A 49,610-nucleotide genomic window follows, 5' to 3' on the forward strand; every position below is an offset into this window, starting at 1 on the left:
CGTCAGGCTCTGGTCAACGACCTGGGTCTTGAGCCCTCGCCCGAACTGCGCCGCCTGCAGCAGGCCATCCTCAAGACATCCACCTCCAATCTTCAGGTATCGGCTCTCCGGAATCCGGCTCCTTACGTGTCGACTGCCGCGAACGCGCGGCTGGTCCCCGCTGCTGCCTGAGTCGGCTCGACTCCTTCCTCTCTCTCCTCTCGCTCACGTCTCTCACGAAGAACACACGGAGGACTCTTCATGCCCGAGCGCAAGGCGGTCCCGCACGGCCTGTTGATGTGCCACCCCCCGTACTTGCTTCAGTGGGAGCACCTGCGCTTTCACGAGCTGATGTGGCCGGAGCACATCAACGAGGGCGAGGGCGACCACCTGCGCGCGGGCCGCCGGATGCCGGCCGGCACCGGCTTCCGGACCGAGGCGGCCCACCGGCCTCGTCGAGCAGCTCAAGGAGCGGGGTTTCAAGCCGATCGGCGTGAGCCTGGCGAGCTGCTCAAGGCGGGCGGCAGCGTCAAGTGCTGCACCCTCACGCTGGGCGTCACGGCATAGGCATGACCTCCCTCTCATCCGGGTCCGGCACGATCACCGTGCCGACCCCGTCGTCGGTGAACATCTCCAGGAGGACCGAGTGCGGGACCCTTCCGTCGATCACCCGGGCCGCGCCCACGCCTCCGCGCACCGCGTCCAGGCAACCGGTCATCTTGGGCACCATGCCGTCGCTCAGCTCCGGCAGGAGCTTCTCCAGTTCGCCGGCCGTGAGCCGGGGTATGACCTCCTGACTGTGTGGCCAGCCCGCGTACAGGCCCGCGACGTCCGTCATCATGACGAGCGTCTCGGCGCGCAGCGCCGTCGCGAGCGCCGCTGCCGCGGTGTCGGCGTTGACGTTGTAGACCAGGCCGTCCTCGGCGCTGCGGGCCAGCGGCGAGATCACCGGGATCCGGCCGTCCGCGAGGAGGCTGTTGACGGCGCCGGTGCTGACGCCGGTTATCTCGCCGACCCTGCCGATGTCCACCGGCTCCCCGTCGATCCAGGGCACGAACTGCTTTGCCGTAAGGGTGTTGGCGTCCTCTCCTGTCATGCCGACGGCGAGCGGGCCGTGGCGGTTGATGAGTCCGACCAGATCGCGCTGCACCTGGCCGGCGAGGACCATGCGCACCACGTCCATCGACTCCCGCGACGTGACGCGGAGCCCGCCCCTGAACTCGCGCTCCAGGCCCCGCCGCTTGAGCTCGGCATCGATCTGCGGGCCGCCTCCGTGCACCACCACGGGCCGCAGCCCGGCCTGGCGCAGGAAGACGATGTCCTGGGCGAAGGCCGCCGTCAGGTCGTCGTTGACCATGGCGTGCCCGCCCAGCTTGATGACGACTGTCCGGCCCTGGTGGCGGGCCAGCCACGGCAGGGCGTCTCCGATGGCCTCGGCCTTGGCGAGGGCCGGGAGCACGTTGTCGGGCACGGGGTGCGCGTTGTCTGTCATGAGAACCTCGCACGACGGTGGACCAAGCCGCCGACCGGGCAGTTGGCGCTCATAATTGCTACTCCTTCTGTGGATGGAACCCTGGCACCGGGCAAGGACCCGATAACCAGTGGACCTGCGCTTGAGTTCCGGATGAGAACACTTGCTGTGCTGCGGGATGCCGGGAAAATGAATACCTGTCGACCCGCGCCGCGCTTGCGCCGCGATTGGATGACGATTCACTCTCCGCCCGGAAGTGAATCGTGGACGGCTTGAATTGGAGTGGAATGATGAGCGGCAACCCGTTCGACGACGCTGAGGGCCGTTTCTATGTCGTGGTGAACGAAGAGCAGCAGCATTCGCTGTGGCCCTCGTTCTCCGAGGTTCCCGCCGGCTGGGGCATCGTGTTCGGCGAGGAGAGCCGCGACAAGTGCCTGGAGTACGTGGAGGAGCACTGGACCGACCTGCGCCCGAAGAGCCTCCGGGATGCGATGGACGCCGACGCCGCGTAAGCGGTCTAGGGAGCGAGGGCTCCCACGGAGGAGGCACGGCCGAGCTCGAGCTCGGTGCGCCGCAGCACGATCGAGTCGGCTATCTCGCCGCCGCGTATCGCGATGTTCGACAGCAGAGCCGATGTCAGGCCGTGGCTGTGCTCGGTGCCGCCCTGCAGATAGACGGCGCAGCCCAGGTCCGACGCGGAGACGAGACGGTAGTCGCGCTCCACCTGGTGTTTGCCCGCCGCGTCGCGCTGGAAGTGCCGGTCGAAGTCACCGAGCAGGCGGGCCGGGTCCACGCCGTCGTAGCCGGTGGCGAACACCAGGGCGTCGACGGACAGTTCCTCCTTCCGGTCGTCGAGCAGCGAGCGCAGGACCACCTGTGTTCCGTCTCCGGCCTGTTTGACCTGGTCGACCCGCGAGAGGTTGCGGAAGTGCAGCCGCTGGACGCCGCGCACCTGCTCGTCGTACGAGCGCTGGTGCAAGGACCGGATGACGTCGGAGTCGACCACTCCGTAGTTGGTGTTGCGGTGGTAGCGCCAGAACGCGTCGCGAGCCCGGTCGGTGCCGAAGTAGTAGTCGTCGACCGCGTCGGGGTCGAACACCTGGTTGGCGAAGGGTGTGTCGTCGGCGACGGAGTAGCCGTACGACGGGATGACCGCGGAGACCTGCGCGTTGGGGAGTGTGTCGTAGAAGAAGCGGGTGATCTCTGCCGCGCTCTGTCCCGCGCCGACCACCATCACGTTCTTGAGGTCCTGCGGGTCACGTGCGTTGAACTTGGCCAGGAACTCCGAGCTGTGCCAGACGCGTTCGTCGGACGTCACGCCCTCCGGAAGCCGCGGCACCAGGCCCGTCGAGATGACGACGTTGCGTGTCGTGACCACGCTGGTGACGCCGTCCCCGTCGCGCACCTCGATCTCCAGGAGGCCGGGCACCTCGGCCCCGTCTTCGGTGACGGGCCTGATCGAGGTGACCTCGGTGCCGTAGCTGACCCGGTCGCTGAGGCCGGCGGCCGCCCACTCCAGGTACTGGTGGAACTCCTGCCGGGTCGGGAAGAAGTCCTGGTTGTTGACGAACTGCACGAGGCGGTTCGAGGCGTGCAGGTAGGAGATGAAGCTGAACCGGGACATCGGGTCCCGGTAGGTGGCCAGGTCCTTGAGGAACGAGATCTGCATGGTCGTCGACGGCAGCAGCATGTTCCGGTGCCAGCCGAACGTGGGCTGCCGCTCGAAGAAGTGGGACTTGACCGGATTCTGCGGAGTGCTCGCCCCGTGCTCCTCCAGGGCGATCGCGAGGGACAGGTTGGATGGGCCGAACCCGATGCCGACCACGTCGTAGATCTCTTCGCTGCTACCCGTAATACCCATTGAAGTTTCTCCCGCTTGCGTCTGGAAAACCCGGCTGTTGGACCGGGAACCGTTCTGCAGTGTTGCTCCGGAGTCTGTCCAAGACCGCTCAAAGGCAACTTGAATACGGCCTGAAGGCCGTTCGAGAGCTTCTCGAGGTCCTGTCCAGGGAAGCGGAAGTATGGTCGGCGCGGATTTTCCGACTACCGAAAGGTGATTCAGGATGTTCGTTCCGAGCTTCTACCGAGAATCGGACAGTTCGTGGATGGTGGACCTGATCCGGGGCAATCCGCTGGCGCTCGCGGTGGCCAATGGATGCCCCAGGAACGGGCCGTTCGCCACCCATCTGCCGGTCATCTTCGACCCCGAGACGTCCGCCGACTGGACCGGCGAGCTGCCGGGCGCCACGCTCCTGGGGCACATGAACCGGGCGAACCCGCACTGGGCCGCGCTGGAGTCGGGCGGCGTGCTGCTCCTTACGTTCACCGGCCCGCACTCCTATGTGTCGCCCACGGTGTACGAGGTGACTCCGGCCGCACCGACCTGGAACTTCACCTCGGTGCACGTCCGCGGCGTGGTGGAGAAGATCGACGAGATGGAGGAGACGCTGGAGGTGGTGCAGGCCACGGTGCGTGCCTTCGAGGGCAAGTTCGGCGACGGCTGGGACATGACCGAGTCCCTCGGCTACTTCCGCAAGATCGCGCCCGCCGTGGGGGCCTTCCGGTTCACGGTGACCGGGGCCGAGGGCATGTTCAAGCTCAGCCAGGAGCAGCCGAGCGAGGTGCGCGAGCGGGTGCGCCAATCCTTCGGGGAGAGCGCGTGCACGTACAAGCGCGAGACAGCGGGCTTGATGAGCCGGCTGCCGTGACGTGCCGGAGTTCTCGGCTCCGGAGGGACCGGAAAGAGGCGGGCACACGATTCAGACCGCCGTGAGCACCTCGTCGGAGACCGCGGACAGGGCCGTGCGGAAGCCGTCGAGGAAGGTGTCCACCTCGCGGTCGGACACGGTCAGCGGCGGGGCGAGCCGGATGACGTCCGGTGCCACCGCGTTCACCAGGAGGCCGCTGCCCCGGGCCGCCTGCTGCACGCGCGCGGCGATCTTCCCGTCGAGCACGACGGCCAACAGGAGCCCCGCGCCGCGGACTTCGCGCACCAGCGGATGGCCGAGCGCCACCAGGCCGCCGCGCAGCCGCTCGCCCGCCTGGGTCACGTGGGCCAGGATGCCGCCCTGCTCGATGGTGTCAAGGACGGCGAGGGCGCCCGCGCACACCACCGGGTTTCCGCTGAAGGTGGAGCCGTGGGTACCGGGGGTGAGCAGGTCCGCGGCGGCGCCGAAGGCGAGCGTCGCGCCGATGGGCAGGCCGCCGCCGAGGCCCTTGGCCAGGGTGACCACATCGGCCTCGACGCCTTCGGCCTGGGCCGCGAACCAGCGGCCCGTGCGCCCGATGCCGGTCTGGATCTCGTCGAGGACAAGGAGGGTGCCGGTCGCCGCGGTGATCTCGCGGGCGGCCCTGAGGTAGCCGGGCGGGGGAACGATCACGCCGCTCTCGCCCTGCACCGGTTCGAGGATCAGCAGCGCGGTGTGCGGGGTGACGGCGGCACGCAGGGCCGCCACATCTCCGTACGGTACGTGGCTGACGTCGCCCGGCAGCGGGTGGAAGGGGCGCTGCTTGGCGGGCTGGCCGGTGAGGGTGAGAGCCCCCATGGTGCGGCCGTGGAAGCCGCCGGTGGCGGCCACCATGTGGGTCCGGCCGGTGAGCCTGCCGATCTTGAAGGCCGCCTCGTTGGCCTCGGCCCCCGAGTTGGAGAAGTAGACCCGGCCCGCGCGGCCGGTGAGCTGGAGGAGGCGCTCGGCCAGACGCACGGTCGGTTCGGCGATGAACAGGTTCGACACATGGCCGAGCGAGCCGATCTGCTCGGTGACGGCCCGGACGATCGCGGGATGGGCGTGGCCGAGCGCGTTGACGGCGATGCCGCCGACGAAGTCGAGGTACTCGGCGCCCTCCGCGTCCCAGACCCGGGTGCCCCGGCCGCGGACCAGGGGCAGCCCGGGGGTGCCGAAGTTGTCCATCATGACGCCCTGCCAGCGGTGGGTCAGCGCCGTGTTGCCCGCCCCGATGATGTCCGCGCCGTCGTCGCTCATCGTGTCTCCTTCGTGGGTAACCCCGCACGCCGGCGCGGGGCGGTGGTCAAGAGGCGTACGCGCTGTTCTCGTGGACGTACTCGGCGGTGAGGTCGTTGGCCCAGATGACGGCGGTGTCCGTGCCCGCGGCGAGGTCCGCGGTGATGCGGATCTCGCGCCCGGTCATGTCCACGAGCGAGCGGTCCTCGCCCACCGAGCCGTTCTTGCATACCCACACGTCGTTGATGGCGACGTTGAGCTCGTCGGGGTGGAAGGCGGCGCCCGTGGTACCGATGGCGGACAGGACGCGCCCCCAGTTGGGGTCCTCGCCGTGCAGGGCGCACTTGAGGAGGTTGTTGCGGGCGATGGAGCGGCCGACCTCGACGGCGTCGTCCTCGCTCGCGGCGCCCGTGACCTCGATGCGGATCTCCTTGCTCGCGCCCTCGGCGTCCGCGATGAGCTGCCGGGCCAGATCGGCGCAGACCTCGCGCACGGCCTCGGCGAACTCCGCGTGGCCGGGCTCGACCCCGGCCGCGCCGGAGGCGAGCAGGAGCACGGTGTCATTGGTGGACATGCAGCCGTCGGAGTCGACGCGGTCGAAGGTGAGACGGGTGGCCTCGCGCAGCGCCGTGTCGAGGACACCGGAGTCGAGCGCGGCGTCCGTGGTGAGCACGACGAGCATCGTGGCCAGGCCCGGCGCGAGCATGCCGGCGCCCTTGGCCATGCCGCCCACCGTCCAGCCGTCCCGCGTGACGGCGGCCGTCTTGTGCACGGTGTCGGTGGTCTTGATGGCGACGGCCGCCCGCTCGCCGCCGCTCTCGGACAGCTGGGCCGCGGCCTCGGTGACACCCGGGAGGAGCCTGTCCATCGGCAGGGTCACGCCGATCAGGCCGGTCGAGGCGACGGCGACCTCGCCGGAGCTGCGGCCCAGCACTTCGGCGGCCTTCTCGGCGGTGGCGTGGGTGTCCTGGAAGCCGCGGGGGCCCGTGCAGGCGTTGGCGCCACCGGAGTTGAGGACCACGGCCGAGACCACGCCGCCCCTGATGACCTGCTCGGACCAGAGCACGGGCGCGGCCTTGACCCGGTTGGAGGTGAAGACGCCGACCGCGGCCCGACGCGGTCCGGTGTTGACGACGAGCGCCAGGTCCGGGTTGCCGTTCTGCTTGATCCCGGCGGCGATGCCTGCCGCCGTGAAGCCTCGCGCTGCGGTGACGCTCACGGTGCGACTCCGATCGTGGAAAGCCCGAGCTCCTCGGGGAGGCCGAGGGCGATGTTCATGCTCTGGAGGGCGCCGCCCGCGGTGCCCTTGGTGAGGTTGTCGATGGCGCTGATCGCGATGATCCGGCCGACCTCCGGGTCGAGGGCGACCTGGACCTGCGCGGCGTTCGACCCGTACACGGCCGCGGTGCTCGGCCACTGCCCCTCGGGCAGCAGCCGGACGAACGGCTCGTCGCCGAGTACCTTCTCGTACGCGGCCCGTACGTCGTGCGCGCCGACGCCGGGCCGTGCCGCGGCGGAGCAGGTGGCGAGGATGCCGCGCGGCATGGGGGCCAGGGTCGGGGTGAAGGAGACGGCGACCCGGCGGCCCGCCACCGAGCCGAGGTGCTGGCTCATCTCGGGGGTGTGCCGGTGGCCGCCGCCCACGCCGTAGGGCCGCATCGAGCCCATGACCTCGCTGCCAAGCAGATGCGCCTTGGGTGCCTTGCCCGCGCCGGACGTGCCGGACGCCGCGACGACGACCGCCTCGGCCTCGGCGAGCCCCGCCGCGTACGCCGGGAAGAGGGCGAGCAGGACCGCGGTCGGGTAGCAGCCGGGCACCGCAACGCGCCGGGTGCCCGCCAACGCGGCGCGGGCGCCGGGCAGTTCGGGCAGGCCGTAGGGCCAGGTGCCCGCGTGCGCGGAGCCGTAGAACGACTCCCAGTCGGCCGCGTCCGCCAGGCGGAAGTCCGCGCCGCAGTCGACGACGAGTGTCTGCTCGCCCAACTCCGCGGCGACGGCGGCCGACTGGCCGTGCGGCAGCGCGAGGAAGACGACGTCGTGCCCCCGCAGGGCGTCGGCGGTGGTGGCCAGCACCTCACGGCCGGCCAGCGGAGTCAGGTGCGGCTGCAGGGTGCCGAGCCGCTGGCCTGCGCTGGAGTGCCCGGTCAGGGCACCGATCTCTACTTCGGGGTGGGCCAGAAGCAGGCGCAGCAGCTCGCCCCCCGCATATCCGCTCGCACCCGCCACGGCTGCTAGCACTGTCATGAACCCTCCCGTTTGGCAGACATGTCGCCTCAGCGTGAGTCGGCGGACGCCTCGCAGTACTCGGCGTCCAGGATGGGCAGGAGGGTCTCCCCTCCCCATGTGCTGTTGAAGTTGAACGTCAGCTGGTGGCTGCCGTCGTCGTTGAAGGCGGACACGGAGATCGACCCCGTCGCGAGGCCGTCGTGGTACCAGATGGTGGTGCCGCAGCTCAGCGTGAGCTGCTCGATGCCGAGGCCGTAGGTCGCGCCCGGGTAGTCGGTGTTGACGGTGGTCTTCATCTCCTTCAGCTGCTGCGGCGGCAGCAGCTTCCCGCCCATCAGGGCCGCGTAGAGCCGGTTCAGGTCGGCCGCGCTGGAGATGATGTCGCCGCTGCCCCAGGCCTGGGATCCGTTCACCGCGGTGACGTCGTCGATGCGGTCGGGCTGTGCGCTGAAGAGCTTGGCGTAGGCGCGGCCGCTCGGCTGGGGCACGGTGGAGGAGGTGCCGGGGTTGGACGTCGACTTGAGCCCCAGGGGCTCGATGATGCGTCCCCGCACCTCGGCCTCGTACTTCTTGCCGCCGACCTTCTCGACGACCAGCGCGGCCAGGACGTCGTTGGTGTGCGAGAACCAGTGCTTGGCGCCCGGCTTGAACGACGGCGCGTGGGAGAAGGCCACCTTCAGACGCTGCTGGGGCGTCAGGGTGTCGTAGCGGTGCTCGAGGAAGCCGTCGCCCGCGGTGTACGTCTCGACGAACTTCGGGTCGACGGTGTAGTCGTACAGGCCGCTGGTGTGGTTGAGCAGCTGCCGCACGGTGATCGCGGCGCCGTCGTTGCCCTCGCCCGTCACCACTCCGGGCAGATGCCGCTCCACGGTGTCGTCGAGGCTGAGCTTCTTCTCCGCCTCCATCTGGAGGAGGAGAGTCGCCACGAAGGTGTTGGTGAGGTTGCCCGCGCGGAACCGGTCGCTCAGGCCGCGCGGCGCGCCCGTCTTCAGGTTGCCTTTGCCCGTTGCCGACTTCCAGACTCCGGCGGAGTCACGTGCTTCGGCGGTGATGCCGGGGACGCCGGCCTTGACCGCCGCCTCTATCGCGCGCTGCGTCGCCTGGTGGTCGCCCGCCGCGGCGGCCGTGTCCTGGGCTGCCCCGGCGGGGCCCGTGAAGAGGGCGCCCGTGATCGCGACCGCTGCCAGCACGACCGCGCCGGCCGCTGGTCTCTTCCGTGTCGTCATCGTCATTACCGCTCCTGGGAGTCGTCCGTACTTGGTTCGGTTGCTCAGGGGGTGCGCCGTCAGGGGGAGTGCGCCGCGCCTGCCGCGTCGAGCGCCCTGGCCGCGTCCCGTTCGATGTGCCGCAGCAGCGGGCCGGGATCGTCCTGGAAGTAGAAGTGACCGCCGTCGAAGGCCCGCAGGCCCAGGAAGTGCTCGGAGTGTGCTTCCCAGCCCGCCATCAGCGGCGGTCCGGCGGAGTGGTCCTCGCGGCCCGCGAACGCGGAGAGCGCCACGGGCAGGGGAGCGGCGTCCGCGGCGGGCCGCCAGTTCGCCACCAGGCGCAGGTCACCCCGGATGACCGGATAGAAGCGGGCCCAGAGCCCGGCGTCGTCGATGAGCCCCTCAGGCATGCCGCCCAGACGCCGCAGCCGAGCTCGCAGCTCGTCGTCGGACAGCTCGCGGGGCCCGCCTCCCGCACCCGCCGCTTGCGGTGCGGGCCGTGCGGAGAGACCCACCCACACCGGCAGCGGCAGGCCCCGGTCGATGGCCCGCCGGGTGATCTCGTACGCCAGGACGGCGCCCATGCTGTGCCCGAACAGGGCGTAAGGGACGGTCAGTTCGGGCTCGATGCCGCGCAGCAGGAAGTCGGCGAGGCGGCCCGCGTCCGTGATCAGCGGTTCGTCGACGAGGAAACCATGGCCCGGCGCGTCGAGCAGCCGCACGTCCCAGGTGCCCGGCAGCCCGGCCGGCCAGTGACGGTACAGCAGGTGCGAGCCCCCCGCGTGGTGCAGCACGAACAAGCGCAGGGCAGGTCGTCTGCTGTCCATCGCTCCCCCTCGGATCGGACCACGCATCCCCGGACGATAGAACGGCGCCCGGCTCGGGGAGCGCGCGCACAAGAAGGCCTCCGGCGCGGGTGTGGCGGCTCTTGAGCGTTCCTCAGGCCGCGGGGGCGCGGGCGCAGGTGAGGGCGCCGGATGCCGGTCCGCTCCAGCGAGACTCGACGAGGACTCGACGGAACCTGGATAGCGTCGGCGCAGAGTTGGCTACCGGCAACACAAGGAGCCAAGCCCGTACGACGACCGCGGCCCGGCCCAGAAGGCCCAGGGCCCCGCACCACCGCTCGAACCGGAGCGGACAGCGAACGGGCCGATCGGCTGCCGCCGCGTTCCCATCCAGAACGCGGGCGGCCGATCTCCATCTCGTATGGCGAGACCCCACTACTGCTCGTACGTGGAAAAACAGCGGTCCGGTGCAAGGCCGGGCCGCTCTTGAGCGTGCCTTGAGCCCTCTGCGACACCGTGTTCCGACCGGCAGATCTGCGCCCAGCCCCCCAGCACAGCCAAGCCCGGCGAAGGGACGAACCGGTGAACGACCAGTCGCAAGAGCGCGCCCACGCGCACCCCCACGGCCCCATCGGTCTCATGGAGCGGGCCGGCACCCCGCCGGAGCCCCGCACGCTGACCGCCGGCGAGTATCTGCTGCGTCCTCCGAGCGTGGACGAGTACCGCGAGGTCCTCGCGCTCGGGGTCGACCCGGACGTCCGGCTGTGGAACCCCCGCTGCCAGATCACCGACGAGGCCTCGGCGCTCAGGGACTGCCTCGCCGGAGCGGACTGGTCCGACGGCAGCCACACCACCTTCTCGATCATCCACCGGGGCAGCGGGCGCTACGCGGGCAACATCGCGCTGCACAGCATCGACCGCGCCGACTCGCTGGCCTACGTGGGCTATCGCATCGCTCCGTGGACACGAGGGCAGGGCGTGGCGACGACCGCCGTGCGCGCTCTCATCGGCTGGGGCTTCGGTGATCTGGGGCTCAGCCGCCTCGTCCTGACCCACGGCCTGGAGAACATCGCCTCCTGCCGGGTGGCCCAGAAGTCCGGCTTCGCCTTCGAAGGCACCCGGCGCATGGCCAAGCGGTTCGGAGACGCCCGGCTGCACGACGAGCACCTGCACGCACTCGGGGCCGGGGCGAGCGGTCTCGGGGCCGCGATCAAGCCGGGCGACCCCCGGGTCTAGTCGAGCAATACAGAACCGCTCGAACTCCGCTCTGCGGCGCTTGTTGCGCCGACGGCCGGTTCCTTACGGTGACCTGGCAACGCCGCGGTCGCCAACGATGCCGGGTCTCCGCTCGACCGGATTCCCGGGTGTCCCACTGACCGGCCGACGCTGATCAGCGAGCCCGGCGATCTCCAATCCTGAGTCAACCCATGACGGTCCATGACGCCTAAGGACGGTGCCCGTTGAGCACGAACCCTTTCGATGACGAGAACGGCAGCTTCTACGTCGTGATCAACGACGAGGAGCAGCACTCCCTGTGGCCGGTGTTCTCCGAGGTTCCCGCCGGCTGGCGCGTGGTCTTCGGCGAGGCGTCCAGGGCCGAGTGCCTGGAGTACGTCGAGCAGAACTGGACCGACCTGCGCCCCAAGAGCCTGCGTGAGGCCATGGCCGCGGACTGAACCGCCGCCCGGAGGCAGTCGAGTGATCGGTAGTACGCCCAGGAAGACACGCTGAGTGGGGAGTTGAAGGTTGTGACGGGCGCTGTGAGAACCGCGAGCAGGTACAAGACGAAGCCGGTGGACACCAGCGATGACCTGGCGCAGCGTGACGTGGTGCTGTCCTTCCTGGGCGCGCAGGCCAAGGTGCAGAAGACGGGGATGACCTTCCCGCAGAACATGCCCGAGCAGTCCTGGGAGCGCATCGGGAGCAACCTGCGCGAGCTGGTGAACTCCTCCGCGTGGTGGCTCGCCGACTGGCTGATCTACGGGGAGGCCACCTACGGGTGGCGGCGGTACAAGGAGGCCATAGAGCGCACGGGGCTCGACTACCAGACCCTGCGCAACTACGCGTGGGTGGCACGGCGGTTCGAGCAGCAGCGCAGGCGCGACGGCCTCAGCTTCGCCCACCACGCCGAAGTGACCCGTCTTTCGCCGCCGGAGCAGGACTACTGGCTGCGCAAGGCCGAGCAGCAGAAGTGGTCGCGCAACGAACTGCGCAGGGCGGTTCGCGCCAGCCTCGCCGTGCAGAGCGACGCGGACGAGGCCACCCCCGGCAGCGGCGACGAGCAGCAGGAAGTGCCGCGCATCGACACATCGGCGGCGGCCGAACGGCGCCAGCAGAAGGTCACCACGCTCACCATCGAGCTGTCTGCCGGACAACTGGACTACTACTCCAAAGCCGCCGCCGCACACGGTCTGTCCGTCGACAAGTGGGTGTCACAGGTGCTCGAAGCCGCCGATCGGCAGACCGCCTAGCCACCTCTCACATCGGAGTCAGTTGATGATCCTTCAGGGAAAGCGCGTCGCCCTGCCGCCGGCACCCGTCGTCCACAAGCAGTTCGAGGCGAACGTGGCGGCCGCTCCCGACGCCGTCGCGGTCTTCTGGGCGGGCCGACAGGTCACCTACGCGGAGCTTGACGCCAGGGCGAATCGTTTCGCCCAGTTCCTCGCCGCGCGCGGGCACGGCCGGGGCGCCAAGGTCGGCGTCTGTCTCGACTACTCGATCGACCTGCTCGTCGCCATCCTCGGCACGCTCAAGGCAGGCGCGGCCTACGTGCCCTTCGACCCGGCCTACCCGGCTGAGCGGCTCCAGTTGCTGCTCGGCCAGGTCCCCGACCTCGCCCTGATCGTGGCCTCGCCGGCCACCGCGGGGATGGTCGAGACGGCGAGCGTCGACGTCATCGACCTGGAGCAGCTCTCCGACGAGCTGGCGGCCCTCCCGGCGAGCGCCCCCGAGGTCTCCATCACCGGGGACGACGTGTGCTACGCGGTCTTCACCTCCGGTTCGACCGGCACGCCGAAGCTGACCGCGGTGCGCCACGAGGGCTGGTTCAACCTGATGAACTGGCTCAAGCTCGAATACGGCCTGCACAGCGGGTCGGACAACCTGGTCGTCAGCGCCTTCGGCTTCGACCTCTCCCAGCGCGCCCTGATGACCCCGCTGTTCTGCGGCGCCACACAGCACCTGATGGCCAGCCGCAACTTCGACGCGATGATGGCCTACCGCATGCTGAAGGAGCACGACATCCGCGTCGTGCACTGCGCCTCGAGCACGCTCTACCTCCTGATCGACTGGGAGACCGCACGCGGCGGTGACGCGCTCACCAAGCTCGACTACGTGCTGTTCGGCGGCGAAGCGCTCAAGGTGGAGCGGCTCACCAACTGGGCCCGCCGCGCGGGCAACACGTGCACCCTCCTGCACCAGTACGGGGTGGCCGAGTGCACGGACGTCGCGACCTCCTACGACCTGGCGGGCTACCGCCCCGGCGAGCACGAGGTCGCACCGGTCGGCAGGCCCGCGTACAACACCGACATCCACCTCCTCGACGAGGAGCTGCGTGAGGTCGGCGCGGGGGAGTCCGGCGAGATCTGCATCTCCGGGGCCAGCGTCGGCGCCGGATACCTCAACGGCAGCGGTCCCGAGAACGCGAAGTTCACCACGCTCGTCGTCGATGGCGAGCCGCGCCGCCTGTACCGCACGGGCGACCGCGGTCACGTGAGCGAGGCCGGTGAACTCATCGTCGCCGGGCGGATGGACGCGCAGGTGAAGGTGCGCGGCATGCGTATCGACCCCACCGACATCGAGCGCGCGCTCGGCAGGCTGGCCGGGGTCCGGGAGGCCGCCGTGGTGGTCACCTACACCGACGCGGGCGAGGCTGAACTGTCCGCGTTCATCGTGCCGTCGGGAGCGGACCTCACCGAGGACGACCTGCGCATCCGCCTGCTCCGGACCCTGCCGCGGAACATGGTGCCGGCCAGGTTCATGAACATTCTGCGTATTCCGCTGAGCCCGCACGGGAAAGTGGACCGCGCAGCCCTTGTCGAGACATGCCGGAAGCAGTTGGCCGCAAGCGCGGCGGCATAGTCGACGGACCTTGCTGACAATCGAGAGGACTGTGATGATTGCCGACAGCGTGCGCGCCATTTGGTGCCGGGAATTGCAGCGCGATGACATATCGGTCGACGATGATTTCTTCACCCTCGGCGGCCAGTCCCTGATCATGGTCAAGATTCAGGGTGCTTTCATCGAGGAGTTGGATGTCGAGGTCCCGATGGACCAGATGTTCCTCAATCCGACCGTGGGGTCGATCTCCGAGTACATCGAATCCCTGGGTGTGGCTACCACCCGCTAGCAGCAGGTGTTTCGGGTGCTGTGGGTGTCCCGCCGGCGGGACACCCACGGGCCCCATGTGTATTTATCCCGCGAGTTCGCGCGGCTAGCATCTTTTTTATGCCCGGCTGCGGCCGTTGGAATCCAAAAAACCACTCGGTAAGAGAGAGGTGCCATGTACGACGTAATCGTCATAGGTGCTCGTTGTGCGGGTTCGCCGACGGCCATGCTTTTCGCGCAGCAGGGTTATCGCGTCCTGCTCCTGGAGAAGGCGCGCTTTCCGCAGGACACGCTGTCCTCGCACTACATCCACATGCAGGGCGTGGCGCTGCTCAACCGCTGGGGACTGCTCGACAAGGTCCGTGACTCGGGGGCCACGCCGATCACCGTCGAGAGCTACGAGGGGCCCGGCGTCCGCATCGAGGGCTTCTCCCTGCCGATGGACGGCCTGACGACCACATACGCGCCGCGGCGCTTCGTGCTCGACCCGATCCTCGCGGAAGGTGCCGTGGCGGCCGGCGTCGACTTCCAGGAGGGCTGCGCGGTCAACGACCTGATCGTCGAGGACGACCGCGTCGTCGGGGTGCGCTACACGACGCCCGGCGGTGCCGAGGCGACGGAACGGGCCCAGCTGATCGTCGGCGCGGACGGCATGCGCTCGCTGGTGGCCCGCAAGGTCGGTGCGCCGAAGGTCATCGAGCACGCGCGCTCGACCTGCGTCTACTACAGCTACTGGTCGGGGGTCCCGTCCATCTTCGAGCTGTACGAGCGTCCCGGCAGCTGGGTGGCCGCCGTGCCGACCAACGACGACCTCAAGCTGATCATGACCTACTTCCCGCAGGACGACTACAACGAGGTCCGCAAGGGCGTGGAGCCCGCCTACCTCGACGCCGTCCGCACCACCGCCCCCGACCTCTACGAGCGGATGCAGGGCGGGAAGCGCGAGGAGCAGATGTACGGCACGGGCCACCAGGAGAACTTCTTCCGCAAGGCGTACGGACCCGGCTGGGTCCTGGTCGGCGACGCGGTCAACCACAAGGACTCCATCACCGCCCGCGGCATCACCGAGGCGTTCGTCCAGGCCCAGTCCCTCACCGACCGCATCGGGGAGCAACTGCACGACGACGCCGCGCTCAAGACGGCGCTGCGGCGCTACGAGAACGAGCTGGGCGACGAGGCCCTCAGCCAGTACCAGGGCGCGCTCAACGTGGCCGAGCTCAAGCCCGAGGGGCGCACGGACATGCTGCGGAAACTGGTCGGCCACCAGGAGCACATCGACCGGTACTTCTCGACGCTGTCCGGGGCGTGCTCCATCGACGACTTTTACAACGAAGAACTCCTGACCCTGCTCGATTAGAGCCGAGTGACGACCTGCTCCCTGGTAACGCCGATTTGGAGACACAATGATCCCGTTGTCGTTCGCGCAGCGTCGGCTGTGGTTCGTGGACCGGTTCGAAGGCCCTTCGCCGACCTACAACGGCGCCTTCGCCATGCGACTGACCGGTGAATTGGACGTGGACGCGCTGGAGTCGGCGTTCCGCGACGTCATCGACAGGCACGAGGTCCTGCGTACGGTGATCGTCGAGGGCGACGACGGCGTTCCGCACCAGCAGGTGCTCGCACCAGGGGACAAGCCGTTCCATCTGTCGGTCGTCGAGGTCGCGCAGGACAAGCGGGCGACGGCGATCGACGAGGCGGCCAAGGAGACCTTCGACCTGGCCGCCGACGCACCCATCCGCGCCACGCTGGTATGCACCGGGCCGCTCGAGCACACCCTGGTCCTGGTCGTGCACCACATCGCCCTGGACGGCGAGTCCCTCGGACCGCTGCTGCGCGACCTCACCACCGCCTACGCCGGCCGCATCCGGGGCAGCGCCCCGGCGTGGGAGCCGCTGCCGGTGCAGTACGCGGACTACACGCTGTGGCAGCAGGACGTGCTCGGCGACGAGACCGACCCCGAGAGCCTGGCCGCCCGCCAACTGGCCTACTGGCGCGAGGCACTGGCCGACATGGCCCAGCCGCTCGCCCTGCCGGCCGACCGCGCGCGCCCCCGCACGATGAGCTCCGCCGGCGACCTGGTCGAGTTCCCGGTATCCGCCGATCTCCTCACGGCCGTCGAGAAGCTGGCAGCCGAGCAGGACATCACGGTGTCGATGGTCATGCACTCGGCGCTCGCCGTGCTCCTGCACCACCTCGGCTGCGGCGACGACATACCCATCGGCGCGCCCATCGCGGGCCGCACCGACGAAGAGCTGCGCGACCTCGTCGGCTTCTTCGTCAACACCTGGGTGCTGCGCGTCGACCTCTCCGGCAACCCGACCTTCGACCAGCTGCTCCAGCGGGTGCGGGACCGGGCGCTCGCCGCGTACGACAACCAGGACATGCCCTTCGAGCGGCTCGTGGAGCTGCTCAACCCCGACCGCTCCACCGCCTACCACCCGTTCTTCCAGGTGATGCTCGCCTGGCAGGAGCCCCTGGGAGACCTGGAGTTCGCCGGTCTCGGCGTCGAGTCCGAGCCGCTGGAGACCGGGACGGCCAAGTTCGACCTGTTCTTCAACATGGTTCCGGACGGCTCGGGCGGGGCGGGAGTCCGCCTGGAGTACTCCACCGCCCTGTTCGACAGGGACACGGTCGAGGCCCTCGCGGAGCGATTCGTGCGCGTGCTGAGCCGGCTCGCCGCCGACTCGGGACGCACCATCGGCGCCGTCGACGTACTCGACGACGCGGAGCGGGACCTGCTGCTCACCCGGTTCAACGACAGCGCCGCCGAGCTCTCCGAGCTGACGGTTCCGGAGCTGTTCGAGGCCCAGGTGGCCAGGACGCCGGACGCCACCGCGCTCGAGTGCGACGGCCGGACGCTGACCTACCGCGAGCTCGACGAGCGCGCGGACGCCGTCGCCCGTGAGCTGGTACGGCGCGGAGCCTCGCCGGAAGACCTCGCGGTCCTCGCGCTGCCGCGCACGGAGGACCTGGTCGTCGGCCTGCTCGGCATCCTCAAGTCCGGTGCCGCCTACCTGCCGATGGACCCGCAGTACCTTGGCGGCCGGGTGGAAAGCGTCCTTGCCGAGGCGCGCCCGCGTTTCGTGGTCACCGACACCGCGACGTGGCGGCAGCTGCCGCCGAACGACATGGCGAGCATCAACCTCGACCACCGCGCCGAGTGGGGCGGCACAGAGGCGGAGCAGGGCGACACGCGCCGTACGGTGCGGCCCGGCCCCGACAACCTCGCGTACGTGATGTACACCTCCGGCTCCACGGGCAAGCCCAAGGGCGCGGCGATCACCCACCGCAACGTCGTCAACGGCGTGCGGGAACTGGTCCGCGTCCTGGACGCGCCGACCGGCTGGCGCATGCTGGCCGGCACCTCGGTCAACTTCGACGTCTCGGTCTTCGAGCTCCTCACCACCCTGACCACCGGCGGCATCGCCGAAGTGGTGCCCAACGCCCTCGCACTCGCCGAGCGAGACAGCTGGGACGGCCAGGTCATCAGCGCGGTCCCCTCGGTGCTCGGCGAACTGGTGGGCCACCTGGACAAGACGAGCGACGTGCGCACGGTCGTCTTCGCCGGCGACGTGCTCCCCGCCCGCCTGGTGCGCCAGGTCCGCGAGGCCCTGCCCGACGTGCAGATCGTCAACTCCTACGGCCAGAGCGAGAGCTTCTACGCCACCACCTTCTCCCTCGCCCCCTCCGACGAGTGGGCGGACAACGAGGTCGCGCCCATCGGCACCCCGCTGGGCAACATGCGCGCCTACGTCCTGGGCCCCGGCCTCGCCCCGGTCCCGCAGGGTGTCATCGGCGAGCTCTACGTGGTCGGCACCTGCCTGGGCCGCGGCTACCACGACCGCCCCGTCCTGACCGCCGAGCGCTACGTGGCCAGCCCCTTCGGCCCCGCGGGCGAGCGCATGTACCGCACCGGAGACCTCGCCCGCTGGAACGCCGACGGCCAGTTGGAGTGCATCGGCCGCGGCGACGGTCAGGTCAAGGTGCGCGGCTTCCGCATCGAGACGGCCGAGGTCGAGGCGGCGATCACCCAGCACCCCGGCATCAGCGAGGCCGTGGTCATCAGCCGGGAAGTGCCCTCCGGCGGGCGGCGGCTCGTCGCGTACGTGGTGCACACCGGCGAAGGAGCCGTCGGTGACGACGGCGCCGGCGGCATCGGCGACGTGGACGTGCAGTCCGGCGCCTCCTCCGCCGAACTGCGCAAGTTCGTCGCGGCCAGGCTGCCCGACTACATGGTGCCCTCCGCCTTCGTGGCCCTCGGCAGGCTGCCGCTCGGCCCGACCGGCAAGCTGGACCGCTCGGCGCTGCCCGAGCCGGAGTTCCTGGGCGAGGCCTACCGCGAGCCGCGCACCGAGGCCGAGAAGATCATCACCGCGGCCTACGCGGACGTGCTCGGCGTGGACCGCATCGGCGTCGACGACGACTTCTTCGCGGTCGGCGGCGACAGCCTGCGCTCCATCCAGGTCGTCGCCCGCACCCGCGCCAAGAACCTCGACCTCACCACGCGCGAGATCTTCGAGTGCCGCACGGCGGCCCGCCTCGCCGAGGTGGCATCGGCCCGCCGCGAACGCGTGCCCGTCCTCGCCGAGCTCGCGGGCGGCGGCGTCGGGCCGATGCCGCTCCAGCCGGTCGCCCGGCACGTCTTCGAACACGGCGGCGGCACCGACCGGTTCGCCATGTCGATCGTCCTCGAGCTGCCCGAGGGCATCGACGCGGACGGCCTCGCCGCCACCCTGGACGCCGTGCTCGACCGCCACGACCTGCTCCGCGCCCGTCTGGTGCGCGGCGAAGAACTCTCCCTCGACGTACGCCCGCAGGGCGCCGTACGGGCCGCGGACCTGATCCGCAAGGTGTCCTGCGACGGCCGGTGGGACGATCCGTCCGCCCTCCAGGCGGCCAAGGCGGAACTGGACGAGGCGGTCGGACGGCTCGACCCGGCGGCCGGCACCATGGCCGACTTCGTCTGGTTCGCCGCCGAAGCGGGCGCGGGCAGGCTGCTGGTGGTCCTGCACCACCTCGTGGTGGACGGCGTCACCTGGCGCATCCTCATGTCGGACTTCGCCGAGGCCTGGCAGCAGATCCGCTCCGGCAAGGCACCCGAGCTGCCCGCGGTCGGCACATCGGCCCGCCGCTGGGCATCCGCCCTGGAGGACGAGGCGCTCTCCCCGGAGCGCGAAGCGGAGCTGACGTTCTGGCGCGACATGCTCGAAGCGGCCAACCCCCCGCTGGGCACCCGCGCGTTCGACCCCGCCGTCGACGTGATGTCCACCCTGGACACCGTGCGGGTACAGCTGCCCGCCGACGTCACCGAAGCGGTCCTCACCAAGCTTCCCGCTGCGTTCAAGGGCACGGGCACCGACGTGCTGCTCGCCGCCCTCGCCCTCGCGGTGAACCGCTGGCGCGGCGCGGACCGCTCGATCCTGGTCCGCCTGGAGGGCCACGGCCGCGAGGAGGAGGTCGTCCCCGGCGCCGACCTCTCCCGCACCGTCGGCTGGTTCACCAGCATGTACCCGGCGCGGATCGACGTGCGCGCCGCGGGCGGCCTGGCCGACGTGCTCTCCGGCGGCCCCGCGGCCGGCAAGGCGGTCAAGCTGGTCAAGGAACAGCTGCGCGCCATCCCCGACAAGGGCCTGGGCTTCGGCCTGCTGCGCTACCTCAACCCGGAGGCCGCCGAGCAGCTCGCCGAACTCCCGGTACCGCAGATCGGGTTCAACTACCTGGGCCGGATCTCCGGCGCCGACGTGCCCGAGCACCTGCGCGCCCATGGCTGGGGTCCCGCCGCCGACTGGTCCACCGAACTCATCCCGGCGCCCGACCCGGACCTGCCCGCGCTGTCCGCCCTCGAGGTCAACTCGGTGGCCACGGACACCGCCGACGGCACCCGGCTGCAGACCGTCTTCATGTTCCCCACCGGGGTGCTCTCCCGCGAGGAGACCTCCGAACTGGCCGACCTGTGGGTCGAGGTGCTGCACGGCATGGCCGCGTACGCCGCGAGCCCCGGCATCGGCGGGTTCACGCCGTCCGACGCCCCGCTGGTCACGGTCCGCCAGGACGAGATCGAGACCTGGGAGGAGCGTTACGGCCGCCTCGTCGAGGTGTGGCCGCAGGCACCGGGCCAGTCCGGCATCCAGTTCCAGGCCGCACTGGCCGAGGACTCCTTCGACGTCTACCACATGCAGTTCGTGCTGCATCTGTCCGGACACGTCGACCCGGCGCGCATGCGGGCGGCAGGACAGGCGCTCCTGGACCGGTATCCCAACCTGCGCTCGGCGTTCCTCACCGCCGCCGGCGGCGATCCCGTACAGGTCGTCGCGGAGCACGTCGCCATCCCCTGGCGGCACATCGATCTGACCGGGCAGGACGAGGCCGGACACGAGGCGGCGCTCGACAAGGCCCTCGCCGACGACCGGGCCGACCGGCTCGACCCCACCCGGCCGCCGCTGATCCGCCTCGCGCTGCTCACCTGCGGTCCCGAGCAGGCCAAGCTCATCATCACGGCGCATCACACCCTGTTCGACGGCTGGTCGTCACCGGTCGTCATCAAGGACCTGATCCAGCTGTACGCCGAGGCCGACGACCTGCCGCCCGTCCGCAGCTACGGCGACTACCTCTCCTGGCTCTCCGCTCAGGACCGCAAGGCCACCGCCGCCCGCTGGGCCGCCGAGCTCGACGGCTTCGACCAGCCGACCCTCGTGGCGCCGGACAAGCCCGTGGTGCAGGAGGAGGAAGCCACCTCCCTCGGCCGGGTCGAGGTGCCCCTGTCGATCGACAAGGGACGTGAACTCGCCCGCCGCGCCGCGGAGCTCGGGGTCACCCTCAACACGCTCCTCCAGGGCGCCTGGGCGATCCTCCTCTCCAAGCTGACCGGACAGCAGGACGTGGTCTTCGGCGCCGCCGTCAACGGCCGCCCCGCGGACCTGCCCGGTTCGGACGAGATGGTCGGCCTGTTCATCAACACCCTGCCGACCAGGGCACTTTGCCGACCGGAGCAGAGCGCGGGCGACGTCATCACCGACTTGCAGACCCGGCAGATCTCCCTGCTCGACCACCACTATTACGGCCTCGCCGACATCCAGCGCGGCGTCGGCCTGCCGGCCCTGTTCGACTCGATCGTCGTCTTCGAGAACTACCCCATCGACCGCGAGGGCATCGTCGAGGCCAACACCTCGGCGGGCTTCACGATCGACGCCATCCGCCCCTTCGCGGGCTCGCACTACCCCCTCACCCTCAACTCCTCCGACCCCTACCTGCGGCTCTCCCTCGACTACCAGCGCGACCTCTACAGCCGCGCCTCGGCCGAGGCCATCGCCGCGCGCCTGGTCCGGGTCCTGGAGCAGGTCCTCGCCGACCCGGCCGCGCCGGTGGGCGCCATGCAGGTCCTCGCCGAGGACGAGCACGACTGGCTGGTGCGGCAGATCAACGACACCGCGCACCCGGTGGCCGCGGACACCCTGCCCGGCGCGTTCGAGGCACAGGCCGGGCGCACCCCCGACCGGATCGCCCTGATCGGCGATCAGGAGGAGCTCACGTACCGCGAGTTCAACCGGCGCGCCAACCAGCTGGCGCACTGGCTGGTCGAGCAGGGCGCGGGCCCCGAGCAGCTGGTCGCGGTGCGCATCCCGCGCTCCGTCGACCTCCTCGTGGCGATCTACGCGGTGGGCAAGGCCGGCGCGGCCTACCTGCCGGTGGACACCGAGCTGCCCGAGGACCGCGTACGGCACGTGCTGGACAGCGCGAAGCCCCTGCTCGTCCTCGAAGGGACGCTTCCGGACGTCTCCGCATACCCGGAGACGAACCCCGAGCGCACGCTGACGCCGGACAACGCCGCGTACGCCATCTACACCTCGGGCTCCACCGGCGGACCCAAGGGCGTGCAGGTGGCGCACCGTTCGATCATGAACCGCCTGAAGTGGGGCCTCGCGCACTTCGACGTCGGCGCCGACGACCGGATACTCCTGAGCACGTCGGCGAGCTTCGACGTGTCGGTCCCGGAGCTGTTCGCGGCGCTGCACGTCGGGGCGGCCATCGTGATCGCACGCCCGGACGGGCGCCGCGATCCGGCCTACCTCGCCGAACTCATCCGGCGCGAGGGCGTGACCGGCGCGGACTTCGTGCCGTCGCTCCTGGAGGTGTTCCTCGCCGAGCCCTCCGTCAAGGAGTGCACGAGCCTGCGCTGGATCGAGGTCGCGGGCGAGGCGTTCCCGCCCGCACTGGCCAACAAGGCCGTCGAACTCCTGCCGGGCTGCGGGGTGCACAACCTCTACGGGCCCACCGAGGCATCGGTCGAGGTCACCGCCTGGCAGCACGTGCCCGGCGCGGACCGGGTGCCGATCGGCGCCCCCGTCTGGAACACGCAGGTGTACGTCCTGGACGCGGCCCTGCGCCCGGTCGCACCCGGCGTCGCCGGCGAGCTGTACCTGGCCGGCGCCGGACTCGCCAGGGGCTACCTCGGGCAGACGGGCCTGACCGCGAACCGCTTCGTCGCCTGCCCCTACGGCGCACCCGGCACCCGGATGTACCGCACCGGCGACCTGGTGCGGTGGAACAAGGACGGCCAGGTCGAGTACATCGGCCGCACCGACTTCCAGGTCAAGGTCCGCGGCTTCCGCATCGAACTCGGCGAGATCGAATCGGCGCTGACCGCGCACCCGGACGTCGACAGCGCGGTGGTCGTGGTCCGCGAGGAGCGCGCCGGAGACCAGCGCCTGGTCGGCTACGTGGTCGCGGGCAACGGCAAGCAGCCGGCCGCCCTCGACCTCTCCGCCCTGACGGAACTGGCCAAGGAGCGGCTGCCGGAGTACATGGTCCCCTCGGCGATCGTGCCGCTGGCCGAGCTGCCCCTGTCACCGAGCGGAAAGCTCGACCGCAGGGCCCTGCCGGCACCCGACCACACCGAGGCCGCGACAGGCCGCGGGCCGCGCAATCACACCGAGGAAGTCCTCTGCCGGCTCTTCGCCGAGCTGCTCGGTGTGGAGGAGGTCGGCATCGACGTCGACTTCTTCGACCACGGTGGGCATTCGCTGCTCGCCACCCGGCTCACCGGCCGGATCCGCAGCGAGCTCAACGTCGACGTGAAAGTCACGACGGTGTTCCGCAGTCCGACCGTCGCCGACCTGGCGGCCCGGATCAAGAAGTCGGGCAAGTCCAAGCGCCCCCAGCTGCGACAGATGAACGTGCAGGAGTAGCGACGATGATTCCGTTGTCCTTTGCCCAGCGCCGGTTGTGGTTCCTCCATCGCCTGGAAGGCCCGTCCGCGACCTACAACATCCCGTTCGTGCTTCGCCTGGAGGGGCCGCTGGACACCGCGGCCCTCTCCGCGGCGGTGACCGATGTCGTCACCCGGCACGAGAGTCTGCGCACCTTGATCGTGGAGGACGCGGACGGCACGCCGGCGCAGCGGATCCTGTCCCCGCAGGAAGCCGCACTGCCGCTGCGGGTGGTCGACCGGGCCGCGGACGACCTGGACGCCGCGATGCACGAGGCCGCGCGCGAAGGCTTCCACCTGGACACGGACCTCCCCCTGCGGGCGACCGTCTACCGGGTCGCCCCGCAGGAGCACGTGCTGATGTTCGTGTTCCACCACATCGCCGCGGACGGCGCGTCGATGGGCCCCTTCCTGCGGGACCTGTCCTCCGCGTACGCGGCCCGCCACCAGGGGGGCGCGCCGGAGTGGTCCCCGCTGCCGGTGCAGTACAAGGACTACACGCTGTGGCAGCAGCAGCTGCTCGGCGACGAGGACGACCCGGACAGCATCGCCGCGGGGCAACTGGACTACTGGCGCGAGGAACTGGCCGGGGTGCCGCAGCCGGTGCAGCTGCCGATCGACCGGCCGCGCCCGACGACGGCGAGCCACCGCGGCGGCCACGTCTCCTTCGAGCTGGAGCCCGAGCTGGTCGCGGGCCTGGGCAAGCTGGCCGCGAACAGCGGTGCCACGGCGCCGATGGTCGCCCAGGCCGCCCTCGCGGTGCTGCAGCAGAAGCTGGGTGCCGGCGACGACGTCACGATCGGCAGCCCCATCGAGGGCCGCATGGACGAGGCGCTCGGCGACCTGATCGGCACCTTCATCAACACCTGGGTGCTGCGCACCGACCTGTCGCACAACCCGACCTTCGGCGAACTTCTGGAGCAGGTGCGGGACAAGTCCCTCGCCGCGTACGACAACCAGGAAGTGCCCTTCGAGTGGCTGGTGGAGCTGCTCGACCTGGAGCGCTCCACCGCCTACCAGCCGCTGTTCCAGACGATGTTGGCCTGGCAGTTCGTGTGGCCGCAGATCGAGCTGCCGGGCCTGAAGGTCTCCCTCGTGGAGGCGGGCACCGACACCGCGAAGTTCGACCTGTACTTCAACATCGTCCCGGACGCCTCCGGGCGCGCCCACGGACGGCTCGAGTACGCGGCGGAACTGTTCGATCACGACACGGCCGCCGACATCGTCGACCGGTTCGTCCGCATCCTGGAGCAGGCGGTCGCCGATCCCGGCGCGCGCCTGGCGGACCTGGACGTACTGGGCCGGGACGAGCAGAAGTGGCTCCTGGGCACGGTGAACGACACGGTCGAGCCGACCCTGGAGCAGGGCCTCGTGGAGCTCGTGGCCCGGCAGGCGCGGACGACACCGAACGCGCCCGCCGTCATCGCCGATGAGACGTCGTACACCTACGCGGAGCTGGACACGCGGGCCAACCGGCTCGCGCACTGGCTGATCGACCGCGGGGTGCGGCCGGAGTCCCTGGTGGCCGTCCGGCTGCCCCGGTCCGCGGACCTCGTCGTGGCGCTCCTCGCGGTGTTCAAGGCCGGTGCGGCCTACATACCCATCGACCCCGACCACCCCGGTTCCCGCATCGACTACATCCTCGACGACTCCCGCCCGGCGCTCGTCCTCGACGCCGGGACACTGGCCGGCGCGGACACCACCGGGTACCCGGATTCGGCGCCGGATCCGCGGGTCTCGCCGGAGAACACCGCGTACGTCATCTACACCTCGGGCTCGACGGGCAACCCGAAGGGCGTGGCGATCTCCCGCGGCGCCCTGGCCAACTTCCTTGCCACGATGGGCCGGCGGGTTCCCCTCTCACCCGCCGACCGGTGGCTGGCGGTGACCACCGTGTCCTTCGACATCGCGGCACTGGAGCTGTACCTGCCGCTGATCACCGGAGCGGCGGTGGTGCTCGCGGGCAAGGACACCGTCTCCGACCCGTCCGCCGTCATGGCGACGGTGCGCAGCCACGAGGTCAGCGTCGTACAGGCGACCCCCGCGTTCTGGCAGATGCTGGTGATGCACGAGCCGAACGCCGCCCGGGGCCTGCGGGTCCTGGTCGGCGGTGAGGCCCTGCCGGCCCGGCTCGCCGAGACGCTGGCCGCCGATGCCGCCGACGTACTCAACGTGTACGGCCCCACCGAGACGACGATCTGGTCGACCATGGCACGCGTCGAGACCGGGGCCGGGGTGGCGATCGGCTCGCCGATCGGCAACACGCAGGTGTACGTGCTCGACGCGGCCCTCGGGCCGGTTCCGCGCGGTGTCCAGGGCGAGTTGTACATCGCGGGCGACGGTCTTGCCCGCGGCTACTTCGGGCGTCCCGCACTGACCTCGGAGCGGTTCGTGGCCTGCCCGTTCGGGCCCTCCGGAGCGCGTATGTACCGCACCGGCGACCTCGTGCGGTGGAGCAAGGACGGGCGCCTCGAATACGTCGGGCGGACCGACTTCCAGGTCAAGGTCCGCGGCTTCCGGATCGAGCTGGGCGAGATCGAGCACGTCCTCGCAGGACACCCCGGGGTCGCGCAGGCCGTCGTCGTGGTCCGCGAGGACAAGGAGGGCGACAAGCGCCTCGTCGGCTATGTCGTGCTCGAATCGGAGACCTCGGAGACCTCGGAGACCTCGGAGACCTCGGAGACCTCGGAGACCTCGGAGACCGACACTGACGCGGTCAGCGCCCTGCTCGCCGAGCTGCCCGAGTACGTGCGCGGGCGTCTCCCGGAGTACATGGTGCCCTCGGCGCTGGTGCCGCTCGCGGAGATCCCGCTGACCCCGAACGGGAAACTGAACCGGCGGGCCCTGCCCGTACCGGACTACACGCAGGCCTCGACCGGCAGGGAGCCGCGCAACCAGCGCGAGGAGACCCTCTGCGCGCTGTTCGCCGAAGTGCTCGGTCTGGCACAGGTCGGCATCGACGACGACTTCTTCGCCAGCGGCGGCGACAGCATCCGCTCGATCCAGGTCTCGGCCCGCGCCAAGGCCCGCGGCACGGCGGTCACTGTCCGGGAGATCTTCGAGCACCGCACGGTCGCCCGTCTCGCGGAACTGATCGAAGGCAGACAAGAAGAACAGGGCGTGACCCTGGCCGAGCTGCCCGGCGGCGGCGTCGGCCGGGTCCCGCTGCCCCCGATGGCGGCCCACGTCCTCGCCCTGGGCGGCGGCATCGGCCGGTTCTCGATGTCCCAGCTGCTCGTCCTGCCCGAGGGCATCGACCGGACGGGACTGCTCGGCACGCTGCAGGCCGTGCTCGACCGGCACGACGTGCTGCGCTCCCGGCTCGACCGGGCGGACCAGAGCCTGCGGATCGCGGTGCCCGGCAGTGTCGACGCCGGGCCGCTGCTGCGGGAAGTCCCCCACGACAGTGCAGATGTGCACGCCGAGCTGGACGCGGCAGCCGGCCGCCTCGACCCGGACGCCGGTGTCATGGCGCAGTTCGTGCGGTTCACCTCCGCCGCGGGCGAGGGCGTCGACCGGCTGCTGATCGTGCTGCACCACCTCGTCGTCGACGGAGTGTCGTGGCGCATCCTCGTACCGGACCTGGCAGCCGCCTGGCAGCGTGTCAAGGCAGGGCGCGCCCCGCAGCCGGCAGGCACCGGAACCTCGCTGCGCCGCTGGGCACATGCCCTGGCCGACGAGGCGCTCACCGCGGAGCGTTCGGCGGAACTGCCCGCCTGGCAGCAGATCCTGGGCGGGGACGAGCCCGTCCTCGGAGCGCGGGAGCTGGACCGGACGCGCGATGTCGCGGCCACCGTGGACACGGTGAAGGTCCAGGTCCCCGCAGCAGTCACGCAGACCCTCCTGAACACCGTGCCCGACGTCTTCCGCGGCGGTGCCGACGACGGACTTCTCGCCGCGCTCGCCCTCGCCCTCGCGCACTGGCGCGCGACGCACGGCGTGTCCGCATCCCCGACGCTGGTACGCAGGGAGAGCCACGGCCGCGAAGAGCACGTGGCGCCCGGCGCGGACCTGGCGGGCACGGTCGGCTGGTTCACCTCCACGTTCCCGGTCCGCCTGGACCTGGCGGGCATCGACGTGGCCGACGCGCTAGCGGGCGGCCCCGCCGCGGGCCGCGCGATCAAGGCCGTCAAGGAGCAGCTGCGGGCGGTGCCGGACAACGGCATCGGCTACGGCCTGCTGCGCCACCTCAACCCCGACACCGCCGCCGTGCTGAGCACGGCCCGGGAACCGCAGATCGGGTTCAACTACCTCGGCCGGACCTCCGGGACGGACATCCCCGAGGAACTGCGCGGCCAGGGGTGGACACCCGACACCACGGGCCGGGACCTGATCGCGGCACCGGACGCCGACATGCCGGTCCTCTCGGCCCTGGAGATCAACGCGGTGGCCACCGCCACCCCCGGCGGCGACGAGCTGACCGCCTGGTTCGGCTTTCCCACCGGCGTGCTCTCCCGCGAGGAGGTGACCGAACTGGCCGGGCTGTGGGTCAAGGCGCTGACCGCCCTTGCCGCGCACGCCGCGACCCCCGAGGCCGGCGGTCTGACCCCCAGCGACGCGCCCCTGGTCGCGGTGGGCCAAGAGGAGATCGACGCCTGGGAGGAGCGGTTCGGCAAGCTGGCCGGGATCTGGCCGACGACACCGGTGCAGTCCGGGATGCTGTTCCACACCAAGCTCGCCCAGACGCCGTTCGACCCGTACCACATGCAGTTGGTGTTCCATCTCTCCGGGACGGCCGACCCCGAGCGGATGCGCCGGGCCGGCCAGGCGCTGCTCGTGCGCCACCCCAACCTCCGTGCCGCGTTCGCCGACCGGGCCGACGGCGACGACGTACAGGTGGTGACGGCCGAAGGTCTCACCCTGCCCTGGCGGCACATCGACCTGACCACGGTCGGCGAGGCGGAGCGGACCGAGACGTTCGAGCGGTTCCTCACCGAGGACCAGAACGCCCACTTCGACCTGGGCGCCCCGCCGCTGATGCGCCTCGCACTTGTGGACACCGAGCCCGGCCGGGCCGAACTCGTGATGACTCTCCATCACGTGCTGCTCGACGGCTGGTCCATCCCCCTGCTGATGCGCGACCTGCTGCTTCTCTACGCCTCCCACGGAGACCAGGCCGCTCTGCCCGGCACGCGCGGCTACGGCGACTTCCTGGCCTGGCGTGCAGGACAGGACGCGGCGGAGTCCGCACGCGTGTGGGCCGCCGAGCTCGAAGGGGTCGAGGAACCGACCCTGCTCGCTCCCGCCACCGAGCGCGCGGACGAGGAGGGCGTCGACCAGGTCGACATCCCGCTCCCGGTCGACGAGGCCGACCAACTGGTGCGGCGCGCCGCCGAGTTGGGCGTCACCGTCAACACCCTGGTCCAGGGTGCCTGGGGGATGCTGCTCAGCCAGCTCACCGGGCGCAGGGACGTCGTGTTCGGCGCCACCGTGTCCGGGCGGCCGCCCACGATGACGGACGTCGATTCGATGGTCGGCCTTTTCATCAACACCCTTCCCGTACGCGTCGAGCACGCGCCCGGCGACACCCTGGGCGAAGTCCTCGGCCGGCTGCAGGACCGGCAGGCCACCCTGCTCGAGCACCACTACTTCGGACTCACGGAGATCCAGCAGACCGTCGGTCTGCAGGCCCTCTTCGACACGCTGGTCGTCTTCGAGTCCTACCCGATCGACCGGGAAGGCCTCGACGCCGCCGCCGACGCCGCGGACGGCATCGCCTTCACCGGCCTGCGTCCCTCCACGGCCACCAACTACCCGCTGGCCCTGATGGCGGCGGTCGACCCGCACCTCCAGCTCACCTTCCAGTACGCGCCCGGCATCTTCGACCGGAACACCGTGGAGGTGTTCGCGGCCCGCTTCCTGCGCGTCCTGCGGCAGTTGGCGGCCGCCCCCGAGCTGCCGGCCGCCCGCGTCGACATCCTGGAGCCGGCCGAGCACGACCTCCTGCTCACCCAGTTCAACGACACGGCCGCCCCCACACCGGAGATCACCGTCAACGGCCTCGTCGAGGCGCAGGTGGCGCGGACCCCGGACGAGGTCGCCGTGATCGCCGACGGCACGTCCCTGACGTACCGCGAGGTGAACGCGCGGGCCGACCGTCTGGCGCGCGACCTCGCCGGACGTGGCGTGGGCCGCGAGTCGGTGGTGGCGCTCTCGCTGCCGCGCTCCGCGGACCTGGTGGTCGCGCTGCTCGCGGTCCTCAAGGCGGGCGGCGCCTATCTGCCGGTCGACCCCAAGTACCCCAGCCACCGCCTGGAGGCCATCTTCGGGGAGGCAAGGCCGCACCTGGTCCTGACGGACTCCGAGACGGTCGAGGTGCTGCCGCGGCACGACGCCCCGGATCTCTTCCTCGACACGCTCGACCTGTCCGGGGGCGACGAGCCGGGACTCGAACTCCCGGTGCATCACGAACAGTTGGCGTACGTGATGTACACCTCCGGGTCCACGGGCAAGCCCAAGGGCGTCGCCATCACCCACGCGAACGTCGTCAACGGCCTGCTGCGGCTCGCCTCCCGGGTGGGCATGGAACCGGGCAAGCGGCTCCTGGCCGGCACATCGGTCAACTTCGACGTGTCGGTGTTCGAGATCTTCACCGCCCTCTCCACCGGCGGCATCGTCGAACTCGTCCGTGACGTGCTGGTCCTCGGCGAGCGGGAGAGCTGGAGCGGCAGCGTCATCTCCACCGTGCCCTCCGCCTTCGCCGAGATCGTCGACGACATCTCCAAGCGCGCCAAGGTCGAGACGGTCGTCTTCGCGGGCGAGGCCCTGCATTCGTCGCTCGTCGACAAGGTGCAGAAGGCCTTCCCCGGCGTACGGGTCGTCAACGCCTACGGGCAGAGCGAGTCCTTCTACGCCACCACCCACACCGTCACCGCCCACACCCGGGACCAGGCGGGCAACGCGCCCGTCGGCACTCCGCTCGGCAACATGCGCACCTATGTGCTCGGCCCCGGCCTCGTCCCCGTGCCGCAGGGCACGATCGGGGAGCTGTACGTCGGCGGAAACCTGGGCCGCGGCTACCAGGGCCGCCCCGAACTGACCGCCGAGCGCTTCGTCGCCGACCCGTTCGGGCCGTCCGGCACGCGGATGTACCGCACCGGCGACCTGGCCCGCTGGAACGCCGACGGCTGCCTGGAGTACGTGGGACGCGGGGACGCGCAGGTCAAGGTGCGCGGCTTCCGGATCGAGCCCGGCGAGGTCGAGGCCGCCATCACCGCGCACCCCGAGGTCGCCCAGGCCGTCGTCATGGCCCGGCAGGGAGCGGGCGCGGGCAAGCACCTCATCGCCTACGTGGTGCCCTCGGGCGAGACCACCTCCGAGGAGGTCCGCAGACACACCGGCGAGCGGTTGCCCGAGTTCATGCTGCCGTCCGCCTTCGTGCTCATCGACCGGCTGCCGCTGATGCCCAACGGCAAGCTGGACCGGGCCGCGCTGCCCGAGCCGGAGTTCCAGGGCGCCCCCTACCGCGCGCCGCGCACCGCCCGCGAGGAGGCGCTGGTCAAGCTGTTCGCCGAGGTGCTCGGCCTGGACCGGGTCGGCATCGACGACAGCTTCTTCGAGCTCGGCGGACATTCCCTGCTCGCCACCCGGCTGATCAGCCGGGTCCGCGCCGAGATGGCGATAGAGATCCCCATCCGCAAGATCTTCGACCTGCCGACGGTGGCCGAGCTGGCGCCCTGGTCGCAGGAACCGGCTGCTCCAAGTCGCCCCCGTTTGCGCAAGATGTTCGTAGAGGAGTGAAGCAATGATTCCGCTGTCATTCGCACAACGCCGTTACTGGTTTCTGCACCAACTGGAGGGTGGGGAGACCTGGAACATGTCGGCGGCGCTGCGGCTGACCGGTCCGCTGGACCAGCCGGCCCTCGCCGCGGCGATCCGCGACGTGATCGAGCGGCACGAGATCCTGCGCACCACGTACGTGACGAACGACGAGGGTGAGCCTCACCAGCAGATCCTGCCGGTGGAGCAGGCGCGGACCGAGCTGCCGGTGGTCGAGGTAGCGCCCGACGGCGTGTCCGCGGCGATAGACGAGGTCGTCGCGCATGGCTTCGACCTGGCGGCCGAGAACCCCTTCCGGGCGACCCTGATCCGTACCTCCGAGCAGGAGCACGTCCTGGTCGTGGTCGTGCACCACATCGCCACGGACGGCAGCTCGAGCGCGCCCCTGGCCAGGGACCTGGCCGCGGCCTACTCCGCCCGCCGGCAGGGCGGTGCGCCCCAGTGGGAGCCGCTGCCCGTGCAGTACAAGGACTTCACGCTCTGGCAGCGCGAGGTGCTCGGCGACGTCGCCGACCGCGACAGCCTCGCGGCGGCCCAGCTCAACTACTGGCGCGAGGAACTGGCGGGCGTGCCGCAGCCGCTGAGCCTGCCGCTCGACCGGCCGCGGTCCGCGGAGGTGACCACGTCCGGCGACAATGTGGGCTTCGTCGTGAAGCCGGAGGTGGGGGCCGGTCTGGAGAAGCTGGCCGCCGAGCGCGGGATGTCCATGGCGATGGTCGTCCAGGCCGCGCTCGCGGTGCTGCTCTCCAAGCTCGGCGGCGGGGACGACGTGCCGGTCGGCAGCCCGATCGCGGGACGGACCGACGAGGCCCTCAACGACCTCATCGGCTGCTTCGTCAACAACCTGGTGCTGCGCGTCGACCTCTCCGGCGACCCGTCGTTCGCCGATGTGCTCACCCAGGTCCGCAACAAGGCGCTTGCGTCCTACGAGCACCAGGAGGTGCCGTTCGACGTACTGGTCGAGGAGCTCAACCCCGACCGTTCCGCGGCCTACCGTCCGCTGTTCCAGGTGATGTGCGGCTGGCAGAACTTCGAGAAGCCGGTCCTCGAATTCCCCGGCCTCGAGGTCGAGTTCCAGCAGGCCCTCACGACCAAGACGATGGTCGACCTGTTCTTCAGCATGACCATGGACGACTCCGGTTCGCTGTACGGAGACATCCAGTACGGCACCCAGCTCTTCGACCGGGACACGGTCGAGGCCATGGCCGACCGCTTCGCACGCGTCCTGGAGCAGCTCGCCGCCGACCCGTCCTTGTGCGTCGGGGACGTCGACGTGCTCAGCGCCGAGGAGCGCGAGCGGCTCCTGGCGGAGGTGAACGACACCGCCGAGGAAACCCTCCAACAGGGCCTCGTGGAGGCGGTGCGCAAGCAGGTGCAGGCCACGCCGGACGCGCTCGCCATCGTCAGCGACGAGGAGTCGCTCACCTACCGGGAGCTCGACGCACGCTCCAACCGGCTGGCGCACTGGCTGGTCGACAACGGCGTACGGGCCGAGTCCCTCGTCGCCGTCTGCCTGCCGCGGACCGTGAACCTGCTGGTGGCGCTCCTCGCGGTGCTGAAGTCCGGCGGGGCGTATGTGCCCGTCGACCCGTCCCACCCGCAGTCCCGCATCGACTACGTCCTCAAGCAGGCCAGGCCGACGCTGGTCCTGGACGCCGAGACGCTGGCCGGCGCGGTCACCTCCGCGTACCCGGACACGGCGCCGGAGGTGACCGTCCGTCCGGACAACACCCAGTATGTGATCTACACGTCGGGCTCCACGGGCATCCCCAAGGGCGTGACGATCCCGCGCGGCGCGGTGGCCAACTTCCTGGCCGCCACCCAGCGGCGCTTCCCGCTGGCGCCCGCGGACCGGATGCTGTTCAGCACGACGGTGTCCTTCGACATGGCCAACACCGAGCTGTACCTGCCGTTCATCTCCGGGGCGACCATGGTCATGGCGACCAAGGACACCGTCACCGACCCGTCCGCCGCGGTCGAGTTCATCCACCGCCACGAGATCACCGCGGTGCAGGCCACGCCCGCCTTCTGGCAGATGCTCCTCACGCACGAGCCGGAAGCCGCCAGGGGGCTGCGCATCATGACCGGCGCCGAGCCCGTGCCGGCCCGCCTCGCCGAGACGCTGGCCGAGCAGGCCGCCGAGGTGGGCAACTGGTACGGCCCGACCGAGACGACGACATGGTCGACCATGGCACCCGTCAAGGCCGGCGGCGGCGTGGCGATCGGGACGCCGGTCGGCAACACGCAGGTGTACGTCCTCGACGCACGGCTGCGGCCGGTCCCGCGCGGCGTGGAGGGCGAGCTGTACATCGGCGGTGCCGGGATGGCCCGCGGCTACCAGGGCCAGTTGGACCTGACCGCCGAGCGGTTCGTGGCCAGCCCGTTCGGGCCCGCGGGAGCGCGGATGTACCGCACCGGCGACCTGGTGCGGTGGAACAGGAACGGCCTGCTGGAGTACGTCGCGCGCACCGACTTCCAGGTCAAGATCCGCGGGTTCCGCATCGAGCTCGGCGAGATCGAGCACGTCCTCGCCGGACACCCGGGCGTGGCCCAGGCGACGGTCCTCGTCCGCGAGAACAAGGACGGCGACAAGCGCATCGTGGGCTATGTGGTGCCCGCGCCCGACGCCGGACCGGAGACCGCGTCGCTGCTCGACGAGCTGACCGAGCACCTGCGCGGGCGCCTCCCGGAGTACATGGTCCCCTCCGAGCTGATCCCGCTCACGGAGATCCCGCTGACCCCGAACGGCAAGCTCGACCGGGCGGCACTGCCGTCCGAGGACACGAACATCGTGGTCGGCCAGGCGCCGCGCGACTCCCACGAAGAGAAGCTGTGTGCCCTCTTCAGCGAGCTGCTCGGCCGGGAGAACGTCGGCATCCACGACGACTTCTTCGCGCTCGGCGGGCACTCGCTCCTCGCCACCCGGCTCAGCGTCCGTATCCGCAAAGAGCTCGAGATCAACCTGCCGCTGCGTACGATCATCAAGTTCCCCACGGTGGCCGAGCTGGCCTCGCTGATGAAGATCGGCGCCATCCCCGTGGACAGCCCCGACCCGCTCGGCGTCGTCCTTCCGCTGAACAACGACCCCGGCACCGGCAAGGAGCCCGTGTGGTTCTTCCACGGCGGCGGCGGCCTCGGCTGGGCGTACTTCAGCTTCGTGCCGTTCGTGCAGGACCGTAAGGCCTACGCCCTGCAGTCCCGCGGCTCCGACGGCTCGGACAACCTGGTGGCCTCCGTCGAGGAGATGGTCGACGACTACATCGAGGAGATGCTGAAGATCCAGCCAGAGGGGCCCTTCTACCTCATCGGCTGGTCCTACGGCGGCACCGTCGTGCAGGCCGTCGCGGAGGGGCTCGACCGGCGCGGGCACGAGATCAAGCTCGTGGCCATCCTGGACTCCCAGCCGGGCGGCATGGGCTGGACCGAGCTGCATGCCAACAAGTCCCTCGCGGACTACCGCGAGGAGCTCGAGGTCTTCTTCGGCCAGTACATCGGCACCGACAACCAGCAGGACTTCATCGACGACATGGCGAAGGTCCTGGCCAACAACTCGAACCTCATGATGAATTTCGAGTCGCCCGTCTACCGCGGCGACGTGGTGTTCTTCAGCGCGACACTCAAGGACGAGCTGTACGACCACCTGTGGCGGCCCTACGTCCTCGGTGAGATCGAGGTGCACGACGTGCGCGCCACGCACCACGAGATGAACATGCCCGGACCCGTGGCCGAGGCCTTCGAGGTCATCAACCGCAAGCTGGCGGAATGACCGGGCGTCGGTCTGCCGCAGCCGGTTCAACGAGCCATCGACTGGATGATTGGGGTTGGTCGGGATGACAGAGCCCGCGGAGAGCGGGGAACGGCCCACGCTGCTGTGCGTGCCGTTCGCGGGAGCAGGACCATCGTTCTTCCACCCGTGGCGGGACCTGGCCGCGGGCCGGTGGCGGGTGACCTCCGTCGAACTGCCGGGCAGGGAGCGGCGGATCCTGGAGGAGCCGTACCGCAATGTGGTCGAGGCGGCCAAGGGCTCGATCGACGACATCGTCGCGGACCTCGGCGAGGGCGCGCGGACCGTGCTGTTCGGGCACAGCCTGGGCGCGGTGCTCGCGTACGAGCTGGTGCATCTGCTGAGCGCGCGCGGCGTGCACGTCGAGCGTCTTGTCGTCAGCGGTTCGCCGGGTCCCTGGACCCAGCGCGAGCGGCGGGCGACGGGACTCCCGGACGAGGAGTTCCTTGCCCGGGTCGAGGAGTTCGCCGGGTTCAGGCACGAGGCCCTCGACCACCCGGAGATGCGTGAACTGATCCTGCCCACGCTGCAGGCGGACTGCGAGATGCACGAGAACTACGTGCCGAGCACCGACGTACCGGTGTCGGTGCCGATCACCTCGCTGCGCGGTGACTGCGACGGCCTCGTCACCGCGGAAGAGGGCCGGCAGTGGCAGGCCGCGACCACGGCTGGATTCAGCTATGCGGAGTTCCCCGGCGATCACATGTACCTGGTCGATCTCGGCCGCGAGGTGCTCGACGTGATCGAGGAGGAGTCCGCCCGCGATCGTGGCCCGGTGGGGGAGGAGGTGTGAGCACGCCGGCGATCACGGTTTCCGGGCTGCGCAAGGCGTACAGGAGCAAGGCCGTGCTCGACGGCATCGACTTCGATGTCGCCGCGGGTTCGGTCTTCTCCCTGCTCGGCCCGGAGGGGGCGGGCAAGGCGACCACCGTCAAGGTCCTGACGACGCAGACGAGGGCCGACGCCGGCACCGTGTGCGTCGCCGGGCACGACGTGGCGACCGCGACCCGGCGCGTCCGCGCCGCCATCGGCGTGAGTGGCCCTCTCGCCGCGGTGGACGAGCTGCTCTCGGGCCGCGAGAACCTGCGCCGGACGGCGGAGCTGAAGCGGGTGCGCTCCGGCGACCAGGTGGTGACGCGGCTCCTGGAACGGTTCGACCTGGCGGAGAGCGCGGACAAGCTCGCGGCAACGTACGCCGGCGGTATGCGCCGGAAGCTGGACCTGGCGATGATGCTGGTCGCCGGCCCGCGGGTCGTCTTCCTGGAGGAGCCGACCGCGGGCCTCGACCCGCGCGCCGGGCTCGCCGTGCGGGGGATCATCCGTGAGCTGGCGGCCGGTGGCACCACTGTCTTCCTGACCACCAGGCACCTGGAGGAAGCCGAACAGCTCGCCGACCAGATCGCCGTGCTTAACCGTGGCCGCATCGCGGCGCGGGGCACGCCGGGGGAGCTCAGGCGCCGGATCCCCGGCACCCACGTCCGGTTTCGCTTCGCCGACCTCCTCGAACTCGACGCCGCGGCACGGGTCCTTGACGGGTCCGTACGGCAGGACGCGGAGCTGACCCTGCGGGTGCCGAGCGACGGCGGGTCGACGTCGCTGCTGGCCCTGCTGGGCCGTCTCGACGCGCACACGATCGACGCCAGGGAGTTCTCCGTGCACACCCCCGACCTCGACGAGGCCTTCCGCGCGCTGACCGAACGGGAAGCCGGCGGGCAGCCCGCCCGGCTCCCCGCGCTCACGAAGCGAGCGTGACCTCGACCGGCTCGAAGCGACCGGTGAGTTCTGCCCCAGCCGTCCCGGCGACCGCATGTCGCCGGGACGGCTTCTGCGCGTGGGTGCGCGCGAAGACGACCAGGCGCAGGACGGCGAAGCGGGCGACTCCGGCGAGGGCGGACGCGGAGAGGTAGACGACCTGCTCCAGGACCGCGCCGGGCGCGGCCACCAGCTGCTGGAGGAGGAACATCGCCAGGCAGGTCACCGTGTACGCGGCCGCCGCTGATCCGGCGGACTGGGCGTGCTGGCGCCGGGTGGCGCGCCCGCCGGCCCCGAAGGTGAAGCGTGCGTGCAGCTCGGTCGCCAGCAGCGTGGAGATCACGGTGATCGCTGCGTTGGCGAGGCTCCAGGGGATCCAGGACGCGAGGCCCGCCACGGCGAAGCTGGAGGCGACCCCCACCCCGCCGCCGCACAGCGTGAAACGGGCGAACGCGGTGAAGGCGCCGGGCGCCGCCTGCTGCTGACTCCGCGCTGTCTCCATCGCTCCCACCCCTTTATGGCTGACCCGCGTCCGACTCGTATCCACTGGCCGTTTCGGCAGTGGTGTCATCATGGCACATCTATGGCGCCATGGCGAGCCATTAGTGGCACTGTGTGCGTCGCCGGTGGCGATATGGCCTCAAAGAGGCTGTCGATACACAGCTCACCGACTCCGAGCGGCAGTTGATCGGCGCCACAGCGCGGCGCGGCATGCCTGGCTCAATTCCTACGCGTCCTCACTTGTGGGTTCCTTGACCGCGACCAGTCCTGCGGCTCCATCGCGGCACACCCTTGACGCCACAGTGGCTCGCTCTGGCGCTTGATGTGTGCCATGGTGGAACGCCGGTCGACTGCGCGAAGCGACTGCGGATCATCCCCCACGAGAGGACACCGATGAGCCGAACCGTTCCTGTACCGCACGGCCTCCCCGTGGAACGCGACGCGGGCCCCTTCGACCCGCCGCGCCGCATCACCGAGCTGCGCCAGTCACGCCCCGTCAGCCCCATGATCTTCCCCGACGGGCATGAGGGCTGGCTGGTCACCGGCTATGACGAGGTCCGCAGGCTCATGGCGGACACCCGCTTCAGCTCCCGGCAGGACATCGGCCCGCTCCACATGCCGTACGAGATGCCCGGCATGCCCGCCGTCACCGAACCGTCCCCGCAGGAGCCGGGCCTGTTCATCGGCATGGACCCGCCGGACCACACCCGGCTGCGCCGCATGCTCACCGGCGCCTTCACCGTCAAGCGCATGAAGATGCTCGAAGAGCACATCAACGACATCGCCGAGCGGCAGCTGGACGAGATGGCGCGCCTGACCCCGCCGGTCGACCTCATGAAGGAATTCGCGCTGCCGGTGCCCTCACTGGTGATCTGCGAACTGCTCGGTGTCCCCTACGAGGACCGGAAGACCTTCCAGGCCAACTCTGCCAAGTTCCTGGAGAAGGACATCACGCTCGACGAGAAGATCGCCGCGTACACCGGCCTGACCACGTACCTCTCCGAACTCGTCACGCGCAAGCGCGCCGCCCCCGACGAAGACATCCTCTCCGACCTGGCCCGCCACGACGACCTCACCATCGAGGAGCTGACCGGCATCGGGTTCCTGCTCCTGATCGCGGGCCACGAGACCACCGCCAACATGCTGGGCCTCGGCACCTTCGCGCTCCTGGAGCACCCCGGGCAGCTGGCCGAACTGCGCGCGGACCCCGCGCTGTTGAACGACGCGGTCGAGGAACTCCTGCGCCATCTCTCCGTCGTCGACGTCCTCTTCCGCTACGCCACGGAGGACATCGAGCTCGGCGGCGAGACCATCGGCAAGGGATCGACCGTGATCGTCTCCATGCTGGCTGCCAACCGGGATCCCCGGCGCTTCGACGACCCCGGCACCCTGGACGTCCACCGCTCGGCCCGCGGCCAACTGGCCTTCGGCCACGGCGTCCACCAGTGCCTCGGCCAGCAACTGGCCCGCATCGAGATGCGCGCCGGTTTCGCCCGCCTGCTGCGCCGTTTCCCCACCCTGGAACTGGCGATCCCCGCCGCCGAAGTGAAGCTCAAGACGAACATGAACATCTACGGTGTCCACGAACTGCCGGTCACCTGGACGGAATCGGCCCCGTAGGAACCGTAGGAACCGCAGGAACATGACAGGGGCGGCGCACCGGCAGAATGCCGGGTGCGCCGCCCCTGTCATGTTCGACTACTTCGCGTCGCGGTTGTAGAGCGCCTTCGATCAGCGGTAGCCGAGGATGGTCAGGCCCACGCACCAGGCCAGGGCGATGTCGGAGTCGTGCATGGCGAGGGACCTCGATGCCCGCTGTGTCCAACTGGTCAAGAATGGCGCGCAGTTCGCGCTGGGCGCTCAGACCTTGGTCCGGCGGATGTCGATGTTGCCGTGCTTGGTGCGGGCACGGATCTTGACGGAGTCCTCGCTCTCCTCGGGGCTCTCGGACGCGGTGAGGGAGTTGCGTACCTGGCCGGAGCTGGAGCTGACGTCGAGCCAGGCGGCGGTGCCCTCGCTGACGCCGATCTCGATGGCGCCGAAGGAGGTCTCCAACTGGACGGCGCCGCGGGTGACCTCGCCGACGCGCAGGGTGCCGTGGGCGGTGACGGCGGTGACCGAGTCCGCGGCGCGGGCGATGTCGATGTCACCGTTGGCGCCCCGCACCCGCAGCTCGCCGGTGACGGCGCCGATGGTGGTGGTGCCGTGCGAGTTCTTCATGACGGCGGTGCCGTCGACGAAGCCGATGCGCAGGCTGCCGGAGCTGGTGGAGACCTCCGCGGAGCCCTCGACACGCTCCACGGTGATCGAGCCGTGGGAGGCGGTCAGGTGCAGCGGGCCGGTGGTGTCGAGGCGGACGTCGCCGGAGGAGGTCTTGACGCGGGTCTGGCCGAGCCGGCCTTCGCCGAGCACCTGGGTCCAGGCTCCGGTCACGTCGACGCGCGAGCCGGTGGGCAGTTCGACCGTCACGTCGACGGTGCCGGTGCGGCCGAACAGGCCGGGCTTGGGCGTCTTGATGTGCAGTACGCCGTTGCCGTAGGAGACCTCGGTCTGGTCGGCGGCCCGTACGTCCTGGTCCTTCTTCGGCTCGCGGGGCCGTACCTCGACGACGGTGTCGGTCCGGTCGCCCGCGGTGAACTGGATGGACCCGGCATCCACACGCGCCGTGACCGAGATTGCTTCAGAAGTGTCGAAAGTAGGCATGACTGTTCCGTCCTCTGGCTCTTCGGGGCGCCCCCGCTGGAGGGACGTGATGGGTGGAGTGGTCTACCGCGGTAAACCGGAGGCGGGGGCGTGGTCAGCGCACCCAGCCCGTGAAGCTCTGGCCGAGGGCCTGGGTCTTCTCCGCCGCACGCGGCCGGGAGCCGCCGTCGACCGCCGCCGACACGGCGCGCACGAGCCAGGCGTTGACCGACAGGCCCTCGCGGTTCGCGGCCTCCTCGGCGCGGGCCTTGAGGTGGGCCGGCAGGCGCAGGTTCACGCGGGCGGTGCCGCCCTCGTCGCTGTCTGCGGGGGCCGGGGGCTTGAAGGTGTCGACGGGCGTGGCCTGATCGGCGGCATCAGCGCTGTCGGTGGGCGGCAGCGTCACCACGAAGTCGGGGTCGAGGCCGCGCAGCCGTACGTCGACCGAGCCCGGCGCGAGCTCGCTGGTGATCTCGCCCATCGCCGCGGAGAGCACGCTGAGCAGCGTCAGGCGGGTCGCCGACTCCAGGGGAGCGGTGAGCCTTTCGGCCAGCTCGCGGGCGTCTTCCCCGCCGGCTTCGGCGGCCACCGCGAGTTCGCGGCGGAGGGTGTCGACATACGGGGTGAGGTCCATGACGTCATCATGGCACCACCATGGCGCCACGCGCAAGCCCGGATGGTGTCGCGTAGGGGGCAAAGGTGGCGACACCCCTCTGACCTGCGGAGACGCGGAACTGCGAGCCGGTCTGAGGTGGCGCCATACGGGTTCACGCGGTCCCGGAGACGCAGAATGGCGCCAAGTGGTGCCAGATGGCATCACTTGGCGCCATGTGGCGCCGGCCCTCGGGGTCCGGACCTGAACGGCCGGCCCCTTCGGCCCCGGGCCGCCCCTACCGGGCCGGACCGAACCAGGTGGTGAGGGCGGAGCGGAGTGCGGAGGTGTCCGGGGTGTCGTCGGCCTCGGCCGCCCAGGCGACATGGCCGTCCGGGCGGATCAGGAGCGCGGCGGGAGCGGGGATCTCGCCGATGGCGGGCACGGGCCAGAAGTCGTCCTCGCTCCGCGCCTCGACGAAGTCGACGCGATCCGCCCAGCCCTGTGCGACCGCCGCCACCCCGGCGCTGCCGCTCAGGTCGAGCAGGACGGGGCGTCCCGCGTGCAGCAGCTCGTAGACATGGGTGTCGCCGCCGGCGGCCTTGAGGTCGGCGTCGGGGACCCTGCGGCCCGCGAGCCGGTGGCCGCCGTCGACCGGGTAGCGGATGTCGAGGGCGGTGAGCATGCCGCGCAGATGCCGGTTGACGTCGTCGAACACGATGAGCGAGCCGAACACCTCGCGCAGCGCGTCCGTCTGGGCGCCGGGGCGGGCCAGGGCCGACTGCGCCCTGGTGTTGTTCAGGACGCGCTCCGCGACCGCGTGGCGCTCGGTGTGATAGCTGTCCAGGAGACCCTCGGGTGCCTGGCCGCGCACCACCGAGGCGAGCTTCCAGCCGAGGTTGACCGCGTCCTGGACACCCATGTTCAGGCCCTGTCCGCCGGCCGGGAAGTGGATGTGCGCCGCGTCGCCCGCGAGCAGCACCCGCCCGTCGCGGTACCGGGCGGCCTGCCGTGCGGCGTCGTTGAAACGGGAGACCCACCGCGGGCTGTGCATGCCGAAGTCCGTGCCCGCGAGCTTGACCAGCGTCTCGCGCAGCTGCTCGAAGGTCGGGGCCTCGTCCCGGTCCGCCACCAGGTCGTAGTCGGACGCGATCACCCGGAACCAGCCGGGCTCGAAGGCGATCGCCGACCAGTCGCCGCCCTCGCAGCGCCGCACCCACACGTAGTCCTCGGGCAGATCGGGGAGTTCGACGTCGCCGATCAGCGCGGTCATCGTCGCCGGGGTGCCGGGGAAGTCGATGCCCGCCAGCTTGCGCACCGTGCTGCGCCCGCCGTCGCAGCCCACCAGATAGCGGGCGCGCAGCGTCGCGGATTCCGCGTCGCCGGTGCGCAGTCCGACCGTCACGCCGTCCGCGTCCTGGTCGATCCCGCTCACCTCCGCGGACCTGCGCACGCGCACCCCGAGCTCGCCGGCCCACTCCTCGAGGAGCTGCTCGATGGCGGACTGCAGGATCATCAGAGGGTAGGGGTGCCTCGACTCGGACTCGTCGAAGTCCAGGTAGAGGCCGGAGAAGTGGCCCACCGGCTGGAGTTCGCCGACCGCGAGGAAGCGGTCCAGAATGCCGCGCTGGTCAAGGACCTCCAGGGTGCGGGAGTGGATCCCGCCGGCCCGCGACTCGCCGGTGCGCTCCGGGAGCCGCTCGACCACGATCACGTCGGCGCCCGCCAGCCGCAGCTCGCAGGCGAGCATCAGGCCCGTCGGCCCGGCGCCCGCAATCACCACGTCCGCGTCCATGCCGGTGTGTGCCACGTTGTTCCCCCTCATTCCACTGCGCCTATAGCGTCGTTGAACCACCTTTACATTCACTCAACGTGAATGAGCCGGTCAATAAATGCCGCTGCCGGTACGGGACAAGCCGCTGCCGCCTTGCCCTGTCCCGCCGGCGGGACGGTTCGCCGCGCGGCGGACGGCCGGGCGGGGCGGCAGCATGCGGGGTGGCCGGGCCGCTCTCAACCCCACCGGCCGGTCTGCGGCCGGGGGCGCCGACCCGGTGTGGTCGGGCGGGAATTCACGCGACACTCCATTCGGCCATTCAAAGAATTTGTCTCGCCGGCGGGACAGCTCAAAGCGCTGCCCCCAACGGCCGTAATGGCGGTGCGGTCCAGAGACCGGACCGAAAAGGACGCGAGCGGGCTCTCCCGGTCGGCGGAGGAAGGAAAGACTGGCAATGAATTCGTCGCCGCAGGTTGTCCACCAGCTGGGTGGACTTGACGAGACGTCAGAGGGACAGGACGCGGCTCAGGGCACCCCGGTGCCGCTGGGGCAGCGGATCGCGGAGCTGTGGGCGGAGTACCTCGACGCGAGCGAGGTCGGGGTGGACGACGACTTCTTCGCGCTCGGCGGCAACTCGCTGACCGGCATCAAGATCATCGACCGGGTTGCGCAGGACTACGGGGTCCAGCTGTCCGTGCGCGACTTCTACCTGGCGCAGACGCCGGGCCGGGTCGCCGAGCTGATCGAGCAGGGGAGGGCAGCGGCGTGAGGTTGACGCCTGGTGCCGGGCGCGACATCGACCTCGACGGCGTCGACCTGTTCGACCTGGACCTCTACTCGTCGGGCGACCCGCATCCCATCTGGGACGTGATGCGGGAGAAGGCGCCCCTGCACCATCAGGTGCTGCCCGACGGCCGTGAGTTCTGGTCGGTCACCCGCTACGAGGACGTCTGCCGCGTGCTGGGCGACCACCGCGAGTTCACCTCGGAGCGCGGCACCGTCCCCACCCACCTCGGGACGGACGACGTCGCCGCCGGTGTGCTCCTGACGTCCACCGACCCGCCCCGGCACACCGAGGTCCGCAGGCCGCTCGGCTCCAAGCTCACCGCGCGGGCCGTGAAGTCCTGGGAGGACAGCATCCGCGGGACGGTCTCGCGCTTCCTCCAGCCGGCGCTCGACGGAGAAACGTTTGACCTCGCCGAGAAGGCGCTGCTGCTCCCCGCGATGGTCACCGGACCCCTGCTCGGCATCCCGGCCAAGGACTGGGAAGAGCTCGTCCAGCTGACCGCGATGGTGACGGCCCCCTCGGACCCGCACTTCCTCCAGGGCAGCGAAGCCGCGACCCTCGCCATCTCGCACCACGAGCTGGTCACCTACGTGAAGGACTGGGTCAAGGAGCGGCGCGCCTCCGGAGACGAGGACGACAGCCTCCTCCAGCACCTCATGAGCGTCCGCCCCGGCGGCGAGGCACTGAGCGACGAGGAGATCGCCCTCGACGGCTACAGCATCCTCCTCGGCGCCAACGTCACCACGCCGCACACCGTCTCGGGCACCGTGCACGCCCTCATCGAGCGGCCCGAGCAGTTCGCCAAGGCCCAGGCCGACCCGACGCTGATCCCCAACCTCGTCGAGGAAGGTCTGCGCTGGACCTCGGCCGCCTGCAACTTCATGCGGTACGCCGTCGACGACGTCGAGATCGCCGGGGGCACGATCCCGGCCCGCGGCGCGGTCGTCGCCTGGATCGGCTCGGCCAACCGCGACTCCGCCCAGTTCACCGACCCGCACGAGTTCGACATCACGCGGAGTAACGCCAAGCGCCAGGTCGCCTTCGGGTACGGGCCGCACTTCTGCATCGGGGCGCCGCTGACCCGCCTCACCCTGCGGATCTTCTTCGAGGAGCTGCTCCAGCGGTTCGGCTCCATCGACCTCGCCGGCGAACCGGAGCACCTGCGCTCGTACTTCATCGCCGGGATGACCCACCTTCCCATCGTCGCCGAGAAACGACTGACGCCATGACCTCCGGCTCCGCCACCATCACCTCGCCGTGGTTCGTCCGGCCGCCGTCCGAGCAACCCGCCCGGATGTTCTGCTTCCCCTTCTCCGGTTCCGGGGCCTCGGCCTTCAGCGCCTGGCCGAACGCCATCGACGACGTCGAGGTCAGCCCGGTGCAGTTCCCCGGCCGCGAGAACCGCCTGGGCCACCCGCACTACGGCACCTACGAGAACCTCGCCGCCGAGCTGGTCGGCCCCCTGGAGCCGCTGCTCGACCGCCCCTTCACGTTCTTCGGGCACTGCGCGGGAGCACTGCCCGCGTACGAGACCGTGCTCCGGCTCGCCGAACTGGGCCTGCCGACACCGGACCGCCTCTTCGTGTCGGGCCAGCCGGCCCCGCACGACGCCTCGCGCGACCGGATGCTCACCATGAGCGAGCCCGAACTACGCGCCGAACTGGAGTCGTTCATCCGCGGCCGTGGGATCGAGCCGCGGCCCGACATGATCGACGTCGGCATGATGGTGTTGCTCCGCGACCACGCCGCCGCCGGTCAGTACCGGCGGACCGAGCCGGTCGCGGTGCCCTGCCCCGTCGTCGTACTGCACTGGCGGGACGACCCCGACGTGAGCCTCGACGAGCTCGAGGGATGGCGGCAGTACTCGGACTCGGTCGAGATCCGGGTCGTCGACGGCGGCCACTACGACTTCATGAACGCGCCCGACGAGCTCCTGAAGCTGCTGACCAGTTGGCGATGAACGCGGCACGGACCGTACGAGCCGTGTGCCGAGGAACCCGGAAGGAATTCGAATGAGTGGTGCAGCCACCGATATCGCCGTGGTCGGGATGTCGTGCCGCTTCCCCGGTGTGCAGAACGTGGGTGAGTTCTGGCGCCTGCTGCTCGACGGGCAGTCGACCGTCGGGAAGTTCCCCCAACGCCGGGCGGACGACACGAACCACCTGTCCCACCCGGACGCCGACCTCCTGAACACGGGCTCGTTCCTCGACTCCATCGACGGCTTCGACGCCGACTTCTTCAAGACGGGCGCGGCGGAAGCAGCCGCCATGGACCCCGTACAGCGCCTGGGCCTCGAACTCGCCTGGGAGGCCGTCGAAGACGCCCGGCTCCCCGCGTGCGCGCTCGCGGGCCGCGACATCGACGTCGTCGTCGGCGCCGCGCCCTCCGGCTACGAACTGCTGCGCAAGCTGGCCGGCAGCGACCAGGACGACCACTACGCCGCACTCGGCTCCAGCGGAGCGCTCATCGCGAACCGCATATCGAGCCTGTTCGACGTGCGCGGCATGAGCTTCAGCGCGGACTCGGGCCAGTCGTCCTCACTCGTGTCCCTCGCGCTGACGTGCGATCGCATCCGCAGCGGCGCCGTCGACATGGCCATCGCGGGCGGCGTACACCTGATCGCCGACCCCGAAGCGGGACACAGCCTGGCGAACCTCGGCGCGCTCTCGCCCGACGGCCGCTGCTTCACCTTCGACGAGCGGGCCAGCGGATTCGCCCGCGGAGAGGGCGGCGCGTTCGTCGTCCTGAAGCGACTCGACCTCGCCGTCGCCGACAACGACCACATCTACGCGGTGGTACGCGGCTGGGGCGTCAGCAGCGGCGGAGCGACCTCCCGGATGCCGGACCCGAGCCCCGCAGGGCAGGCGGCGGCCGTGCTGTCCGCCCTCGACCGCGCGGCCGTCCCGTTCGCGGACGTCGACTACGTGGAGGCCCACGGCACCGGCACCCGGCTCGGCGACCCGGCGGAGATATCCGGCCTGCGCCAGGTGATCCGGGAGACCGGCAGCCGCGGCCGCCCCCTGGTGGTCGGCTCGGTCAAGACGAACGTCGGGCACCTGGAGCCGGCGGCGGGAATCGTCGGCTTCGTGAAGGCGGCTCTCTGCGTGGACCGCGCCCACCTGGTGCCGAGCCTCAACTTCCGCTCCCCGAACCCCGCCATCCCCGACTTCGAGGCGGACTTCGAGGTCCTGACCGACGCACGGCCCTGGACGAACGAGTCCGGCAGGCCGCGACGGGCCGGGGTCTCGGCGTTCGGCATGGGCGGCACCACGGCGCACGTGATCCTGGAGCAGGCTCCTGAGCGGCAGGCCCCCGCACCGAAGGCCGCCGCGCAGACCTCCGGCGCGGTGCCGTGGCTCCTGTCCGCGCACTCACAGCCCGCACTGCGGGAACAGGCCGCCCGGCTGCGGGGACTCGTGGCCTCACAAACGTCGCTGTCGGCGGCCGAGGTGGGCCACTCGCTCCTCTCCACGCGCTCGCTGTTCGACCACCGGGCGGTGGTCCTGAGCGGCGACCGCGAAGAGGCCCTCGCCGGTCTCGAACTCCTCGCGGCGGGCGGCGAATCGCCGCGGGCGATCCGCGGCACGGCCACGGGGCCCACGGGCCCGGTCGTCTTCGTCTTCCCCGGCCAGGGCGCCCAGTGGATCGCCATGGGCAAACAGCTCTACGCCGAGTCGGAAGTCTTCGCGCGCGCCATCGACGAGTGCGCGCAGGCCCTTGCGCCGTGGGTGGACTGGTCCTTGGTGGACGTGGTGACCGACGCGGAGTCGGCCGAGTCACTGGAGCGCCTCGACGTGCTCCAGCCGGCGCTGTTCGCGATGATGGTGTCGCTCGCCCGGGTCTGGCGCTCGCTCGGAGTGGTTCCCGACGCCGTGGTGGGGCACTCGCAGGGCGAGATCGCCGCGGCCTGCGTGGCGGGAGCGCTCTCGCTCGAGGACGCGGCACGACTCGTCGCCCTGCGCAGCCAGATCACGATCGGGCTGCTCGAAACGGGCGGGCTCTGCTCCGTGGCCGCGTCCCCCCAGTGGGTGGAGGACCGCCTCGACCGGTGGGCCGGGCGGCTCTCCATCGCCGTGATCAACGGGCCGTCGTCCGTGGTGATCGCCGGTGACGCCGAGGCCCTCGACCAGTTCGCCGCGATGGCGACCGACGAGGGCCTGCGGGCACGGCGCGTCAAGACCGCCTTCGCCTCGCACTCCCCGTACGTCGAACCCGTCCGTGACCGCTTCTTCGAGGTCATCGGAGAGGTGTCGCCCCGCGAATCGGCGGTGGAGTTCCACTCCACGGTCACCGGCGGGGTGCTCGACACCCGCTCGCTCGACACTGCGTACTGGTACTCCAACCTGCGCCACATGGTGCGCTTCGGCGAGGTCGTCGCCAACATGATGCGCGACCGCGGCGGGATGTTCGTTGAGGTCAGCCCGCACCCCGTGCTCGCGGTGGCGATGGAGGAGGCCGCCGACGCCCTGGACACGCCGCCGGTGGTGGCCAGCACCCTGCACAAGAAGGACGGAAGCGCGGGCAAGGTCCTGGCATCCCTCGCCGGACTGCACGTACGCGGTCTGCCGGTGAACTGGAAGGCGGCGTTCGCCGGGGCCGAGCCGCGCCGGATCGACCTGCCGACCTACGCGTTCCAGCGGCAGCGGTACTGGCTGACGGCACCCGACGACACCGGCATCGCGGGCGGCTCGCGGGCGGACGGCTCCGGCACCGAGGCGGACCTGAGCTCGCAGGCGGCGGTCCTGACCCTCGTGTGCGCGGAAGCGGCGGCGCTCCTGAACGCCAACGGCGTGGCCCTGACGGGCGCCGACCTCGCGGCGAGGTCGACCGAGACCTTCAAGGGCCTCGGCTTCGACTCCTCCACGGCCGTGGCCCTCCGCAACCGGCTCAAGTCGGCGGCCGGAGTACGGCTCTCGGCCACCGTCGCGTTCACCTACCCCACTCCGCGCAAGCTCGCCCACCACGTCTTCTCCCTCATCGAGCCGGAGGCGCCCGAAGCGGCACAACCGGCCGAGCGGGCAGCGGAGCGAACGGTGGAGCAAGCGGCCGGTCGGGCGGCGGACCAGACGGCGGACCAGGCAGGTCAGGAAAGCCGGACCGACGACGATTTGTACGAATTGATCGACCGCGGATACGTATAGCCGCACCTGTTCATCTTGGTAACTGTTGGGGGAGGCCCTGGTGGAGGATGTCGACAAGCTCCGGTCCTACTTGCGACGCGCCGTCGGCGATGCGCAGGAGCTCCGCGAGCGGGTGCGCGAGCTGGAGGAATCCGCTCGCGAGCCCATCGCGGTCGTGGGTGTGGGGTGTCGCTTCCCCGGTGGGGTGACGTCTCCCGAAGGACTGTGGGAGGTCGTGTCCGGCGGTGTGGACGCGATCAGCGAGTTCCCGCAGGACCGCGGGTGGGACATCGAGGCGCTGTACGACCCCGACCCCGAAGCGCGCGGCAAGACGTACACACGCTCGGGAGGATTCCTGCACGACCTCGCCGAGTTCGACGCGCCGTTCTTCGGCATCAGCCCGCGCGAGGCCCAGGCCATGGACCCGCAGCAGCGCCTGATGCTGGAGACGTCCTGGGAGGCCCTGGAGCGGGCGGGCATCGACCCGACCGACCTGCGGGGCACGGCGACCGGGGTGTTCACCGGCCTCTACGCCGTCGACTACGGGCCGCGCATGGGCGGCCGGGCGGCGGGCGATGCGGAGGGCTTCGCGCTCACCGGGACGTACGCCAGCGTGGCATCGGGCCGGGTGGCGTACGCGCTCGGCCTCGAGGGCCCCGCGGTATCGGTCGACACCGCCTGCTCCTCATCGCTGGTGACGGTCCACCAGGCCATGCGGTCCCTGCGCTCCGGTGAGAGCACCCTGGCGCTCGCCGGCGGGGTGTCGACGCTGCAGACTCCGGGGCTGCTCGTGGAGTTCGCCCGGCAGCGGGGTCTGTCGGTGGACGGGCGGTGCAAGGCGTTCGCGGAGGCGGCGGACGGCACGGGCTTCGCCGAGGGTGCGGGTGTTCTCGTGCTCGAGCGGCTCTCGGACGCGATACGCAACGGGCGGCGCGTCTGGGCGGTCATCCGCGGGTCGGCGGTCAACCAGGACGGCGCCTCCAACGGCCTCACCGCCCCCAACGAACTGGCCCAGCAGCGCGTGATCCGCGCGGCCCTGGCCGACGCCGGGCTCTCGGCCGCCGGCGTGGACGTGGTCGAGGCGCACGGCACCGGCACGAAGCTGGGCGACCCGATCGAGGTGGAGGCGCTGCTCGCCACCTACGGGCAGGACCGCGCACCTCAACACCCGCTGAGGCTGGGATCGTTGAAGTCGAACATCGGTCATACGCAGGCGGCCGCGGGTGTCGGCGGCATCATCAAGATGATCATGGCGATGCGCCATGAGTACCTGCCGAAGACCTTGCACGTGAACGCGCCTTCACCGCACGTCGACTGGACTTCCGGCGGGATCGAACTGCTGGTGGACGGGCGTGAGTGGACCCGGAATGACGGCCCGCGGCGGGCCGGGGTTTCGTCGTTCGGCATCAGCGGTACGAACGCGCACGTAATCCTGGAGGAGGCGCCCGCCCCCGAGCAGGGTCGGACGGACGACGTGAGCGCTCCGGGCTCCGGTGTTGCCGGAGGCCTTGTGCCGTGGCTGCTGTCCGGCAAGAGCGAGGCCGCCCTCGAACATCAGGCGGGCAGGCTGCGTGAGTTCGTTGCCGCCGGTCCGGATGCCGAAGTCGCTGATGTGGGTGCGTCGTTGGTGTCTGGCCGTGCGGCGCTCGAGCATCGTGCGGTGGTGCTGGGGCGTGGTCG

General features: G+C 70.6%; 30 protein-coding genes and 1 pseudogene. 20 read left to right on the forward strand and 11 right to left on the reverse strand.

Going from position 1 to position 49,610, the window contains the following annotated elements; translation table 11 throughout:
- Nucleotides 1–240 precede the first annotated feature (240 nt).
- Complete coding sequence (locus AC5P1C_RS38330) at nucleotides 241–546, forward strand: hypothetical protein (protein WP_493870597.1); 306 nt, start codon at nucleotides 241–243, stop codon at nucleotides 544–546.
- On the opposite strand, the gene argB is transcribed toward AC5P1C_RS38330, so the two are convergent.
- On the reverse strand, nucleotides 536–1,471 hold the full coding sequence (gene argB / locus AC5P1C_RS38335; RefSeq protein WP_493870598.1) for an acetylglutamate kinase: 936 nt from the start codon (nucleotides 1,469–1,471) through the stop codon (nucleotides 536–538). The two genes, AC5P1C_RS38330 and argB, sit on opposite strands and share 11 nt — an antisense overlap.
- A gap of 269 nt (nucleotides 1,472–1,740) precedes the next feature.
- Here argB and AC5P1C_RS38340 point away from each other — a divergent pair, with 269 nt between their 5' ends.
- Complete coding sequence (locus AC5P1C_RS38340) at nucleotides 1,741–1,962, forward strand: MbtH family protein (RefSeq protein WP_493870599.1); 222 nt, start codon at nucleotides 1,741–1,743, stop codon at nucleotides 1,960–1,962.
- 5 nt (nucleotides 1,963–1,967) lie between these two features.
- Here AC5P1C_RS38340 and AC5P1C_RS38345 read toward each other — a convergent pair whose 3' ends face one another.
- Nucleotides 1,968–3,311, reverse strand: a complete 1,344-nt coding sequence (locus tag AC5P1C_RS38345; protein WP_493870600.1) for a lysine N(6)-hydroxylase/L-ornithine N(5)-oxygenase family protein — start codon at nucleotides 3,309–3,311, stop codon at nucleotides 1,968–1,970.
- Nucleotides 3,312–3,513: 202 nt separating this feature from the next.
- Between AC5P1C_RS38345 and AC5P1C_RS38350 the strand changes: the two genes are divergently transcribed.
- Nucleotides 3,514–4,158, forward strand: coding sequence for an FMN-binding negative transcriptional regulator (locus tag AC5P1C_RS38350; protein ID WP_493870601.1), 645 nt, complete (start codon nucleotides 3,514–3,516; stop codon nucleotides 4,156–4,158).
- Between the two features lie 51 nt (nucleotides 4,159–4,209).
- Here the strand turns inward: AC5P1C_RS38350 and AC5P1C_RS38355 are convergent, their stop codons facing one another.
- Genes AC5P1C_RS38355 through AC5P1C_RS38375 form a run of 5 tightly spaced genes read right to left on the reverse strand, consistent with a single transcriptional unit; the run spans nucleotide 4,210 to nucleotide 9,670 of the window.
- Complete coding sequence (locus AC5P1C_RS38355; protein ID WP_493870602.1) at nucleotides 4,210–5,433, reverse strand: acetylornithine transaminase; 1,224 nt, start codon at nucleotides 5,431–5,433, stop codon at nucleotides 4,210–4,212.
- A gap of 46 nt (nucleotides 5,434–5,479) precedes the next feature.
- Entirely contained in the window at nucleotides 5,480–6,631 is a 1,152-nt protein-coding gene (gene argJ, locus AC5P1C_RS38360) for a bifunctional glutamate N-acetyltransferase/amino-acid acetyltransferase ArgJ (RefSeq protein ID WP_493870603.1), read from the reverse strand.
- Nucleotides 6,628–7,656 (reverse strand): N-acetyl-gamma-glutamyl-phosphate reductase, encoded by a 1,029-nt coding sequence (gene argC / locus AC5P1C_RS38365; protein WP_493870604.1) that lies wholly within the window; start codon nucleotides 7,654–7,656, stop codon nucleotides 6,628–6,630. The genes argJ and argC overlap by 4 nt, the downstream gene beginning before the upstream one ends.
- Nucleotides 7,657–7,685: 29 nt before the next feature.
- Entirely contained in the window at nucleotides 7,686–8,864 is a 1,179-nt protein-coding gene (locus AC5P1C_RS38370; protein ID WP_493870605.1) for a serine hydrolase domain-containing protein, read from the reverse strand.
- 59 nt (nucleotides 8,865–8,923) lie between these two features.
- Nucleotides 8,924–9,670, reverse strand: coding sequence for a thioesterase II family protein (locus AC5P1C_RS38375; RefSeq protein WP_493870606.1), 747 nt, complete (start codon nucleotides 9,668–9,670; stop codon nucleotides 8,924–8,926).
- A 540-nt stretch (nucleotides 9,671–10,210) separates the two neighbouring features.
- Between AC5P1C_RS38375 and AC5P1C_RS38380 the strand changes: the two genes are divergently transcribed.
- From AC5P1C_RS38380 to AC5P1C_RS38430, 11 genes are all read left to right on the forward strand, one after another.
- A complete protein-coding gene (locus AC5P1C_RS38380) occupies nucleotides 10,211–10,864 on the forward strand; it encodes a GNAT family N-acetyltransferase (RefSeq protein ID WP_493870607.1) in 654 nt (217 codons plus the stop codon).
- Nucleotides 10,865–11,088: 224 nt separating this feature from the next.
- On the forward strand, nucleotides 11,089–11,304 hold the full coding sequence (locus AC5P1C_RS38385; protein ID WP_493870608.1) for an MbtH family protein: 216 nt from the start codon (nucleotides 11,089–11,091) through the stop codon (nucleotides 11,302–11,304).
- Nucleotides 11,305–11,421: 117 nt separating this feature from the next.
- Nucleotides 11,422–12,099, forward strand: coding sequence for an LmbU family transcriptional regulator (locus AC5P1C_RS38390; protein ID WP_493870609.1), 678 nt, complete (start codon nucleotides 11,422–11,424; stop codon nucleotides 12,097–12,099).
- Between the two features lie 25 nt (nucleotides 12,100–12,124).
- Nucleotides 12,125–13,708 carry an amino acid adenylation domain-containing protein gene (locus AC5P1C_RS38395; RefSeq protein WP_493870610.1) on the forward strand — a complete coding sequence of 528 codons (1,584 nt, stop codon included), beginning with the start codon at nucleotides 12,125–12,127 and terminating at the stop codon, nucleotides 13,706–13,708.
- Nucleotides 13,709–13,742: 34 nt separating this feature from the next.
- Nucleotides 13,743–13,976, forward strand: coding sequence for an acyl carrier protein (locus tag AC5P1C_RS38400; protein ID WP_493870611.1), 234 nt, complete (start codon nucleotides 13,743–13,745; stop codon nucleotides 13,974–13,976).
- A gap of 153 nt (nucleotides 13,977–14,129) precedes the next feature.
- Nucleotides 14,130–15,311, forward strand: a complete 1,182-nt coding sequence (locus AC5P1C_RS38405; RefSeq protein ID WP_493870612.1) for an NAD(P)/FAD-dependent oxidoreductase — start codon at nucleotides 14,130–14,132, stop codon at nucleotides 15,309–15,311.
- 46 nt (nucleotides 15,312–15,357) lie between these two features.
- On the forward strand, nucleotides 15,358–23,139 hold the full coding sequence (locus tag AC5P1C_RS38410; RefSeq protein WP_493870613.1) for an amino acid adenylation domain-containing protein: 7,782 nt from the start codon (nucleotides 15,358–15,360) through the stop codon (nucleotides 23,137–23,139).
- A 5-nt stretch (nucleotides 23,140–23,144) separates the two neighbouring features.
- On the forward strand, nucleotides 23,145–30,899 hold the full coding sequence (locus tag AC5P1C_RS38415) for an amino acid adenylation domain-containing protein (RefSeq protein WP_493870614.1): 7,755 nt from the start codon (nucleotides 23,145–23,147) through the stop codon (nucleotides 30,897–30,899).
- 4 nt (nucleotides 30,900–30,903) lie between these two features.
- Nucleotides 30,904–34,704 (forward strand): non-ribosomal peptide synthetase, encoded by a 3,801-nt coding sequence (locus AC5P1C_RS38420; protein ID WP_493870615.1) that lies wholly within the window; start codon nucleotides 30,904–30,906, stop codon nucleotides 34,702–34,704.
- Nucleotides 34,705–34,768: 64 nt separating this feature from the next.
- On the forward strand, nucleotides 34,769–35,515 hold the full coding sequence (locus AC5P1C_RS38425; protein WP_493870616.1) for a thioesterase II family protein: 747 nt from the start codon (nucleotides 34,769–34,771) through the stop codon (nucleotides 35,513–35,515).
- Nucleotides 35,512–36,474, forward strand: a complete 963-nt coding sequence (locus tag AC5P1C_RS38430) for an ATP-binding cassette domain-containing protein (RefSeq protein WP_493870617.1) — start codon at nucleotides 35,512–35,514, stop codon at nucleotides 36,472–36,474. The genes AC5P1C_RS38425 and AC5P1C_RS38430 overlap by 4 nt, the downstream gene beginning before the upstream one ends.
- Here the strand turns inward: AC5P1C_RS38430 and AC5P1C_RS38435 are convergent.
- Nucleotides 36,458–36,976: a GtrA domain-containing protein gene (locus AC5P1C_RS38435; protein ID WP_493870618.1), complete on the reverse strand. Its 519-nt coding sequence runs from the start codon at nucleotides 36,974–36,976 to the stop codon at nucleotides 36,458–36,460. The genes AC5P1C_RS38430 and AC5P1C_RS38435 overlap by 17 nt on opposite strands.
- 392 nt (nucleotides 36,977–37,368) lie before the next feature.
- On the opposite strand from AC5P1C_RS38435, the gene AC5P1C_RS38440 reads away from it, so the two are divergent.
- Nucleotides 37,369–38,595 carry a cytochrome P450 gene (locus AC5P1C_RS38440; RefSeq protein WP_493870619.1) on the forward strand — a complete coding sequence of 409 codons (1,227 nt, stop codon included), beginning with the start codon at nucleotides 37,369–37,371 and terminating at the stop codon, nucleotides 38,593–38,595.
- Between the two features lie 240 nt (nucleotides 38,596–38,835).
- On the opposite strand, the gene AC5P1C_RS38445 is transcribed toward AC5P1C_RS38440, so the two are convergent.
- The 3 genes from AC5P1C_RS38445 to AC5P1C_RS38455 form a co-directional block, all read right to left on the reverse strand.
- Entirely contained in the window at nucleotides 38,836–39,678 is an 843-nt protein-coding gene (locus tag AC5P1C_RS38445) for a DUF4097 family beta strand repeat-containing protein (protein ID WP_493870620.1), read from the reverse strand.
- 94 nt (nucleotides 39,679–39,772) lie between these two features.
- Nucleotides 39,773–40,291 carry a toxin-antitoxin system HicB family antitoxin gene (locus tag AC5P1C_RS38450; RefSeq protein WP_493870621.1) on the reverse strand — a complete coding sequence of 173 codons (519 nt, stop codon included), beginning with the start codon at nucleotides 40,289–40,291 and terminating at the stop codon, nucleotides 39,773–39,775.
- 256 nt (nucleotides 40,292–40,547) lie between these two features.
- On the reverse strand, nucleotides 40,548–42,059 hold the full coding sequence (locus AC5P1C_RS38455; RefSeq protein ID WP_493870622.1) for an FAD-dependent monooxygenase: 1,512 nt from the start codon (nucleotides 42,057–42,059) through the stop codon (nucleotides 40,548–40,550).
- A gap of 418 nt (nucleotides 42,060–42,477) precedes the next feature.
- Here AC5P1C_RS38455 and AC5P1C_RS38460 point away from each other — a divergent pair, with 418 nt between their 5' ends.
- From AC5P1C_RS38460 to AC5P1C_RS38480, 5 genes and pseudogenes are all read left to right on the forward strand, one after another.
- Nucleotides 42,478–42,792, forward strand: coding sequence for a phosphopantetheine-binding protein (locus AC5P1C_RS38460; RefSeq protein WP_493870623.1), 315 nt, complete (start codon nucleotides 42,478–42,480; stop codon nucleotides 42,790–42,792).
- The gene (locus AC5P1C_RS38465; RefSeq protein ID WP_493870624.1) at nucleotides 42,789–44,039 is read left to right on the forward strand and encodes a cytochrome P450; all 1,251 of its coding nucleotides are present in this window, start codon (nucleotides 42,789–42,791) and stop codon (nucleotides 44,037–44,039) included. The genes AC5P1C_RS38460 and AC5P1C_RS38465 overlap by 4 nt, the downstream gene beginning before the upstream one ends.
- Nucleotides 44,036–44,770: a thioesterase II family protein gene (locus tag AC5P1C_RS38470; protein ID WP_493870625.1), complete on the forward strand. Its 735-nt coding sequence runs from the start codon at nucleotides 44,036–44,038 to the stop codon at nucleotides 44,768–44,770. The genes AC5P1C_RS38465 and AC5P1C_RS38470 overlap by 4 nt, the downstream gene beginning before the upstream one ends.
- Before the next feature lie 52 nt (nucleotides 44,771–44,822).
- Entirely contained in the window at nucleotides 44,823–47,951 is a 3,129-nt protein-coding gene (locus tag AC5P1C_RS38475; protein WP_493870626.1) for a type I polyketide synthase, read from the forward strand.
- Nucleotides 47,952–47,997: 46 nt separating this feature from the next.
- Nucleotides 47,998–49,610: pseudogene (locus AC5P1C_RS38480) on the forward strand (type I polyketide synthase); the annotation flags it as partial.

The organism is Streptomyces sp. A18 (assembly GCF_059026065.1).

Coding starts and splice junctions, on each gene's coding strand:
- AC5P1C_RS38395 (WP_493870610.1), top strand. CDS start 12,125: ATGATCCTTCAGGGAAAGCGCGTCGCCCTGCCGCCGGCACCCGTCGTC.
- AC5P1C_RS38460 (WP_493870623.1), top strand. CDS start 42,478: ATGAATTCGTCGCCGCAGGTTGTCCACCAGCTGGGTGGACTTGACGAG.
- AC5P1C_RS38450 (WP_493870621.1), bottom strand. CDS start 40,291: ATGGACCTCACCCCGTATGTCGACACCCTCCGCCGCGAACTCGCGGTG.
- AC5P1C_RS38445 (WP_493870620.1), bottom strand. CDS start 39,678: ATGCCTACTTTCGACACTTCTGAAGCAATCTCGGTCACGGCGCGTGTG.
- argB (WP_493870598.1), bottom strand. CDS start 1,471: ATGACAGACAACGCGCACCCCGTGCCCGACAACGTGCTCCCGGCCCTC.
- AC5P1C_RS38400 (WP_493870611.1), top strand. CDS start 13,743: ATGATTGCCGACAGCGTGCGCGCCATTTGGTGCCGGGAATTGCAGCGC.
- AC5P1C_RS38370 (WP_493870605.1), bottom strand. CDS start 8,864: ATGACGACACGGAAGAGACCAGCGGCCGGCGCGGTCGTGCTGGCAGCG.
- AC5P1C_RS38440 (WP_493870619.1), top strand. CDS start 37,369: ATGAGCCGAACCGTTCCTGTACCGCACGGCCTCCCCGTGGAACGCGAC.
- AC5P1C_RS38420 (WP_493870615.1), top strand. CDS start 30,904: ATGATTCCGCTGTCATTCGCACAACGCCGTTACTGGTTTCTGCACCAA.
- AC5P1C_RS38340 (WP_493870599.1), top strand. CDS start 1,741: ATGAGCGGCAACCCGTTCGACGACGCTGAGGGCCGTTTCTATGTCGTG.
- AC5P1C_RS38345 (WP_493870600.1), bottom strand. CDS start 3,311: ATGGGTATTACGGGTAGCAGCGAAGAGATCTACGACGTGGTCGGCATC.
- argC (WP_493870604.1), bottom strand. CDS start 7,656: ATGACAGTGCTAGCAGCCGTGGCGGGTGCGAGCGGATATGCGGGGGGC.
- AC5P1C_RS38330 (WP_493870597.1), top strand. CDS start 241: ATGCCCGAGCGCAAGGCGGTCCCGCACGGCCTGTTGATGTGCCACCCC.
- AC5P1C_RS38475 (WP_493870626.1), top strand. CDS start 44,823: ATGAGTGGTGCAGCCACCGATATCGCCGTGGTCGGGATGTCGTGCCGC.
- AC5P1C_RS38350 (WP_493870601.1), top strand. CDS start 3,514: ATGTTCGTTCCGAGCTTCTACCGAGAATCGGACAGTTCGTGGATGGTG.
- AC5P1C_RS38355 (WP_493870602.1), bottom strand. CDS start 5,433: ATGAGCGACGACGGCGCGGACATCATCGGGGCGGGCAACACGGCGCTG.
- AC5P1C_RS38405 (WP_493870612.1), top strand. CDS start 14,130: ATGTACGACGTAATCGTCATAGGTGCTCGTTGTGCGGGTTCGCCGACG.
- AC5P1C_RS38415 (WP_493870614.1), top strand. CDS start 23,145: ATGATTCCGTTGTCCTTTGCCCAGCGCCGGTTGTGGTTCCTCCATCGC.
- AC5P1C_RS38435 (WP_493870618.1), bottom strand. CDS start 36,976: ATGGAGACAGCGCGGAGTCAGCAGCAGGCGGCGCCCGGCGCCTTCACC.
- AC5P1C_RS38410 (WP_493870613.1), top strand. CDS start 15,358: ATGATCCCGTTGTCGTTCGCGCAGCGTCGGCTGTGGTTCGTGGACCGG.
- AC5P1C_RS38425 (WP_493870616.1), top strand. CDS start 34,769: ATGACAGAGCCCGCGGAGAGCGGGGAACGGCCCACGCTGCTGTGCGTG.
- AC5P1C_RS38375 (WP_493870606.1), bottom strand. CDS start 9,670: ATGGACAGCAGACGACCTGCCCTGCGCTTGTTCGTGCTGCACCACGCG.
- AC5P1C_RS38470 (WP_493870625.1), top strand. CDS start 44,036: ATGACCTCCGGCTCCGCCACCATCACCTCGCCGTGGTTCGTCCGGCCG.